61 protein-coding genes and 7 tRNA genes (1 of these 68 running past the window's edge) are annotated in these 56,354 nt (G+C 45.7%); 16 read left to right on the forward strand and 52 right to left on the reverse strand.

All coding sequences use genetic code 11. The features are described from left to right. Positions 1 to 66 precede the first annotated feature (66 nt). The 22 genes from K8U60_RS07965 to acpS all read right to left on the reverse strand — a co-directional run bounded on the left by K8U60_RS07965 (position 67) and on the right by acpS (position 12,668). Positions 67 to 143, reverse strand: a tRNA-Arg gene (locus tag K8U60_RS07965). Positions 144 to 155: 12 nt separating this feature from the next. Further along, a tRNA-Leu gene (locus tag K8U60_RS07970) sits at positions 156 to 241 on the reverse strand. Between the two features lie 109 nt (positions 242 to 350). After that, positions 351 to 425, reverse strand: a tRNA-Gln gene (locus K8U60_RS07975). Between the two features lie 7 nt (positions 426 to 432). Next, positions 433 to 508, reverse strand: a tRNA-Asp gene (locus K8U60_RS07980). Between the two features lie 3 nt (positions 509 to 511). Beyond that, positions 512 to 588 (reverse strand) — tRNA-Met (locus K8U60_RS07985). A 192-nt stretch (positions 589 to 780) separates the two neighbouring features. Next, positions 781 to 855, reverse strand: a tRNA-Glu gene (locus K8U60_RS07990). Between the two features lie 5 nt (positions 856 to 860). Continuing rightward, positions 861 to 935 (reverse strand) — tRNA-Asn (locus tag K8U60_RS07995). A gap of 173 nt (positions 936 to 1,108) precedes the next feature. Then, positions 1,109 to 1,561 carry a SprT family protein gene (locus K8U60_RS08000; RefSeq protein ID WP_223636840.1) on the reverse strand — a complete coding sequence of 151 codons (453 nt, stop codon included), beginning with the start codon at positions 1,559 to 1,561 and terminating at the stop codon, positions 1,109 to 1,111. Between the two features lie 22 nt (positions 1,562 to 1,583). Continuing rightward, positions 1,584 to 3,749, reverse strand: a complete 2,166-nt coding sequence (locus tag K8U60_RS08005) for a Tex family protein (protein WP_317851918.1) — start codon at positions 3,747 to 3,749, stop codon at positions 1,584 to 1,586. Positions 3,750 to 3,955: 206 nt separating this feature from the next. Further along, positions 3,956 to 5,203 (reverse strand): MFS transporter, encoded by a 1,248-nt coding sequence (locus K8U60_RS08010; protein ID WP_223636842.1) that lies wholly within the window; start codon positions 5,201 to 5,203, stop codon positions 3,956 to 3,958. Between the two features lie 223 nt (positions 5,204 to 5,426). Further along, positions 5,427 to 6,026, reverse strand: coding sequence for a PP2C family serine/threonine-protein phosphatase (locus tag K8U60_RS08015; RefSeq protein WP_191715583.1), 600 nt, complete (start codon positions 6,024 to 6,026; stop codon positions 5,427 to 5,429). Then, positions 6,026 to 6,808, reverse strand: a complete 783-nt coding sequence (gene sigB / locus K8U60_RS08020; RefSeq protein ID WP_146558232.1) for an RNA polymerase sigma factor SigB — start codon at positions 6,806 to 6,808, stop codon at positions 6,026 to 6,028. The genes K8U60_RS08015 and sigB overlap by 1 nt, the downstream gene beginning before the upstream one ends. Further along, entirely contained in the window at positions 6,786 to 7,256 is a 471-nt protein-coding gene (gene rsbW, locus K8U60_RS08025; protein ID WP_006830181.1) for an anti-sigma B factor RsbW, read from the reverse strand. Before rsbW ends, sigB begins: the two co-directional genes overlap by 23 nt. 1 nt (position 7,257) lies before the next feature. After that, a complete protein-coding gene (locus tag K8U60_RS08030; RefSeq protein ID WP_223636844.1) occupies positions 7,258 to 7,587 on the reverse strand; it encodes an anti-sigma factor antagonist in 330 nt (109 codons plus the stop codon). 94 nt (positions 7,588 to 7,681) lie between these two features. Next, positions 7,682 to 8,683 carry a PP2C family protein-serine/threonine phosphatase gene (locus K8U60_RS08035; protein ID WP_223636846.1) on the reverse strand — a complete coding sequence of 334 codons (1,002 nt, stop codon included), beginning with the start codon at positions 8,681 to 8,683 and terminating at the stop codon, positions 7,682 to 7,684. 12 nt (positions 8,684 to 8,695) lie between these two features. After that, entirely contained in the window at positions 8,696 to 9,097 is a 402-nt protein-coding gene (locus K8U60_RS08040) for an anti-sigma regulatory factor (RefSeq protein ID WP_146558235.1), read from the reverse strand. A 2-nt stretch (positions 9,098 to 9,099) separates the two neighbouring features. Further along, positions 9,100 to 9,462: an STAS domain-containing protein gene (locus tag K8U60_RS08045; protein ID WP_008432419.1), complete on the reverse strand. Its 363-nt coding sequence runs from the start codon at positions 9,460 to 9,462 to the stop codon at positions 9,100 to 9,102. After that, positions 9,462 to 10,289: an RsbT co-antagonist protein RsbRA gene (locus tag K8U60_RS08050; RefSeq protein WP_223636848.1), complete on the reverse strand. Its 828-nt coding sequence runs from the start codon at positions 10,287 to 10,289 to the stop codon at positions 9,462 to 9,464. The genes K8U60_RS08045 and K8U60_RS08050 overlap by 1 nt, the downstream gene beginning before the upstream one ends. Before the next feature lie 169 nt (positions 10,290 to 10,458). Further along, positions 10,459 to 10,809, reverse strand: a complete 351-nt coding sequence (locus tag K8U60_RS08055; protein WP_008432415.1) for a type II toxin-antitoxin system PemK/MazF family toxin — start codon at positions 10,807 to 10,809, stop codon at positions 10,459 to 10,461. A gap of 4 nt (positions 10,810 to 10,813) precedes the next feature. Next, complete coding sequence (locus K8U60_RS08060) at positions 10,814 to 11,098, reverse strand: transcriptional regulator (protein WP_142827252.1); 285 nt, start codon at positions 11,096 to 11,098, stop codon at positions 10,814 to 10,816. Positions 11,099 to 11,141: 43 nt separating this feature from the next. Further along, positions 11,142 to 12,299 (reverse strand): alanine racemase, encoded by a 1,158-nt coding sequence (gene alr / locus K8U60_RS08065; protein WP_223636851.1) that lies wholly within the window; start codon positions 12,297 to 12,299, stop codon positions 11,142 to 11,144. 15 nt (positions 12,300 to 12,314) lie between these two features. After that, positions 12,315 to 12,668: a holo-ACP synthase gene (gene acpS, locus K8U60_RS08070; protein WP_223636853.1), complete on the reverse strand. Its 354-nt coding sequence runs from the start codon at positions 12,666 to 12,668 to the stop codon at positions 12,315 to 12,317. 68 nt (positions 12,669 to 12,736) lie between these two features. Between acpS and K8U60_RS08075 the strand changes: the two genes are divergently transcribed. After that, positions 12,737 to 13,345: a rhomboid family intramembrane serine protease gene (locus K8U60_RS08075; protein WP_223636856.1), complete on the forward strand. Its 609-nt coding sequence runs from the start codon at positions 12,737 to 12,739 to the stop codon at positions 13,343 to 13,345. A gap of 55 nt (positions 13,346 to 13,400) precedes the next feature. On the opposite strand, the gene K8U60_RS08080 is transcribed toward K8U60_RS08075, so the two are convergent. The 9 genes from K8U60_RS08080 to K8U60_RS08120 all read right to left on the reverse strand — a co-directional run bounded on the left by K8U60_RS08080 (position 13,401) and on the right by K8U60_RS08120 (position 22,191). Continuing rightward, complete coding sequence (locus K8U60_RS08080; RefSeq protein ID WP_223637666.1) at positions 13,401 to 14,912, reverse strand: PH domain-containing protein; 1,512 nt, start codon at positions 14,910 to 14,912, stop codon at positions 13,401 to 13,403. Then, entirely contained in the window at positions 14,905 to 15,384 is a 480-nt protein-coding gene (locus K8U60_RS08085) for a PH domain-containing protein (protein ID WP_223636859.1), read from the reverse strand. The genes K8U60_RS08080 and K8U60_RS08085 overlap by 8 nt, the downstream gene beginning before the upstream one ends. Before the next feature lie 146 nt (positions 15,385 to 15,530). After that, positions 15,531 to 17,054, reverse strand: a complete 1,524-nt coding sequence (locus K8U60_RS08090; RefSeq protein WP_223636862.1) for a DEAD/DEAH box helicase — start codon at positions 17,052 to 17,054, stop codon at positions 15,531 to 15,533. 334 nt (positions 17,055 to 17,388) lie between these two features. Next, a complete protein-coding gene (locus K8U60_RS08095) occupies positions 17,389 to 18,087 on the reverse strand; it encodes an alpha/beta hydrolase (protein WP_223636865.1) in 699 nt (232 codons plus the stop codon). 64 nt (positions 18,088 to 18,151) lie between these two features. Then, on the reverse strand, positions 18,152 to 19,510 hold the full coding sequence (locus tag K8U60_RS08100; protein ID WP_223636868.1) for a UDP-N-acetylmuramoyl-tripeptide--D-alanyl-D-alanine ligase: 1,359 nt from the start codon (positions 19,508 to 19,510) through the stop codon (positions 18,152 to 18,154). 13 nt (positions 19,511 to 19,523) lie between these two features. Further along, on the reverse strand, positions 19,524 to 20,594 hold the full coding sequence (locus tag K8U60_RS08105; RefSeq protein WP_223636871.1) for a D-alanine--D-alanine ligase: 1,071 nt from the start codon (positions 20,592 to 20,594) through the stop codon (positions 19,524 to 19,526). 73 nt (positions 20,595 to 20,667) lie between these two features. After that, a complete protein-coding gene (locus K8U60_RS08110; protein ID WP_223636873.1) occupies positions 20,668 to 20,985 on the reverse strand; it encodes a DMT family transporter in 318 nt (105 codons plus the stop codon). Further along, entirely contained in the window at positions 20,985 to 21,332 is a 348-nt protein-coding gene (locus tag K8U60_RS08115) for a DMT family transporter (protein ID WP_223636876.1), read from the reverse strand. The genes K8U60_RS08110 and K8U60_RS08115 overlap by 1 nt, the downstream gene beginning before the upstream one ends. A gap of 88 nt (positions 21,333 to 21,420) precedes the next feature. Beyond that, complete coding sequence (locus K8U60_RS08120) at positions 21,421 to 22,191, reverse strand: hypothetical protein (RefSeq protein ID WP_223636879.1); 771 nt, start codon at positions 22,189 to 22,191, stop codon at positions 21,421 to 21,423. Positions 22,192 to 22,350: 159 nt separating this feature from the next. Between K8U60_RS08120 and K8U60_RS08125 the strand changes: the two genes are divergently transcribed. Continuing rightward, positions 22,351 to 23,532 carry an FtsW/RodA/SpoVE family cell cycle protein gene (locus K8U60_RS08125; RefSeq protein WP_223636881.1) on the forward strand — a complete coding sequence of 394 codons (1,182 nt, stop codon included), beginning with the start codon at positions 22,351 to 22,353 and terminating at the stop codon, positions 23,530 to 23,532. Between the two features lie 27 nt (positions 23,533 to 23,559). Here K8U60_RS08125 and K8U60_RS08130 read toward each other — a convergent pair whose 3' ends face one another. Further along, positions 23,560 to 23,700, reverse strand: a complete 141-nt coding sequence (locus tag K8U60_RS08130) for an Lmo0850 family protein (protein ID WP_186759981.1) — start codon at positions 23,698 to 23,700, stop codon at positions 23,560 to 23,562. Positions 23,701 to 23,931: 231 nt separating this feature from the next. Here K8U60_RS08130 and K8U60_RS08135 point away from each other — a divergent pair, with 231 nt between their 5' ends. From K8U60_RS08135 to K8U60_RS08150, 4 genes are all read left to right on the forward strand, one after another. Continuing rightward, positions 23,932 to 24,255, forward strand: a complete 324-nt coding sequence (locus tag K8U60_RS08135) for a metal-sensitive transcriptional regulator (RefSeq protein WP_223636883.1) — start codon at positions 23,932 to 23,934, stop codon at positions 24,253 to 24,255. 15 nt (positions 24,256 to 24,270) lie between these two features. Beyond that, positions 24,271 to 24,492 (forward strand): copper chaperone CopZ, encoded by a 222-nt coding sequence (copZ, locus tag K8U60_RS08140; RefSeq protein ID WP_223636885.1) that lies wholly within the window; start codon positions 24,271 to 24,273, stop codon positions 24,490 to 24,492. A 77-nt stretch (positions 24,493 to 24,569) separates the two neighbouring features. Beyond that, on the forward strand, positions 24,570 to 26,957 hold the full coding sequence (locus K8U60_RS08145) for a heavy metal translocating P-type ATPase (RefSeq protein WP_223636887.1): 2,388 nt from the start codon (positions 24,570 to 24,572) through the stop codon (positions 26,955 to 26,957). A 114-nt stretch (positions 26,958 to 27,071) separates the two neighbouring features. After that, positions 27,072 to 28,253: an MFS transporter gene (locus K8U60_RS08150; RefSeq protein WP_223636889.1), complete on the forward strand. Its 1,182-nt coding sequence runs from the start codon at positions 27,072 to 27,074 to the stop codon at positions 28,251 to 28,253. Between the two features lie 80 nt (positions 28,254 to 28,333). Here the strand turns inward: K8U60_RS08150 and K8U60_RS08155 are convergent, their stop codons facing one another. Then, positions 28,334 to 28,657, reverse strand: a complete 324-nt coding sequence (locus K8U60_RS08155) for a DUF5658 family protein (protein ID WP_223636892.1) — start codon at positions 28,655 to 28,657, stop codon at positions 28,334 to 28,336. A 549-nt stretch (positions 28,658 to 29,206) separates the two neighbouring features. On the opposite strand from K8U60_RS08155, the gene K8U60_RS08160 reads away from it, so the two are divergent. Next, positions 29,207 to 29,506 carry a hypothetical protein gene (locus tag K8U60_RS08160; RefSeq protein WP_223636895.1) on the forward strand — a complete coding sequence of 100 codons (300 nt, stop codon included), beginning with the start codon at positions 29,207 to 29,209 and terminating at the stop codon, positions 29,504 to 29,506. 19 nt (positions 29,507 to 29,525) lie between these two features. Here the strand turns inward: K8U60_RS08160 and K8U60_RS08165 are convergent, their stop codons facing one another. Both K8U60_RS08165 and K8U60_RS08170 read right to left on the reverse strand, forming a co-directional pair. Then, positions 29,526 to 30,383 (reverse strand): SDR family oxidoreductase, encoded by an 858-nt coding sequence (locus K8U60_RS08165; protein WP_223636898.1) that lies wholly within the window; start codon positions 30,381 to 30,383, stop codon positions 29,526 to 29,528. A 96-nt stretch (positions 30,384 to 30,479) separates the two neighbouring features. Continuing rightward, on the reverse strand, positions 30,480 to 31,772 hold the full coding sequence (locus K8U60_RS08170) for an MFS transporter (RefSeq protein WP_223636900.1): 1,293 nt from the start codon (positions 31,770 to 31,772) through the stop codon (positions 30,480 to 30,482). A gap of 115 nt (positions 31,773 to 31,887) precedes the next feature. Between K8U60_RS08170 and K8U60_RS08175 the strand changes: the two genes are divergently transcribed. Beyond that, positions 31,888 to 33,111: a helix-turn-helix domain-containing protein gene (locus K8U60_RS08175; protein WP_223636903.1), complete on the forward strand. Its 1,224-nt coding sequence runs from the start codon at positions 31,888 to 31,890 to the stop codon at positions 33,109 to 33,111. 13 nt (positions 33,112 to 33,124) lie between these two features. Here the strand turns inward: K8U60_RS08175 and K8U60_RS08180 are convergent, their stop codons facing one another. After that, positions 33,125 to 34,678 carry a GNAT family N-acetyltransferase gene (locus tag K8U60_RS08180; RefSeq protein ID WP_223636906.1) on the reverse strand — a complete coding sequence of 518 codons (1,554 nt, stop codon included), beginning with the start codon at positions 34,676 to 34,678 and terminating at the stop codon, positions 33,125 to 33,127. A 15-nt stretch (positions 34,679 to 34,693) separates the two neighbouring features. Beyond that, on the reverse strand, positions 34,694 to 35,809 hold the full coding sequence (locus K8U60_RS08185; protein WP_223636909.1) for an NAD(P)/FAD-dependent oxidoreductase: 1,116 nt from the start codon (positions 35,807 to 35,809) through the stop codon (positions 34,694 to 34,696). A gap of 167 nt (positions 35,810 to 35,976) precedes the next feature. Between K8U60_RS08185 and K8U60_RS08190 the strand changes: the two genes are divergently transcribed. From K8U60_RS08190 to cls, 5 genes are all read left to right on the forward strand, one after another. Next, complete coding sequence (locus K8U60_RS08190) at positions 35,977 to 36,822, forward strand: MBL fold metallo-hydrolase (RefSeq protein WP_223636912.1); 846 nt, start codon at positions 35,977 to 35,979, stop codon at positions 36,820 to 36,822. A 180-nt stretch (positions 36,823 to 37,002) separates the two neighbouring features. Continuing rightward, positions 37,003 to 38,268 carry a glycosyltransferase gene (locus K8U60_RS08195; protein ID WP_223636915.1) on the forward strand — a complete coding sequence of 422 codons (1,266 nt, stop codon included), beginning with the start codon at positions 37,003 to 37,005 and terminating at the stop codon, positions 38,266 to 38,268. Next, positions 38,228 to 38,929, forward strand: a complete 702-nt coding sequence (locus K8U60_RS08200; RefSeq protein ID WP_263298616.1) for an HAD family hydrolase — start codon at positions 38,228 to 38,230, stop codon at positions 38,927 to 38,929. Before K8U60_RS08195 ends, K8U60_RS08200 begins: the two co-directional genes overlap by 41 nt. A 187-nt stretch (positions 38,930 to 39,116) precedes the next feature. After that, positions 39,117 to 39,947, forward strand: coding sequence for a squalene/phytoene synthase family protein (locus K8U60_RS08205; RefSeq protein WP_223636921.1), 831 nt, complete (start codon positions 39,117 to 39,119; stop codon positions 39,945 to 39,947). 309 nt (positions 39,948 to 40,256) lie between these two features. After that, the gene (gene cls / locus K8U60_RS08210) at positions 40,257 to 41,711 is read left to right on the forward strand and encodes a cardiolipin synthase (protein WP_223636924.1); all 1,455 of its coding nucleotides are present in this window, start codon (positions 40,257 to 40,259) and stop codon (positions 41,709 to 41,711) included. A 76-nt stretch (positions 41,712 to 41,787) separates the two neighbouring features. Here the strand turns inward: cls and K8U60_RS08215 are convergent, their stop codons facing one another. The 5 genes from K8U60_RS08215 to K8U60_RS08235 form a co-directional block, all read right to left on the reverse strand. Beyond that, on the reverse strand, positions 41,788 to 42,618 hold the full coding sequence (locus K8U60_RS08215) for a M15 family metallopeptidase (protein ID WP_223636927.1): 831 nt from the start codon (positions 42,616 to 42,618) through the stop codon (positions 41,788 to 41,790). A 417-nt stretch (positions 42,619 to 43,035) separates the two neighbouring features. Then, positions 43,036 to 43,281 (reverse strand): hypothetical protein, encoded by a 246-nt coding sequence (locus tag K8U60_RS08220; protein WP_223636930.1) that lies wholly within the window; start codon positions 43,279 to 43,281, stop codon positions 43,036 to 43,038. A gap of 52 nt (positions 43,282 to 43,333) precedes the next feature. Beyond that, positions 43,334 to 44,113 (reverse strand): membrane protein insertase YidC, encoded by a 780-nt coding sequence (yidC, locus tag K8U60_RS08225; protein ID WP_223636933.1) that lies wholly within the window; start codon positions 44,111 to 44,113, stop codon positions 43,334 to 43,336. A gap of 173 nt (positions 44,114 to 44,286) precedes the next feature. Beyond that, complete coding sequence (locus K8U60_RS08230; RefSeq protein ID WP_223636935.1) at positions 44,287 to 45,072, reverse strand: helix-turn-helix domain-containing protein; 786 nt, start codon at positions 45,070 to 45,072, stop codon at positions 44,287 to 44,289. A 425-nt stretch (positions 45,073 to 45,497) separates the two neighbouring features. Beyond that, positions 45,498 to 46,394: a diacylglycerol/lipid kinase family protein gene (locus tag K8U60_RS08235; RefSeq protein ID WP_223636937.1), complete on the reverse strand. Its 897-nt coding sequence runs from the start codon at positions 46,392 to 46,394 to the stop codon at positions 45,498 to 45,500. Between the two features lie 96 nt (positions 46,395 to 46,490). Between K8U60_RS08235 and K8U60_RS08240 the strand changes: the two genes are divergently transcribed. Next, positions 46,491 to 47,618, forward strand: coding sequence for an MFS transporter (locus K8U60_RS08240; protein ID WP_223636938.1), 1,128 nt, complete (start codon positions 46,491 to 46,493; stop codon positions 47,616 to 47,618). A 39-nt stretch (positions 47,619 to 47,657) separates the two neighbouring features. Here K8U60_RS08240 and K8U60_RS08245 read toward each other — a convergent pair whose 3' ends face one another. Both K8U60_RS08245 and K8U60_RS08250 read right to left on the reverse strand, forming a co-directional pair. Then, on the reverse strand, positions 47,658 to 48,056 hold the full coding sequence (locus K8U60_RS08245; RefSeq protein ID WP_223636940.1) for a hypothetical protein: 399 nt from the start codon (positions 48,054 to 48,056) through the stop codon (positions 47,658 to 47,660). A gap of 92 nt (positions 48,057 to 48,148) precedes the next feature. Then, positions 48,149 to 48,595: a GNAT family N-acetyltransferase gene (locus tag K8U60_RS08250; protein WP_223636942.1), complete on the reverse strand. Its 447-nt coding sequence runs from the start codon at positions 48,593 to 48,595 to the stop codon at positions 48,149 to 48,151. A 95-nt stretch (positions 48,596 to 48,690) separates the two neighbouring features. On the opposite strand from K8U60_RS08250, the gene K8U60_RS08255 reads away from it, so the two are divergent. Beyond that, entirely contained in the window at positions 48,691 to 49,182 is a 492-nt protein-coding gene (locus tag K8U60_RS08255) for a GNAT family N-acetyltransferase (RefSeq protein ID WP_223636944.1), read from the forward strand. An 87-nt stretch (positions 49,183 to 49,269) separates the two neighbouring features. Here K8U60_RS08255 and K8U60_RS08260 read toward each other — a convergent pair whose 3' ends face one another. The 6 genes from K8U60_RS08260 to mntR all read right to left on the reverse strand — a co-directional run bounded on the left by K8U60_RS08260 (position 49,270) and on the right by mntR (position 53,882). Next, on the reverse strand, positions 49,270 to 49,866 hold the full coding sequence (locus tag K8U60_RS08260) for a DUF4064 domain-containing protein (RefSeq protein ID WP_223636946.1): 597 nt from the start codon (positions 49,864 to 49,866) through the stop codon (positions 49,270 to 49,272). Positions 49,867 to 50,236: 370 nt separating this feature from the next. Continuing rightward, positions 50,237 to 50,518: a GNAT family N-acetyltransferase gene (locus K8U60_RS08265; protein WP_223636949.1), complete on the reverse strand. Its 282-nt coding sequence runs from the start codon at positions 50,516 to 50,518 to the stop codon at positions 50,237 to 50,239. Positions 50,519 to 50,536: 18 nt separating this feature from the next. Next, the gene (locus K8U60_RS08270) at positions 50,537 to 51,505 is read right to left on the reverse strand and encodes a ring-cleaving dioxygenase (RefSeq protein ID WP_223636952.1); all 969 of its coding nucleotides are present in this window, start codon (positions 51,503 to 51,505) and stop codon (positions 50,537 to 50,539) included. Between the two features lie 130 nt (positions 51,506 to 51,635). Then, the gene (locus K8U60_RS08275) at positions 51,636 to 52,523 is read right to left on the reverse strand and encodes a DUF1002 domain-containing protein (RefSeq protein WP_223636955.1); all 888 of its coding nucleotides are present in this window, start codon (positions 52,521 to 52,523) and stop codon (positions 51,636 to 51,638) included. 54 nt (positions 52,524 to 52,577) lie between these two features. Next, positions 52,578 to 53,438, reverse strand: a complete 861-nt coding sequence (locus K8U60_RS08280; RefSeq protein WP_223636957.1) for a CvfB family protein — start codon at positions 53,436 to 53,438, stop codon at positions 52,578 to 52,580. Between the two features lie 21 nt (positions 53,439 to 53,459). Then, a complete protein-coding gene (gene mntR, locus K8U60_RS08285) occupies positions 53,460 to 53,882 on the reverse strand; it encodes a transcriptional regulator MntR (RefSeq protein ID WP_223636959.1) in 423 nt (140 codons plus the stop codon). Between the two features lie 175 nt (positions 53,883 to 54,057). Between mntR and K8U60_RS08290 the strand changes: the two genes are divergently transcribed. Continuing rightward, entirely contained in the window at positions 54,058 to 54,213 is a 156-nt protein-coding gene (locus K8U60_RS08290) for a lmo0937 family membrane protein (RefSeq protein WP_146558271.1), read from the forward strand. Between the two features lie 146 nt (positions 54,214 to 54,359). Here K8U60_RS08290 and K8U60_RS08295 read toward each other — a convergent pair whose 3' ends face one another. Then, the gene (locus tag K8U60_RS08295; protein ID WP_223637669.1) at positions 54,360 to 55,478 is read right to left on the reverse strand and encodes a GNAT family N-acetyltransferase; all 1,119 of its coding nucleotides are present in this window, start codon (positions 55,476 to 55,478) and stop codon (positions 54,360 to 54,362) included. A gap of 21 nt (positions 55,479 to 55,499) precedes the next feature. Then, positions 55,500 to 56,354, reverse strand: partial view of a heavy metal translocating P-type ATPase gene (locus K8U60_RS08300; RefSeq protein ID WP_223636961.1) — the final stretch only. The gene runs 1,215 nt beyond the window's last position; 855 of the gene's 2,070 nt are visible here — the last part of the coding sequence; the start codon falls outside the window, past its right edge — the gene reads right to left on this strand; it ends in the stop codon at positions 55,500 to 55,502.

Here is a 56,354-nt window from a genome sequence, read left to right on the forward strand (position 1 = left end):
AGCTTGGAAGGCTGAGGTTTTACCACTAAACTACACCCGCATATATTATATAGAAGAAGAAAATAATGGTGCGCCCGAGAGGACTCGAACCTCTAACCGCTTGATTCGTAGTCAAGTACTCTATCCAATTGAGCTACGGGCGCATTAGAGCTTTATGGTGCGGCCGAGAAGAGTCGAACTTCCACGGGATTTCTCCCACTAGGCCCTCAACCTAGCGCGTCTGCCATTCCGCCACGACCGCATTGAATTAATTTTTAGGGACAAATTCTATTATACTGCATCTCCATTTCAATGTCAATGAGAGATTAGAATTTCTAATTCATTCGTCGTTACGATTAAATAATAAATAATGGCTGGGGTACCTGGATTCGAACCAGGGCATGACGGGATCAAAACCCGTTGCCTTACCGCTTGGCTATACCCCAATAAAAATGGCGGTCCCGACCGGGATCGAACCGGCGATCTCCTGCGTGACAGGCAGGCATGTTAACCGCTACACCACGGGACCATTTGGTTGCGGGGGCAGGATTTGAACCTGCGACCTTTGGGTTATGAGCCCAACGAGCTACCGAACTGCTCCACCCCGCGACAATAATATAGATGTTGTTTTTCATTAGAGCTACTTTACAGCCTAGATTTGTTTCGGCTACGCCGACAGCAAGTCTGGCCTGCAACATCTCCAAAAGCAATCATTCGTTCTTCATACTTGTTGGCTCATGTGTTAGTGTACCACAGAAGTTATCCAACTATAACTTTTCAGATTAATTGCTGTTTATAAAATGGTGACCCCTACGGGATTCGAACCCGTGTTACCGCCGTGAAAGGGCGGTGTCTTAACCGCTTGACCAAGGGGCCATGATTGGCTCCGAAGGTAGGACTCGAACCTACGACCATCGCATTAACAGTGCGGTGCTCTACCACTGAGCTACTTCGGAATAATGTTTAAGTACTTGTCGACTTTTTCTATTATAAAGAGCTCTGAGAGAATCGTCAATACCTTTTTCATTTATATTTGTTATTTGTTTTTCTTTATGGAATCTACAGTGAAGAATAATAATTCAAAAAAAGTAACTGCCCTATGTTGGACAGTTACTTTCCTTGAAGAATGTTATTGCGCTATTAGCTTTCCTGAGCAGCGACCACATCGGTAACGCTCTGTATTCATCCGGATCTTTCTTCTGTAATTCGTTTCGCATGCTACACATTGATAGACATAAGACTTGGACGATCGCCGTTTCGTCTTGTTTTCAAGCGTAGAGCAAAAACGCGGCGAGCCTGTTTCCTTCAGCAATTCTCTAAAATCCCGATCACGGTGCTTATAGCCTCTTCCTTCTATATGAAGATGGTAATGGCATAGCTCATGTTTGATGATGCCTTCAAGCTCAGCATATCCAAACTTCTCGTAGGAGCTTGGATTGATTTCGATATTATGGGATCTTAACAGGTATCTGCCTCCTGTGGTCCGCAATCTCGCATTGAAAATACCCTCATGCCGGAATGGCTTGTGAAAGCTCGTCAATGAGATTTCCTTGATGAGTCCTGTCAGTTCTTCGTTCGTCATGTTAACTCCCCTATTTTTAAAGTTAAAGGGTCTGCTCTTTCGGCTGGAGCATCGTCAAAGCAATACGTCCTTTGTCTTTCTCCACTTTTTCCACCCAAGCAGTGACTATGTCTCCAACTGCCACCACTTCCAGCGGATGCTTTACAAAGCCTTTTTTCAATTTCGAGATGTGCACCAAACCATCCTGCTTCACACCGATATCAACGAATGCGCCAAAATCCACTACATTGCGCACTGTTCCCTGCACTTCCATCCCTGGAAGCAGGTCTTCCATTTTCAGAATATCGTTTTTCAATAAAGGCTGCGGGAATTCGTCACGCGGATCGCGGAATGGTTTCTTCAACGCATCCAAGATATCTTTTAAGGTAATTTCTCCGACGTCCCATTTCTCACTCAGCTCTTTCAGCTCGAGCGCTTCAAGTTTTTCAGAGATACCGGCTTTTCCGACAGATTTCTTATCTTCTCCGACAAGCTTCAACAGCTTCTCGGCAATATCATAGCTCTCCGGATGAATGCCTGTTGCATCCAATGGATTTTTGCCTTCCGGAATCCGGAGGAACCCAATTGCCTGTTCATAGGTTTTCGCTCCTAAGCGCGGGATTTTCTTCAGCTGGACGCGCGACGTAAAGCGGCCATTTTCATCCCTGACCTTGATGACGTTTTCCGCAACGGTTTTACTCAAGCCTGCTACGTATTGCAATAAGGAAGAAGAGGCTGAATTGACGTTGACGCCGACCTGGTTGACGGCTGTTTCGACAACAAAAGTCAGTTGATCCGCTAATTTCTTCTGGGAAACATCGTGTTGATACTGTCCGACACCGACCGCTTTGGGATCGATTTTCACCAGTTCAGACAATGGATCCTGCAGACGGCGCGCAATTGAAGCCGCACTCCGCTCTTCAACTTTCAAGTCTGGAAATTCTGCTCGTGCAATATCGGAGGCCGAATAGACACTCGCGCCTGCTTCATTAACGATGACATAGGAAATATCCGCCGAAGTTTCCGACAGGAAGTCTGCAACAAACTGCTCGGTCTCACGAGAAGCTGTCCCATTGCCGATCGCCATGATTTCAATCGGATACTTGGATGTCAAACGCTCCATGATTTTCTTCGAGCCGGCTTGGTCTGATTTTGGCGGATGCGGATAAATCACTGCCACTTCCAGCAACTTGCCCGTTTCATCGATGACTGCGAGTTTGCAGCCTGTCCGATATGCTGGGTCTACACCCAATACCATTTTGTTTTTCATCGGTGGCTGCAATAAAAGATTCCGCAAGTTCTCTGAGAAGATGTGAATCGCCTGGGTCTCCCCTTTTTCGCTCAGTTCAGTCCGGATTTCCCGCTCCACTGACGGTTGAATCAGCCGTTTGTAGCTGTCTTCAATTGCTTCAGCTACCACTTCGCTTGTAGAACGCGCCTGTTTCATCCATTTGTTTTTCATCAACGTTATGATTCGGTCGTCCGGCGGATGGATGGAAACTTTCAGCACATCTTCTTTTTCTCCGCGATTGATTGCCAAAATTCGATGCGGCACGATTTTCTGGATGGCTTCTTCGTATTCATAATACATTTGGAAGACCTGTTTTTCGTCTTCGTGATTTTTCTTGGCGACGGTGGCGATTGTGCCGTCTTTTCGAGTCATATAGCGGATTTTTTCGCGGATATCCGGATCATCCGCAAATAATTCCGCCAAGATATCCTGCGCTCCTTGGATGGCTTCTTCAGCTGACGCGACACCTGCCTCTTCATTTACGAATGACTGTGCTTTACCTGCCAGTTTTTCATCGCCAGGCTCCATCAGCCAATCCGCTAACGGCTGGAGGCCTTTTTCTTTTGCGATGGTCGCTTTGGTTCTCCGTTTTTGCTTGTATGGCCGGTATAAATCTTCAACGCGCTGCAGGACTGTGGCATTGTGAATCGCCTTTTCCAGTTCATCTGTCAGCTTTTCCTGTTCCGTTATGGAACGGATAACATCTATTTTCCGCTGCTCTAAGTTCTGAATGTATGTATACCGGTCATCGATCGCTTTAATCTGCACTTCATCCAAAGATCCGGTTGCCTCTTTACGGTAACGGGCAATAAACGGCACGGTGTTGCCATCTTCAATCAATGCGATGACTTGCGCGACCTGATTGTTTCGCACACCCGTTTCTTTAGCGATTAATGTATGAATCTGCTGCATTTCCATCTAGACACTTCCCTTCAGTTCCTTTCTATTTTAACACATACAGAAAAGCGGAAGCAGCCGTGTTGATTCGACGGGCATTTACAGGAGAACATAAAAAAGAAGCCTCTCTTGAAAGAGGGCTTCTTTTTTGTCGGCTATTCTATTCATTTATTGAAATGGCCAGCTCTCACTGTAAACGAGCCGACCTTTTCCCAGTCCTTCTCTTCTCAAGTCTCAGTCGGAACTTCAACCAATCCCGGTTCTTTGCGCGCCGCCTTGCCTTTCAGCGTTTCAATCAATCCGAACGAAATAAGGAATGCGATCAGATAAGAAATCGGAATGACGACCATAACAGCAGTCAATCCAAAAGAGTCTGCCAGTACACCGGACAAGCCGATCGAGAAGGCCCCTACCAATTCACCGATCCCCATGATGAGCGCATTGGCCGTAGCCATGACGGCAACCGGTACACTTTCAACCGGTATGATGCTTTGGTAAAGCGTGTTCATGGCGAGAATGATTCCACCAAACAACACCAGAACCACCAGGCTTACGGCAGATTGTGGGAAGATGAACAAGACGAGCGGGGTCACCATCGCCATTGCCAGATAGCCAGACATTGCCGGTTTTCTGCCGATTTTATCGGAAGAATAAGGAATGAATACTTGCCAGATGATGGTCAACAATCCAAAGAGCGAGAAGACCAAGCCCATTTGGGTATTAGATAGCAAACTCACTTGCGTCAAATAGAGTGGCAAGAATGCATTGAATGTCCACATGGCACCCATACAGAAAATACTGATGAGAATACAGATCAGGATATTGCGGTTTTTCACACTGTTATAGATAGTGCTTACATTGAAAGCAGTAACCGCTTCAGTTTTCACGACAGCTTCAGGCGGCTTCACAAAACGAAGCATCAGCAAAGCTACTACAAAACTCGGAATACTGACAAACAGGAATGCGTAACGCCAACCAACCAATTCACCCAACTGCGTCACAACCAACGGACCAATCGCGACGCCGATGACTGCAGCTCCTGCATACACCAAACCCATATTGCGCCCCAATGTCGTCGGACGCGAAACAGAAGCCAATAGTGAAAGCGAAATCGGAAGAATAACCCCTTCACTCGCACCCAGCAAGGTACGGACAATCAACATAAACGTGTAGGTTTCTGCAAACATCGTCAAAAGCGCCAATACAGACGTGACGATCATCGCCCAGAACAAGATCGTTTTTTTATGCCCTAAGCGATCTGAGAGAATCGCAAACGTTGGAGCTGCCAGCGCAAATCCTATGGTTTGCCACATATTGATTTGACCGATTTTTGTGTTCGTCAAAGCGATGTCTTCGATGATAAAAGGCATCAGCATAGAAATTGCCTGTCTATCCAAATAAAGAAAACCCCATGCGACGAAAAAGAGCATGACCAATACAGTTTCATAACTTAACCCTTTTTTAATTTTTGCCATTCTGTCAACCCCCTCGATTTGTCCATTCTTTTTACTCCCACCAGCAGCTCTTTCAGCGCGCTCCCTTCGCCATCCCCTTTCAGCTCTGTTTTTGCACTAATTGAATTGTATGAGAAAGCGCTTTCAAATTATAGAATAAATACCTTCTGATTTTTTCAGAATTTTAAATAAACTTATTCGGTTTTCATCTTCATTTTAGGCAAAAAAAAAAAAAGAGGCCATCTCATTTGAGAAGGCTTCCTGTTATGAATGTGGCATCGTCACCTGTTTGGATAGATGCCAATATGTCGCGGTATAGTTGTTCCGGTACCGCAGCTTTTCGCATCATGGCTTTCGGATTTCTTAAATCCACTCCATCGGAATGGATCAGAAACAAATCGTCCTCCACGTATGTGTAAAGCTGAGTACGCAGTTTTTGCGGACGCCCTGATAAATAACCCATGACCGGCAACGGGTAGATGATTTCATCCGTAGCTTTACGGTACAGATAAAACCGGATGTTGCCGACACAGCTGTATTCAAGCGTCTTTTTATTGAAATCGACTTTAAAGATAGCCACGGCAGCTCCCCGCTTCTGGAGCATTAATCCGTTAAAACGATACATTAATTGATCGATTGTTTCATGATGGTATTCACGTAAAATTTGAGGAATGACTTGAGACGATTCACGCGCCACAGGCCCACTCCCTAATCCATCGGCTACGGAGCAAATGAAATAATCGTCCGTCAATACAGTATGGTAGCTGTCACCGGATTCATGATTTCCTTTTTTTGCTTCGTTGAAAATAAAAGCATCTACAAAACTATGCTGAATTTTCTCCACTACGAAACCCCACCAGCCGCTAAAATAGCTTCCTGCAATTTCTTAATGGCTTTTCTTTGCAAACGGGAAACGTGCATTTGAGAAATTCCGAGTTTATCTCCGGCTTCTTTTTGGCTCAGCTGCTCTATGTAAGTGAATTGGATGATCTGCTTTTCCCGTTCTGAAAGCACATTCATCGCTTCAGCTACAAGCATGCGCTGATCCGCTTTCTCGTAACCATCATCTTCCTGGCCTACTACGTCAAACAATGTGACGGTACTGCCATCTGAATCCGCCTCCAAAGAGTGGTCCATTGAAAGTGCCTGATAGCTTTTGCCCATTTCCATCGCTTCCAGCACATCGTCTTCTTCGACATCCAAATATTCAGCGATTTCCCATACTTGCGGCGAACGTTGAAGCTCTGTCGTCAGCACTTCCACCGTCGCTTTAATACGGGGTCCCAATTCCTTAATGCGCCGCGGTACATGGATTGCCCATGTCTTATCGCGTAAAAAGCGTTTGATTTCACCGATGATCGTAGGCACGGCAAAAGCTTCAAAGCTACGGCCATATGAAGGGTCATAACGTCTGATTGCGCCTAAAAGCCCAAGCATGCCCACTTGCGCAATGTCCTCGTGGTAAGATTTACCATTAGAGTATTTTCGCGCAATGGACTCGACAAGACGCTTGTAATTCAACACTAGATTTGTTTGGGCTTCTTCATCTTCTGTCTTTTGATAAGCTTCAATCCACTCAAGCACCTGCTCTTTAGTAGGCTGATTAGGATGAGACTGTTTCGACATCCTTTTCCACCTGCTCTCCTTCAACATGCTTTGTCATGAAGATTGTCACTCCTTCTTGATGATGAACTTTGACTTCATCCATCAATGTTTCAATCAAATACAAGCCGAGACCTCCTTCACGAAGAAAAGCACCTTCTTCTTGGTCATGATAAGGGCCCACTTTTGCTTTAGTTTCTTCGAAGTTAAAGCTTTGTCCATGATCCGCTACCATAATCTCGATCTTGTCTTCATACAAGGCACAGCCAATGACAACTTCGCCTTCTTCGCCTTCTGCATAAGCATGCTGGACTGCATTGGTCACCGCTTCACTCGAAGCAATTTTCAAATCCTCTATATCATCGAACGAAAATCCGATACGGCTGGCCAATCCTGAAATGGTGAGTCTTGCGACACCAACGTATTGGGATTTGGCAGGAACTCTCATTTCTACATAATCGAAAGGACGCATATCAGTTACCACCCTTCCCGACTGATTCGATATCCATAATATCTCCTAAACCTGTAATATCGAAAAGCCGTTTTAATCGCGCAGAGAGCCCTTTTAACTTTACGTGTCCGCCATTTGAATTGACCGATTTATAAAAAGCCACAAAAACTCCCAATCCTGTACTATCCATATAATTAACGTCGGAAAGATCCAACTCTGCTTTCAATCCTTGGTGATTCTGATAAGTTTCTAGTTTTTCCCGTAGGACCGGTGCAGTATGCGCATCAATTTCTCCGCGTACAAAGCCCTCAAGAATATTGTCCGATTCAGTTAAATCCACTTGAATATTCATTGTATTTCGACACCCCGTTTTTTAAAATTCAATCCCGCTTAAAAAAGCTGTTCTAAGCATTAATACCACATTTGACCCATAGTTAAACCTGCTACTACACTTTTTTGTATATCACCAAAGTAAAGTCATCTTGGAACTGCGCATTTTGCATGCGTTCAAGCTCATCATAGACATATTGCACAATGGTTTGTGCAGGCTCGTCTTTCTTCTGCTCAATCAATTCAAAAATAACCTCACGCTCGATAAAACCTTCTTCGTTCCGGCCTTCCGTCACGCCATCAGTCATCATGATCACCAGGTCGCCTTTTTCGAGATCGACAGTATGCTCTTCATAGACAGCGGCTGGAGATACACCCAGCAGCAACCCTTTTGCAAACAGTTCGCTGAACGCTTGGTCCTTGGCACGATACAAGATAGCCGGTTCATGCCCAGCTGATCCGTAAGTCAAGCGCGCTTGCTTGGCATCGTAATTGCCGTAGAACATGGACACGAACATCGAATCATCGACACTTTTTTCTACAATCCGATTGATGACGCTCAAGACGTCTTTCGGAAGTGCGTGGGTGCTGCTCAAGCTATCCATACCGAATTTAATCATAGACATGCAAAGAGCAGCCGGAAGGCCTTTGCCGATTACATCCGCAACCGCCACCCCGGCATAGCCATCATGATCACTGACAAAATAAATATAATCCCCGTTCATTTTTCGCGCAGGGATAGAGAGAAGGCCGATATCCAAACCTTCCAGTAGGGGTAATTTGGTTTTCAACAACGTTTCCTGAACGTTGGCAGCAAGATCCATTTCCACTTTCAGCTCTTCCTGCTGTTTCAAGAGACTTTGCCGCTCCTGAAGCGCCAAGCCATAATTGATCATCATTTCAATCAGAAAATCAAAAGAATGCCACACAACATCCGGCAACTCACCATACAGTTCTTGAATCGCCGCTTTGTGCATGCTAATGACTTCTTCAGGCGCGATATTCTCTAAAATCAGCTGCCGGCTGAAATTTTGGCCGACATACAGATTTTGTTCAGTCTGTTTTTTCATGTATTCATTTAGAATCTCTTTATACTGATTCTCAATTTCTTGAGCCATTGGGTGTTCCCCCTAACGAAGCCACTTGGTAGCTCTTATATCTGTACCTTCGCCTAATATCGTTTCGATTTTAAAGTCGTCCATTAATCGTTTGACACCTGGCAGTCCCGCCCCTAGTCCACCGGAAGTCGTAAAACCGTCTTCCATGACTTTGCGGATATCTGGAATTCCCGGACCGCTGTCTGCAGCTATGATCAGGATTCCTTTCACGCCGTTTTCCGTTAATTGTTGAATTTCGATTCTGCCTTTTCCGGCATATAAGTAAATATTGCGGGCAAGCTCGCTGATGGCCGTCGTAATACGGGCCTGGTCAACTGTGCCAAAGCCAAGCTCTTTCGCTACATTGCGTCCGAGTTGTCTTGCAGCTACAATATCCCATTCTGTCAAAATTTCCACCGAGGACTGGTCGCTCATTTTTAAGCCTCCAATTCCAATTGAAGTTTATCTAAACCATTTTCTAAATCCAGTGCTGTCATAACGTCTTCAAGTCGAATTCCTAACTCGATCAAAGTGATAGCAACTGCTGGCTGGATACCGGTAATGACTACTCGGGCCCCCATCAGGCTTGACATACTGATGACGTCTCCCAGAACTTTCGCGATAAATGAGTCGATGAAATCAATGGAAGTCAAATCAATCACGACACCTCGCGCACTTGTTTCATGCAGTTTGGTCAGTAAATCCTCTTGAAATTGAAGAGCTGTCTGGTCGTCAAGCTCCCATTGGATGGAAACAATCAATGTATCTCTTAACTTTAAAATTGGAATTCTAAAATTCATCAGTCTTCAACCTCCACAATTTTTCGGTTTGTCCAAGCCAATGCCTGTTCCACGCCTCGCTGCAAAGTGCTTGTTGTCGTAAAGTCGTTCAGGTTGATGCCGAGCGTGACAATCGTCTGGGCAATCTCAGGTCGAATTCCGACAAGCATGCATTTCGCTCCAACCAGACGCACAGCATCTGCTGCCTGGATAATGTGATGGGCGACCATTGTGTCCACTACCGGTACACCGGTGATATCGAGCAACACAACTTCTGCCCGATGTTTGACGACACCTTCCAACAGGTTCTCCATAATCAATTTCGCCCGCTCTGTATCAATTGTTCCGACAAGCGGCATGACCGAGACTTTCTCAAAAACCGGAATAAGCGATGCTGAAAGTTCCTGCAATGCGATCTTTTGGAGGCTGACCGTGCGTTCCCATGTCTTGGAGTATGCCTCGATGGTGCTGTCGCGGATCGGCGAGATCCACTTGTTGAACTCTTCTACAAATGCGGCAATATTACTTTCGTTAATAATGCCTTCTTTGGTCATGCCTTCATAGACGATTTCAGCGAAATGATTGATTGCTTTCGTAACGAATGTAATGGACCAACCAAGGCGAACTACCTTTTCCGCAAAATCGATTAATCGGCTTTCATATGCTTGATGGCTTTCCAGCAAATTGGATATCATCAATTCAGCGAATTCATGGCTTGTCTGATTCATCAACTCTGTGGGCATCACCTGAAAAGAACGTTCATCTTTCTCGTTCTTCATTTTTTCTTGCCATTGTGAAATAATTTCAGTTAAATTGCCCTGTATATATTGAGCCATCTGTTTATTCATATGGATTAAAAACCCTCCCTGCGACACTATGTATCTTAAATTTTATCTGCTACTCTTTATTGTATCGGAAATTCGTTTTTTTCACATCTTTTTTGTCGGCTAGTCTGTTTTCTGAAAAAAAGACACCTCGAGAAAAATTCTCAAGGTGCCTTTCAAGGAGTATGTATGCTTAAAATTTTACTAGGCCAACACTGATTTCCAGTGCCTCGTCTACTTTTTCCATCAACGTGTCATCAAGTTGGGTGATTTTATCGGTCAGCCGAGACTTATCAATAGTCCGCAATTGTTCAAGCAGAATGACTGAATCACGTTCAAAGCCATACTTCTTGGCATTGATCTCTACGTGAGTCGGCAATTTGGCTTTTTGAATCTGCGCAGTAATTGCAGCAATGATTACAGTAGGACTGAAACGATTGCCTATATCGTTTTGAATCACCAGGACAGGACGGGTCCCGCCTTGCTCAGACCCGACGACCGGTGATAATTCTGCAAAAAAAACATCCCCGCGTTTTACAATCAAGTTGTCACCCTCCGCTTACGAGTCGCACTGTCGTGTGCTCCGCTTCGTACTCAGCGTGAGAACATTCACAAGCAATCGATAGATTGATCTGTGACATCTCCACGTAGCCCTTGATCATCGCTTCCCGAATATGATATGAGTCGTACAGGTTCTTAGTCACCCGGTGCGTGGAAACGTAAATATAATCTCCACTTTCTTGAACACGTTCATCTGAATGAGTTGTCAACTCCGAAATAAATTGTTTTGGTAACTTTACAACCACTTCTTTTGTCTTTGACTTCTCGTACACAGCCGACACCTCCGAAAATCCCGTTCTTCTGCCTTTATCTTTCTCATCTTAACATTGTATCGGGCTCCTGAAAAGGTAAATCGGAAACTTTGGTGCTGTCCGAGTATACCCGAGGCACCCGTTTTGTTAAAATACACGGGATTTCATAAGGGATCGTATCCAGCCTGCGCGCCCATTCGTCGATGTAAATACGCTGTCCGCCCTGTGCGCCGATCAGTTGCACTTTTTCTCCGATTGGTAATTTTTCAGAAAGCCGAATCATGCATTGATCCATGCAAATCCGGCCTACAATCGGCACGCGCTGTCCTCTCACTAAAACTTCCTGCCCCTGCAGTCCCCGGAGCATGCCGTCCGCATAACCGATGGGCAAGGTTGCAATCCATTCATCCTGTTCGGCATGGTAAGTCGCCCCGTAGCTCAGCCCTTCACCAGCTTTCACTTTTTTCACATGGATGATTTCCGTTTCCAAGCTAAGCGCCGGATGGAGTTCAAATGGCATTTCCTTGCCTACATAAGGGGATGGCGCGATGCCGTACAATGAAATTCCTACGCGCACCGCGTCACAGGACAATTCCGGATGCATGATGGCCGCTGCGCTATTGGAGACATGGACCATGACGGAAGGATCATCCAATTTATCGATTACGCTATTCATAGCGCCCACTTGTCGGCTGAACAACGAAGAATCCTCTTCATCCGCTGTGGCAAAATGAGTGAAAATGCCTTTAAAATCAAAATCATGATCAGCAATAAAACCGAAGGCTTCATCCACCTCGTCCAATTGGATGCCGATGCGCCTCATGCCGGTATCCACCTTCAAATGGATCTTCAATGCATTCAGATCAGGCGCCAACTGGGTTGCCGCCATAGACAGCCAATCAAGAGAAACAGCCGTAACGATAATATTATGCTGCTGCGCGACCGGGATGAAATTCGGCGGAGTCGCCCCAAGGACCAGCAATTCCGTGTCGATGCCCTCTTCCCTCAGAAAAAGAGCTTCATCCGGGGTTGCCACGGCCAGCAAGAGGACACCATTTTCAATCGCCGTCTTCGCCACTTCCAAAACACCATGCCCGTAAGCATCCGCTTTTATTACTGCGATCACTTCAGCATCCTTGCTTCTTTCCTGAAAAGCGGTTAAATTCTTTTTGATTGCACCTAAATCAATGACTGCTTTTGTCGGACGATAATATTCTGTCATCGTAACACCACCCAATTAATTTGTTTGTAAAAGAACTTGCGCTGCTGCAAATTCCTTTGAATGCGTAATGGAGACCAGACCCGTTTCCTTGTTCTGAAAGTAAACGGAAGGCTTGCCTTTGCTGTCTTTCCGGATTTCAATGTCCTGAAAAGAACAGGCTCCGCCAATTCCCGTTCCCTTCGCTTTGGAGAACGCTTCTTTGGCTGCAAAGCGGCCAGCCAGAAATTCAACTTTTCTTGCAGCAGTTAACTGAATGTATTCAGCGTGCTCGGATTGTGTTAATACACGCTCACGAAATTTCGCTGATTTCGCATCCAATCGCTGGATCCGTGACAATTCAACGATATCCAACCCGATTCCTGTAATCATAAATGTTTCTCCTTTCAATCGCAAACGGGTAACAGGTATAATTAAAGATATGAAATAGAGGTGACTAAATGTTTATTCGAACAGAAAGCTTTAAGCAATACCTGCGCCTGTATCCGGTTGTTTCCACTTTGATGGCCCTTAATCTGTTGGTCTATGTACTGACATGGCTTCCTTTGCTTGGTGAATGGCTTTACTTTTATGGTGTCGGTTCCAACTTCTACATTGCAGAAGGCCAATGGTGGCGTTTCTTTACACCGATGTTCCTGCATGGCGGATTGATGCATTTGCTGTTTAATATGTTTTCACTGTTCCTGTTCGGACCTGAATTGGAACGTTTAACCGGTAAAGTCCGCTTCATCACGATCTACCTGCTGGCAGGATTCTTTGCTTCAGCGGCCACCTACTTTTTGCAGCCGCTCGATTATGCCCACGTAGGAGCAAGCGGTGCGATTTTCGGAGTGTTTGGCGCATTCGGCGCATTGGTGTATTACGGCGGACGCGCTCTGCCTCAGCTAAAACAAATTATACTCCCAATTATCGTGATTAGTATAGTCATGACTTTCTTGACTCCCAACGTAAATGTCACAGCCCATATCGCTGGAATGATAACCGGATTCCTAATCGGACTCAGTTATTTCCATCCAAAGCGGATCGTCAGTTGGCGGGCAAAAAAATAAAGACAGCCGGAATAAAAATTCCGGCTGCTTTTTTTTTGCGAAAAATTGGGTGTGTTCAATCCTTTATTTCTCTGGTGCTGGAAGGTTCGTACCATGACAAGATTCGGCTGGCATCGCTTTTTTCCATATGGGGTGTTGATGCAGTGGCCCCCATCATGCCCGATTTGATCGTTGAGTTGATCGATGCAATCCCTTTACGGCGCTGGAAGAAACTTTGCGTCACTTGAACAACCTGCACCCGCTTCTTCAGCATAAAGAATTGGTGTTTGCTGAGCCCTCTGAATTGCATCGTCAATTGACGTTCTCCCAGCGCATACCCCACTGTCCGGTGCTGCCAGATTCCGATGGCGACAATGATCGGCACAAAAATCAATGCAAGCAGGCCGTACGGATAGAAGAAATAGCCTACCGCAGCAAATACTGGCGACAGCCAAAGCAAATCCAGACGATAGAAAAAGTGGACGCTGCGCTTCGGTGCCTTGACCAATTCCGGCGTCCATTCCAGCTCAGGAAACAACTCAGCCAGGATGGGAATCATCCGATCTGCTTTGACCAAAGGAAACAGGCGGATCTTCTCATCTTTGTCCCCGATTGACCCTCCTGCACTTTCAACCAATACTGTCGCGTATCCGAAAAGCTCACGCAAAGGGTTCTGGCTGATCTTGATGCCTTGAACGCGTTTCAGGGGGACGGAAACTTTTTTCTTTTCCAATAATCCCCTGGTGATATAGATATGGTCCTCATCACGCTGGATGGTAAATTGGTAATTCGCCACGATGGTCATAATGACCGAAATGATCCAAGCGATCAATAACACAAAAAAGATGGTCAACGCGACAATCAATGCACCAAAACGCAGAAACAGCATGACTTCCTCGTAAATCGCATCATACGGAATCAGTTCGGAAAACTGGGAAAGGAAAATCGCAACCGCTGAAATCACGACCCCAATCCCTCCAGAAGTTGTTGCAAGAATCAATAGTTCCTTCATGGACATGCGGTAAAGTACCTGTGCCTCTTTTTTAGGCGGTGCTTCCACTTGTTCCACCGGTCCCATTACTGCAACGCTTTCTTCGGGAAGCTGGTGTTTTGCTTTCTCCATTTCATTTTCGATGCGGTCTGCATCTTCGCGCGAAATAGCCGTCAATTCGGCTTCGGCCTGGCCGACCTTACCTGAGCCGCCAGTCTCCACTTTCACTTTCACCAAACCGAGCGGCCGGTGAAAAATGCCTTCAGTATAATTCAGGCTCTGGATCCGGTCAAAAGGTATATACCTTTTTTTCTTTACAAAAAGGCCGTATTCAATGCGCAATTCCCCGTCCTCAAACCAGTAGACAAAACGTTTCCACTTGATGATTCCACCAATCAGCAGGAAGACCAGTACAACACTGCCCACGATTACCGGAATCAAGCCTTGCCAACCCTGGTTGAACATCGAACTGACTCCGCCGTCCCTGAATATATTGACACCAAAAATAATGATGAACGGAACAATCAATTCTTTTAAGCCTTTGATGAAATTCAGAAATGCCGAAATGGGATGCAGCTTATAACGTTCTTCATACATCATCTTCCGCCACCCTTGCCAATACGGAAATTCTGGCTCTCAGCTCATCCGCTTCCGCTGTTACAAGCGCAGGAATCGTATGAGTGGTTGCCGCTGTTGAAATCGATATTTCCGCTAAATCATATTTCCGCAAAATCGGGCCTTGTTCCGTATCGACGTGCTGAACACGCACCATCGGCACCAATGTCCGGGTAACGATGAATAAGCCATGCTGCAATTCGATTTCCTGCTCCCTCACCTCATAACGCCAGCGTTGCCAGCGGATTTTTGGAAACAAGTAAATAAACAGGAAGCCAAATAGCAGAATCACTGCTGCATAAACAGCGTACAGCCATTGCGGCCAGTCAAAAAAGTACGTTAAAACGCCAGCTCCAATTGCGATCAATGCGATCACCGCAGTTTCCATACTGCCGTAAACACGCCAGACGGTTAATCCTTTTCGTGAAATTTGATTTTTCGGTTGGTTGTCCATTCTATTCTCTCCAATCGCGTGCCTATCCATTATACGATTTACTTATCTAAACGTTTCAGTCAATTGTAACTGAAATCCGGACAGCAAAAAAGGGCGCATGCCCAAACAGTTTCCTGTTTGGCATACGCCCTTTGGATGGATCGGTATTAAGATTCGCTGCGGCGAGTCGTACGTCCTGGACGTCCGCCACCGCTTCCACTTCCGCCTTCACGGCGTCGGCTTGCGCCTGAGCTCGCTCCACGGCTTGAAGATGGACGAGATGATGATGAAGAGCGATTGCCTTTATAGCCGCCGCCTCCGCCACTGCGTCCGCTTCCGCCTTTACCTTTATATCCGCCGCCTCCGCGTGATGGCAAAGGACGTTCTTCGGAAATAGAGACTGGAACATCTTCCGGTTCTTTGGTCATTGTTTTAAGAGCCGCTGCAATCAAGTCAACCGCTTCGTGTTTTTCCAACATTTGAGTCGCAAATTCACGATAGTCGCCAAGATTGTTTTTCTCAGTCATTTCAACTAATTGCTCCATAGCAACGCGTTTTTGGCCAAGTACAGCTTCGTCAGCTGTTGGGGGAACCAAAGCTTCCATTTTTTTCTTAGTTGTACGTTCAACAATTCCAAGGTAGCCCATTTCACGTGGAGTTACAAACGTGACAGCTACTCCTTTTTTGCCTGCACGGCCAGTACGGCCGATGCGGTGAACATAGCTTTCAGGATCTTGAGGAATATCAAAGTTGTATACGTGTGATACGCCTGAGATATCAAGTCCACGAGCTGCTACATCTGTTGCAACTAGAATATCGATTTTGCCTGCTTTGAACTGCTTCAAGACGGACATACGTTTTGCTTGGCTCAAGTCGCCATGAATTCCTTCAGCCAAATAGCCGCGGATATTCAAAGCTTTAGCTAATTCGTCAACCCGACGTTTTGTGCGTCCGAAAATGATCGCAAGTTCAGGCTGTTGAACATTCAAAAGACGTGAAAGAACATCGAATTTTTCGCGTTCTACTGCTTTCACATAGAATTGCTCAATGTTTTCAACAGTCATTTCTTTTGATTTGATTTTAACGATTTCAGGAGTCTTCATGAATTTCTCTGCAATACGGCGGATAGCATCCGGCATAGTTGCTGAGAACAACAAGGTCTGGCGAGTATCAGGAACACTTGCCATGATTGTTTGAATGTCTTCGATAAAGCCCATGTTCAACATTTCGTCTGCTTCATCAAGGATCAATGTGTTTACATTATCCAATTTAAGAGTACGGCGGTTGATATGGTCTAATAGACGTCCTGGAGTACCAACGATAATTTGTGGGCGGTTTTTAAGTGCACGGATTTGTCGGCTGATTTCCTGGCCGCCGTATACTGAAAGGATACGCACGTTTTTATCTTGGCCCAATCTGTAAAGTTCTTCAGAAACCTGGATTGCCAATTCGCGGGTTGGTGCGATGATCAATCCTTGAACATTACCGTCTTTAGTGTCGATTTTTTCAATCAAAGGAATACCGAACGCAGTTGTTTTACCAGTACCAGTTTGTGCTTGTCCGATAATGTCCTTGCCTTCCATTCCAAGACGGATAGTCCCCTCTTGAATCGGTGTTGCTTCTTCAAACCCCATGCGTTTTACGGACTTTAAAGTTGTTTCGCTAATATTTAACTCTGAAAATTTTACCAAATTTTTTCAATCTCCTTTTGTCTTCATCTGATTTACAAATGGTGTACATTTTAGATGAATTCGTGACAAGGTCGAGCCTTTATGAGGAAGTTTCACGTCGAAAATCATACTCTGTAGTTTTAAGTCAGAGGGGATGTGTGAACAGGAAAAGCTCGGGCTTTGCCGAGCGGTCTGATCGGCGGGTGTTTGATGCCCTATCTATAGAACAAACCGTTTTGCTCAAAAAAATACTCTTCACAGGGAAGAGTAATTCAAAAATGTATCCATTGCTTTCAAAAGAATACCATGTTTTTTTCCTATTTGCAATCAATACGCAAAGGTTCTAATAATCAGTTTACTCTGCGCCTTTATTCATAAACTCAAAAACTTTCTTAAACCAATCGTCACAGTCGTCGCTGTAACAGATCAAATGCTTGCCGGTTTCTGAATGGATCATGTATTTTTCTGTTGAACCGATGTGGTCATGAATATAGTCAGCGGCAGAAGCGGGAACTACGCTGTCCTTGCCTCCCTGCACAATACAAACCGGAACTTTGATCTTGTCGTAATAGGGTTCAACCATTCTGACAACCCGCAGAAATTCCACGGCTGAACTGACAGGTGTGTTCATCAGTTTGTATTCATAAAGATGAAAAGATGAATTTTCCGCTATTTTCCCAGATAACACATCTCTCATCGCTTCCTGCACTTCCTCAAAAATCTGTGCAGGACTGATGTATTTGGCTGCTGCACTCAATAGAACCAGCCGATCGACCTTGTAGCGCATTGCTAGATACAGCGCGATCAATCCGCCCATCGAAAAGCCGACAATGATGATGCGGTCCGCTGATTTTTTCAGCTTTTTCAATGCCAGCTCCGCTTCCATCATCCAACTTTCAGCTGAAATACTTTTTAAGGCCAATTTTTCACCATGTCCTGGAAGCGTCGGTATTTCTACGATCCAGTCGGTCTCGCCGGTTAAAAAATCAGCAAACGGCTCAACTTCAAACGGGCCTCCTGTAAAGCCATGAATACAAAGAACCCCGGTCTTCAAATCGCTTCCCTCTTTTCATCGCTTAACAGCATAAAACTTTTGAGCCCCTACACTGCCGTCTTCTTTATTGGCCGGTGAAAGGTTCAATCACTTTCTCCAGCGCCATACCACGGGAACCTTTCACTAATATGACTGAGTCTTTGTTGGTATACCTTTTCAACAAATCAATAATCGGTCCGTAGTCGTCTTCACTCCACAGCAACTTGCCGTTATAGGCCGGCTGCAATTTATCATACAGCCATTTCATGCGCGGTCCATAGAGGCAGACCCCGGCAAGGCTATCTGAAATGTAATTGCTCAGTGCTTCGTGATAGCTTTGTTCGTCGTCTCCAAGTTCAAGCATATCGCCAAGGACGACCCACTTCTTGTCTTTCATCGTTGTTTCACGGATGAAATTCAATGCTGCATTCATCGATGAAGGAGCTGCATTATAGGCATCATTGATGAAAATGGCTCCGTTATCCGCTTGGATCATCTGCATGCGCATATCGGTCAAAGCTGCGTCTTTCAAGGATTTGCGGATTTGCTCCTCTGACAGGCCTGCTTCAAGAGCGATCAAAATGGCGGCCAGGGTGTTCTTCACCTGATGCTCACCCAATACAGGAATGGTGAAGGCGGCATCTATGATTCCGCTCACCATAAAGCTGCTGCCATTTTCAGTCGCTTTAATATCCGTTACCGTCAATTCGTTGTTGTCATCGAATCCAAAAGAGACTGCCTGCGGGAAAGATTCCATAAACGGCTGCAACAGCGGCTCGTCTCCGTCATAGAAAAGTTTACCGTGCTGTTGCAGGCCTGCAGTGATTTCAAACTTTGCTTCCGCTATCGCTTCACGTGATCCAAGATCCTGCAGATGCGCTTCACCGATATTGGTGATGATGGCGTAATCGGGACGTGCCAATTCAGACAGAAACTCGATCTGCCCTTTGCCGCTCATGCCCATTTCCAGAACAGCGACTTTGGTGTCTTCGTCCAAAGACAGGATGGTCAATGGCAAGCCCAATTCGTTATTGTAATTCCCCTGGGTTTTTTGCACTTTGAAATAAGGCTTTAACACACTCGCTACGAGATCTTTTGTCGAAGTCTTGCCATTGGATCCAGTGATCCCGATGACAATCGCAGACAATTCATCGCGGTAGGCTCTAGCCATCTCCTGCAAAGCAACTTCACAATCATCCACGAAAAGCAGAGGCAGATCTTCCGGTGCCCCCGGCTCGTCGCGCTGCCATAAAGAAGCTGCTGCGCCTAGTTCGATAGCTGAACGGACATACTTATGCCCATTCACTTGTTCGCCACGGAAAGGAATGAACAAATCGCCCGGCTTGAGCGTTCTCGTGTTGATCGAGACCCCCGTAACGTCAAAGCCTTTTAAATTAGTTTTGATATCCAGCCATTTGGCTACTTGCTCAATCTTTTTTTTCATTTGGCTTCTCCACTCAATCTATTTTAACTTGCAGTAATTGCTTTTCTTCATGCCGCTCAATTGCTAAAGCGATTAGGCGTTCAATCAGTTCCGGATAAGGTAAACCCGTATGTTCCCAAAGCAAGGGGAACATGCTGTAAGGCGTAAAGCCAGGCAAGGTGTTCACTTCGTTGATCAAGATTTCATTGGCTTCTGTCACGAAAAAGTCTGCACGAACAAGCCCGGAGCAATCCAGAATTTTGAATGCTTTTTTAGCGTCCGTCTCCAATTTTGCGTAGACTGCATCATCCAATTCAGCTGGAATGATCATAGCGGTGTTGCCGTCTTTGTATTTCGCCTGATAATCATAGAAGGCTTTCAATGGTTTAATTTCTCCTGCTACTGAACAGGACGGCTCGTCATTTCCAAGCACACCGACTTCGATTTCACGCGCAACTACCCCTTGCTCAATCACGATTTTACGGTCGAACTTCAGAGCCTCTTTGATTGCGGCGATCAGTTCTTCCCGATTATCCGCTTTGCTGATGCCGACACTCGACCCTAAATTAGCCGGTTTTACAAAAACTGGCCAAGCGAGTTCCGCTTCGATTTTATCCAGCCAAAAATCCCGGTTTTTATCCCAGTCTCTTCTTATAAAATACACATAAGGCGTTTGTTCTAAACCTGCCTGCTCAAACAATTGCTTCATCACGACTTTGTCCATGCCTGCGGAAGACGCCAATACTCCGTTACCGACGTAGGGAATATTCATGACTTCAAGAAGGCCTTGAACGGTTCCGTCTTCTCCGTTCGGTCCGTGCAGCAAAGGAATGATGACATCCAGCGCCTCCCTGCTTTGTGCCGGAAGGAATCCGGAAATATCATTCGGCTTCGAAGATTCTCCATTCAATTGAAGCTGCTCGATCGTTTTTGCCGTCTCTTCAAGACGGGCTCCTTTTCGCCATTCTCCATCTTGCGTAATGTAGATGGGATAGACTTCGTATGCATCAAAATCAATTGCTTTTGTAACTGCCAGGGCTGTAGACAGAGAAACTTCATGCTCTGCCGATTTGCCACCATATAATAAACCGATTCGTTTTTTCATCCAAAAAACCTCATTTCATTGTCCATATTGCTTAGTTTATCACGAACCCACAGGGACGAATAATTTTTTCATGTCAGCCGCCGAAAATTTTTAGACCGGCTACTCCTGCAATAATACAGGATAGAAAAAATAATTTCGCCGGCTGGCGGTTTTCGTCAAAGAACAGCATCCCGACCAAAACGCTTCCAGCTGCACCGATGCCTGTCCAGACTGCATATCCTGTTCCGAGTGCAATAGTCGTCAGAGCCAGTGACAATAAATAGAAACTGAGCGCGCCTGTCAAAATGGTCAACCCTGTATATACTTTCACTTTAAAGCCATCCGATAACTTCATCGTTGTGACAAAAACGACTTCAAATAGTCCAGCAGCAATCAAAATCAGCCATTCCATCACGGCTCCACTCCTTTACCGGATGCTTCTTTCCCATCCATCACTTTTAAACCGATAATGCCGAAGAGCAATAAGCTTAAGAAGAACAGTTTTTCCGCGCTGGCATTTTCATTGAATATCCAGATGCCGAGAACAGCTGTGCCCGCAGCACCGATGCCGGTAAAGACTGCATAAGCTGTTCCGATTGGGATTGTTTTCATCGCTATAGCAAACAAGAGAAAACTGATGACGATAAAAATCAGCGTCACAAGAGAAGGGGCTAAATTCGTAAAGCCATCAGCAAGCTTCAAGCCGATTGCCCACACAATTTCCGTGACTCCTGCAATCAAAAGGTAGATCCAAGCCATTTGGTTCCCTACTTTCATTTTAAACCTGCTCCACTTTCAGCCATCGACCGAAAGGCAGCCCGAAAAAAATAATACCTGTTTCCAGGTATCATTTCCATACTTTTTGTTTTCTGTCATAGATGATCTTACGTGAAATCCCCTGTTTTGTGTATTCTTCAATATCGGACCAGAACTCATCCAGAAAAGAGATCTCCTCCACTGGCCGAACATGCAATTCGATTGTGTTTTTCGTTTTTTCGGGGTCAGCCAGAGAAATGAGTACGCCTTCACGGTAATTCTTTTTCAAGGATTGCAGAATTTCAGAAGGCAATTCCGGAATCAGGTCTTTAGATTTCCGGCGCCAGAAATTCTGCCCATTTTCTTCCCGGCGAATCAAATACGTAAAATAATTTCCGACAAGCTCATTCAGGCGTTCTAATTTGCGGAAGTAAATTTTTGTGGTTTCTTCTTCTTCGCTGGACAAATAGACGAATTCATTTTGAAGAGTCGAATAGAACGGGGATTTAACCGGTTCTTTTTTATGGCCGATGTACAGCAATTCGGCTTGTTCCTGTGGTGTCAGGGAATTTAATTGCTTTTCACTTTTGAAATCAACCCAGCAAAATTCGCTTTTTTTGTTTGCACGTGCTTTACGCAGCTGCCCAAACTCTTCCTGCGTAGCGAATTCCATATGGGTGTGCATGTTAAAGGATGCATCTTCATATGGGTGCTTCAACAGCAGCAAATTTTTAGGCAGTTTCATGGCATCCAAAAAATGGGCGAAGGTAAGTCCGCTGAATAAAGCAAATTGATCGGATTCGTTTAGGTAAATATATAAATGCTGTATGTAGGCGTCCGTGTTCAACGGTTTTTTCACCATATCCCCCACTCCATTCCATTTCTTATTATACGACCAAAGGGGCGAAATATGAAACATACCTGCTTCAATTGCGTCATTACTTTTGTCATGCGCATATTACAGATATATACGTTATAATATATTCCGACTCATAATAATAAAAAGTACAGGTGAAATTACATGCAAACAAACAAAAGCTTCACCGATCGGCTTGACTGGTCGCTGGCTTTCATCTTATTCCTATTCTTCATCGTCAGTCTCGTGGCGATTTCCTCTGCCCAGACTTCGGGTCAATATTTAACCAACTTTGTCCCGAGGCAAGCTTTATTTTACATCATCTCTGTCGGAATGATCGGGGTACTGATGTATTTCGATCCAGAACAATATAAGAAGATGGCTTATTATTTATACGGTTTCGGCATCTTCCTGCTGATCGTGTTGATGATTTCGCCGGATGGCGTCGGCCAAATCGCCCAACCAGTGAACGGTGCCAAAGCCTGGTTCCATACACCCTTCGTCAATATCCAGCCAGCTGAGTTCATGAAAACCTTCTATATACTAGCGTTGGCGAAAATGATTTCTTCCCATCACGAGGAATACCTGATGAAAACCATCAAATCCGATTTTTACTTACTCGGTAAAATCGGCCTTTGCCTTGCTATTCCTCTCGGTTTTATCCTGCTGCAGCCGGATTTAGGGACTGCACTCGTATTTATCGCCATCACTTTGGCCATCGTCGTGGTTTCAGGAATCTCCTGGAAAATCATTGTTCCGAGTTTTGGCGGTGTTGCAGTCATCGGAACTTTGCTGTTGTGGATGACCATCAATGCCCAGAACTTCCTGTCCAGTGCGTTTGGTTTAAAACCTTATATGTTCGAACGAATTTACACATGGCTTGACCCTTACTCCTATGCTGAATCGGGCGGGTATAATTTGATTGCTGCGATGAACGCCATCGGATCTGGGGAAGTCTTCGGAAAAGGCTATCAAGGTCGCCAGGTCTATGTTCCGGAAAACCATACCGATTTCATCTTCACTGTCATCTCGGAAGACTTCGGGTTTATCGGAGCCAGTGCCGTCATCATCCTATTCTTCATGCTGATTTATCACTTGACTAAAATCACACTGCAATTCAAAGATACATTCAGTACGTATGTATGTGCAGGGATCATCGCCATGATCACGTTCCATGTATTCCAAAATATCGGCATGACCATCCAGCTATTGCCGATCACTGGGATTCCGCTTCCTTTCATCAGTTACGGAGGCAGTTCGCTGATCGGAAATATGCTGGCACTCGGAATCGTCTTCAGCATGAAATTCCACCATAAGAATTATATGTTCGATAAAAACAAAAAATAAAAACTCCGACGTCCTGCGTCGGAGTTTTTATTGTTGCGATTGGGTTTGGATCGGTTGTGGCAAGGCAATCGCCTTTATTAATTCTACGCGGGATTTTGTGATTTTTGCTTGGATTCCAAGTTTCGATAAATTTGAAACAATGTTGCGAACATCTACGTTCTTCGCCATCCATATCACCTCTTTGTATTTTTCATTACATATAGGGACGTATAGAAACTTGCCATGTTTCAAGGGCAAGGTATAAATCGTTGACTTTTTTGTGTCTATGCTTATAATACCATCATTTCAGGATTTTAAACTTATCATTTTGATGACAATTGCGAAGGTGGTGTAAATCAATTGATTTGCATACCCCCGTTAGGTATACTATAGTTAGAAATAAGATGGGAGGATCTTCAGATGAGCGAATTGATCGAAGAAACCTTAGTAGTGGATAACTCTTGTCGAAAAAGTCACCATCCTCCTTCTGTTAAACGGGATTTGACCAATCGGTTGAGTCGTGTGGAAGGCCAAATCCGTGGCATTAAAGGTATGGTGGATAAGGATGTTTACTGTGATGACATTATCACGCAGCTTGCTGCCACTCAATCTGCATTAAACAGTGTCACCAAAGTTTTGTTGGAAGGCCATTTAAAGGGCTGTGTCAGAGATCGCCTGGAAAACGGCGAAGAAGAAGTGTTGGATGAATTGCTAATTACTATCCAAAAAATGATGCGTAAATAAAAGGAGGAAATTTTCATGAAAGAACAAATCAACCTACAGGTCAGCGGCATGTCATGCCAGCATTGTGTCAGCTCCGTAAAAGATAGCGTCATGGCGCTTCCAGGAATCGAAAAAGTGGATGTTTCTCTTGAAAACGGCTCAGTTGATGTTGCTTACGATGCTTCAGCTGTAGAAGTAAGCCAAATCGCAGAAGCTATCGAGGATCAAGGATACGACGTTGCAACTTTAAGTGAATAACTGCGGAAACGCAGTTATTTTTTTCAAAATTAGATACCCCCGATAGGTATACTGTTTTCAGAAAAGGCGGGATTGCGATGAGCACTAAACAAACTGAAGTAGCGATTACGGGTATGACCTGTGCGGCCTGCGCCAACCGCGTGGAGAAAGGCCTTCAAAAATTACCGGGCGTCTCAGAGGCTAGCGTTAATTTCGCTACCGAGAAAGCTGCAGTCGTCTATGATGATGAGCAAGCCACCATGGCAGACGTGCAGAACAAAGTGGAACAACTCGGTTATGGCGTGCAGCAGGAAGAAATCGATTTTTCCATTCAAGGAATGACTTGTGCCAATTGCTCAGCACGCATTGAAAAAGTTTTGAATAAGATGGAAGGCGTTCAACTTGCTAACGTCAATTTGGCGATGGAAACCGGACATGTTTTGTACAACCCCGGAACTGTCACCCCTGAAGATTTTGTTAAACGGATCCAATCTCTTGGTTATGACGCAGTTCTTAACCAGGAAAGCGAGGAAGCAACTGACCACAAAGAACAGGAAATCAAAAACAAAACTCGCCTGTTCTGGATTTCTGCTGCCCTCTCCCTGCCATTGTTATGGACCATGTTCAGCCATTTTTCCTTTACGTCCTGGATGTATGTACCCGATATCCTGATGAATCCATTCGTCCAATGGGCATTGGCAACTCCAGTTCAATTCTGGATTGGTGCATCCTTCTATAAAGGAGCCTATTTTGCTTTAAAAAATAAATCAGCCAATATGGATGTGCTGGTCGCCCTGGGAACATCCGCTGCTTATTTCTACAGCGTCTACCTGGTTCTGGCCAACTTAAATATGGGGCACAGCATGGGCTTGTATTTTGAAACAAGTGCCGTTTTGATCACCTTGATCATCTTAGGGAAAGTTTTCGAAGCAAGAGCAAAAGGCCGTTCATCCGATGCCATCAAAAAGCTGATGAAACTTCAGCCGCAACATGCACTGGTCGAACGCGATGACGAATTCGTCAGCCTCCCGATTTCCGAAGTTAAAACAGGAGATATCCTGATGATCAAACCCGGAGCCTCCATTCCAGTAGACGCAGCTGTCATTTCCGGCAATTCGGCCGTTGATGAATCTATGCTGACCGGCGAAAGCCTCCCGGTCGATAAAGAAGCAGGCGATGCCGTATTTGCAGCAACCGTCAATTCCAACGGTTCTCTCCGCGTGCGTGCCGATAAAATCGGCAAGGACACGGTGCTGTCGAATATCATCCGAGTCGTTGAACAGGCACAAGGCTCTAAAGCGCCGATCCAGCGGCTGGCCGACCAAATTTCCAGCATCTTTGTGCCGATTGTCGTAGGAATCGCCATCGTTACCTTCCTAGTCTGGTATTTCCTTGTCGCACCCGGCAATTTCGCCGCAGCACTTGAAAGTACCATTGCAGTGCTGGTTATCGCCTGCCCTTGCGCACTCGGCTTGGCTACACCGACTTCCATCATGGCAGGATCCGGACGTGCCGCCGAGCAAGGGGTGCTCTTTAAAACAGCTGAATCTCTGGAAAATACCAAGCACATCGATACAGTCGTACTGGATAAAACAGGCACCATCACCAATGGCCGTCCTGTCGTAACAGACTTTATTCCAGCGGACGATGTTGACCTTGCTGAGTTGAAGAATTTGGTTGCCAGCGCCGAAAGCCAATCCGAACATCCAGTAGCACAAGCGATTTCTGAGTTTGGCGACGCTAAGCTTAGCGTCAGCGCTTTTGAAGCAGTTCCAGGCCACGGGATCCGGGCTACAGTGGAAAATCGCCAGGTGGTCATGGGAAATCGCCGCTTGATGGACGGTTTGGAAGTTGACGAAACACAGGCAGAAGCTTTTGAACAAGACGGCAAAACCGTCATGTTCATTGCAGTGGATGGCCGCTACAGCGGAATGGTAGCAGTCGCTGATACCGTTAAGGAAACCGCAAAACAAGCAATCCAGGAAATGAAAGACATGGGATTGCACGTCGTTATGCTGACAGGAGACCAAGAGCGGACAGCCTTGGCCATCGCTAAAGAAGTTGGAATCGACGAAGTGTTTGCTGGCGTGCTGCCTGCTGAAAAAGCGGATGTTGTCTTGAAACTCCAAGGACAGGGCCGCCGCGTTGCGATGGCTGGTGACGGGTTGAACGATGCTCCGGCACTAGCCAGCGCGGATGTCGGGATGGCAATGGGCACCGGAACAGCCATTGCGATGGAAGCCGCTGACATCACCTTGATGCAAGGCGATTTGATGAGAGTTGTCGATGCGATCAGGATGAGTCGATTGACTGTCCGGAACATTAAACAAAACCTGTTCTGGGCCCTCGCCTATAATACGATCGGCATTCCGATTGCCGCAGCCGGCTTTCTGGCTCCATGGCTTGCCGGTGCAGCAATGGCCTTCAGTTCCGTATCGGTGGTCATGAATGCCCTGCGCCTTCAGCGTGTGAAGTTGAATAAATAAGGATAAGTCTGACAAGAGGTCCAGAAATGGGCCTCTTTTTTATGCCATTGTCCTAAAGTTGAAACAGGAGTAAAATGAGGACATATTCTTTTGAGAAAGCAGGAATTCCTTATTATGAAAAAAACTATTCTACTGCTGATGTCCGTCCAGTTTTTCGTTTACCTGGGGTTCGGCATTATCATACCGATTTTACCCGAAGTCATTGTTCAACAAGGCTATTCGGAAATCCATGTCGGTGGATTGATCACCATCTATGCCTTATCTTCTTTTTTCACCGCACCGCTGTGGGGGAGGCTTTCCGACAGAACCGGCCGCAAAAAGCTTATTCTTTTGGGATTAGCGGGATTCAGTCTAAGTTTCTTCCTGTTTTCACTGTTCCTTGATAACCTGGTGCTGTTGTATCTTTCACGCATTGTCGGAGGCTTGTTCTCTGGTGCGCTTTACACTGCGGTGACCGGCTACGTGGCTGATATCACCACCAATGAAGAACGCAATAAATACATGGGGCTTCTCGGCATGTCGATCGGCCTTGGCTTTATTTTCGGGCCAGCAATCGGCGGCTTGCTCGGGGCGGTTTCCCTGTCCTTGCCATTTACGGCTTCCGCCGTCCTCGTCCTTCTATTGATGGGCTATGCGAGCCTGGTCCTAAAAGAGCCTGTCCGCAAAGGCGAAGCAGTGAAACGCGCACTCCTGCCGAAAGGTTCCAGTACATTTTGGCAATTCCGCATCCGTTATCTGTTCCTGTTCTCCTTTATGGTGACATTTCTGCTGGCAGGATTGGAGTCGACTTTCCAGCTGTTCCAAATCGATCAGATTGAAATTACGCCGCTTCAGCTCGGCTATTTATTCATGGCGAGTGGATTTGTGGATGCCGTAATTCAAGGCGGTGTCGTACGCCGCATAAAAGACGGTACCGAAACCACATGGATCATCGGCGCACAAATTGTCACGGCTCTTGGTCTGGTGCTTCTGCCCTTTACCGGCAGCTTGATCTTTGCGGGTGTCGCTCTCAGCATCTTTACCGCCGGCAACGCGCTGGCGCGTACAGCGTTGGTGTCGCTGACGTCAAAAGAATCAGGCGGTAAATACGGTACTGCCGCAGGGATGACCTACTCAATGGACAACCTCGGCCGCATCATCGGGCCTTTGACCTTCACTTGGCTTTTGACGATGCAAGCCGGCAGCATCTATTATTTGTCAGCGGCTTTGGCGATCGCCAGCATCCTGCTGATTGTTTTGTATAAAGCTTCCAATAAGACTTTACGGACAACAGAAAAAGCCAGCGTTTCTGTTTGAACGCTGGTCTGTAGCTCTTAAGATGAATCAGCAAAGCATCGCTCTCAGCGATGCTTTTTTTTACAAAAAATGCCTCTGGCTTATCCGATGAAGAACAGGATCAACCAGAGGAGATGCAGAAGTAAAATGAAGGAATAGAGCGTGTTGACGAAAATCAGGCTGTAACGCCAGCTGTGGGATTGTATGCGGACGAAAGGCGTGTAGAGAAAACTGAAAAGGCAAAGTGATAACAACAGCTTCGTCATCAGGAGGGCAAAAGGAGAAAGGGATGCCAGTATTGGATTCGCTTCGGTTATGGCACCGAGTGAAAGCCCTACATAAGTCAATAATCCATCAAGAAAATTCAACACAACTAAGCTCCAGACATGCTTTTCCAACGGTTTATGCTGCTTACCTATCCTCATATCCTCACCTCATTTATCCCATCAGTCATATGTCCTTAGTAATGGGGTACCCACTTAACAGAATTTTTAGACAATAAAAGCAGGTATTTTGTCGTGCATTTTTTAAATACAGTGGTCGATTGAAGGGGAAATCCACAATAAAACAGACAGGCACCTTTTTAAAGTGCCTGTCTGTTTTGTTTACTCTATTCAATTTCTCTTATTTGTTTTAGGTTTACAGGGATTTGAACGGCTGCTTCCGCTTTTCTTGTTGTCCAGACTCCAGCGCCCAGCTCTTTGGGTCATAAGCCGGCCCTGCGGTACGGCAAAGAGCGCCGCTACGCCGGTCCGTCTTAGGCCCGGCAGAGCTACACGGGCGCGTCCGCTTTTCCTCATTGTCCAGACTCCAGCGCCCAGCTCTTTGGGTCATAAGCCGGCCCTGCTGTACGGCAAAGAGCGCCGCTTCGCCGGTCCGTCTTATGCCCGGCAGAGCTACACGGGCGCTTCCGCTTTTCCGCATTGTCCAGACTCCAGCAACCCGCCCCTCGAGTCGCTTCAGCCGTTCCAGCAATGGCAAAGAACGCCATTACCGGCACGGCTTCCCGCGCTTGTCGGAGCTTAACGGCTGCTTCCGCTTTTCTTGTTGTCCTGACTCCAGCGCCCAGCTCTTTGGGTCAGAAGCCGGCCCTGCTGTACGGCAAAGAGCGCCGCTTCGCCGGTCCGTCTTATGCCCGGCAGAGCTACACGGGCGCTTCCGCTTTTCCTCATTGTCCAGACTCCAGCAACCAGCCCCTCGAGTCGCTTCAGCCTTTCCAGCAATGGCAAAGAACGCCATTACCGGCAAGGCTTCCAGCGCTTGTCGGAGCTTAACGGCTGCTTCCGCTTTTCTCTAATAAGGCGAACCCCCATTTATGTGAAGGACCTGCCCTGTTACGTAGGAGGAATCATCGGAGGCTAAGTAGACATAGCCCGGCGCTAATTCGTCCGGCTGTCCTGGACGGCCCATCGGCGAACTGGTACCGAAGCCTTCTACCGTTTCAGCATCAAAAGATGCAGGAATCAACGGTGTCCAGATGGGGCCTGGCGCTACACCGTTTACTCGAATTCCTTCTTTTACAAGAGAAGCGGATAAGGCACGTGTGAAGGCCAGAATCGCTCCTTTTGTAGATGAATAATCGATCAGTGTCGGCTCTCCTCGGAAAGCCGTAATGGAAGTCGTGTTGATGATGGATGCTCCCGGCTTCAAGTGATCCAGTGCTGCTTTAGTCAAATGGAACATGCTGAAAATATTGGTGCGGAATGTCCGCTCCAGCTGTTCTGCTGTGATGTCCTTCAGAGACTGCTGGACATGCTGTTCTGCCGCGTTATTGACCAGCACATCCAGTTTGCCGAATTCATCGATCACTTTTCGGATTACTTCCTGGCAAAAAGACTCATCTCCGATATCTCCGGCAATCAGCAGACAGCGTCGCCCTTCCTGCTCGACGAATTTTTTGGTCTCTTCCGCATCTTCATGTTCATCAAGATAGGCAATGGCTACATCCGCTCCTTCTTTTGCAAACGCAAGAGCTATGGCGCGTCCAATCCCACTGTCTCCACCGGTGATCAACGCTGTTTTATCAGGCAGCCGGTGCGCCTTGCCGGCTAAATTCCCTTTAAAATCGGGTTTTGGATCCATTTCTGTCTCAAATCCCGGTTGCCGTTCCTGTTCCTGCGCTGGTACATTTTCTGGTTTGTTTTTCTCCATTGTCCTATCCCTCCAATTATTTTTTCAGATTGTTTTACGATTTTCCCTTATTCTTACAAACTAAACCTGGTCATAAAAAAAGCCAACGCCTCCAACTTACAGAGGTTCTGGCTGATTCGAAAGATTTTTTTGCAGTTCAGGATGCGCTTCTTTCAGGATAGACGGACGCATCAGATAGCTGGTCAACGCGATTAAACAAAGGCTGCTGGCACCTACAATATACTCTGCCGGTACCACATCATACAGCAAGCCGAACAGCAGATAACCGAGCGGCATCATGGCCATCGCCATCGATTCCAAAATCCCGAAGACGCGGCCCCGATACTCTTCCTCCACATCTTTCTGCATCATGACCCCAATCGGCGTGTTGACGAACACGTTGGTGATGCCGAAAGTCAGCATGAGCAGCAGGAAATAAACTACCGTTGCTCCATACGATAAGCCAATAATTAAAGGGACGCCCATCCCTGCAAGCAACACAGACATCGCCAATATCCCCCTTTTAGCAAACTGCAAAGGAAATTTCACTTCTTTGCTGATGGAGAAGTAAATGGAAGCAGCCAGCATCCCCACTGCAATCATCGCTTCAATCATCCCAAAATGGGTTGCTTCCACCTGCAATTGCTGAACTGCGATAAATGGCAGACCGATCATCAAAGATGAGAAAAAGAAATTGATGCCGATGGCAGTTGTCACAATCACCATGATCACGCGGTTCGATTTCAAATACGCAAAGCCTTCTTTCATTTCCGTCAGCATGGTCTTTTTCAATTCGTCCATCGCATTTTCACTCCGAACTGTGAAGAGCTTGAAATTCATCGTCGACTCCAGCAGGACCGCAACCGCATAGGCCGCCACTTGGATCAACAGAAAGACATTCATCGACACGAATCCAAAGAGGATTCCCCCGACCACAGGCCCGCCGATTGTGGCAATCGAAATCGCTGATTGGTTAAAGCCCATCGCCCGTTGAATGCGATCGGGGTCAATAAGGTTGGCAATTGCTGAAGAAAACGTAACGCTGGTGAACATGGAACTGATGGAAAGCAATGCGGTCGTTGTGTAGATGGCCGGCAACGACAAGCCGTTCATCAGACTGAAAATCAGCAAGCCTGCAACCGAAAGCATACTGGCTATTTGAGAGAAAATCACAATGGCTTTTTTCGAATACTTATCTGCGGCATATCCTGCAAACGGTGCCATCAACGACCTCGGCAGGATGCTGCAGATCAAGTTGATCGCAAAACTGGCCGCTGAACCCGTCAATGCCAATACATATAAACTGATGCCAAATGCGTAAACCGAGCTTCCGAATGTCGAAATCAATTTGCTGGCCGTAAACGTATACAGATGATAAGTGGCTTGTTTAATGCGCGTTGCCTCGTTCATGTTTTTCACTCCTCCAGTGAAAGTTTAATTTAATTAAACAAAATATAACATGGAGAAACTGGCAATGCAAGAGAAAGTTTAATATAATTAAACTAATGAAAGGACAGGTGAGAAAATGGCTACTTTAGGCGAACGCATCCGAAATTTACGCAAACAAAAAGGGTTGACCCTGCAAGCTTTGGCAGGTGATCAACTGACAAAAGGCATGCTGAGCTTGATTGAAAACAATAAGGCGAACCCTTCAATGGAGAGCCTTTCTTATATAGCAGATCGCTTGGAAGTGGACCGCAACGAACTGCTGGAAGACGTCCCAGCCAATGAATTGAGAAACTTGCTGGAAGAAGTTGAGCAGCTTTACACGCGGGAACTTATCAGTGATGAGCTGATTGCCAAGTACAAGGAAATTGCCGGAAAAATAAAGCCTTATTTGGAGAAGCTGCCTTTTCGCTATGAATCCGCACGGCTTCTCGATATCTACAGCCGCTGCAGCTACCATAGCAAGCAAAACGACTGGCAGGACCCACTCGCAAAAGCCGAGGAAATCTATGATAGCCTGCACATGATCAACCAAAGTGCAGACCTTCATATTTTCAGGGCAATGATGGCTTTCACGGAGCATCGTTACAAGGAAGCCCTTTCCATGATCCAAACATCCCGCAGCCTTTTTGAAGAGCGCGCTGGTGTGTTGGATCCATTGAAGAAATTGGATTTCGATTATTATGAGTCCATCCTTTACTCGGCTGTCGGAGATGGTGAAAACTCCAAGCGGTTGATGGAGGAAGCCATCACGTTCTCCAAAGAGCAGCAATTGTTTTACCGCATCGACGCGCTCTATCGCCTTGCCGGTTTCCAGGCGGTTTTAAACAGGGATATCGAAAATAAGGATCACTATATCGCTAAGCTTCGCCTGTTCGCTGATTTTACAGACGATGAAGAAATCGGGGCTTTCGCGGATGCCATTGAAATCCATTACTTGAACTCTTTTGCACATGACTACGAAAAAGCCAACGCCCTAATCGACCAGAACCTGGAAAAGCATCAGGAAGATAAAATCTTTTTATTCGCCTTGGAAAAAGGCAAGGCCTTGTACGGACTCGGTCAGCTGAAGGAAGCGTTAGGCTGGCTGAAAAAACATACGCTGTGGGAATTTCTGCACCACCCTTATGATTTGTCGCTGCATTATGAAAAAGATGCCTATCTGGCTTTGATTTACCTGGAACTTGGTAAAAAAGAACTGGCAGTAAAACATGCCACTCTCGCCAAAGACCTGATTGAACCAATGCCGGATCTGCCGCACAAACTCTTCATCTTGAAGGTCTATGAACAAGTGACTGCATAGCAAAAGCCCGCCATCACATATGGCGGGCTTTTTCAGTCGTATGGTAGCGTTGATAAATTTCATGGAATTCGAGGAATTGCTGCCAGTCCTTTTCGAATTCCGGCTGGATGCAAGAGATTTGAAACAAATCCCGGGCTTTTAAATAGCCGCTCGCCGAATGGAGCTCAAATCCGGAAAGGTGGGCGTCCTGTGCCAAGAAACCGGTCTCTTCTTCCGCTTCAAAAGTCCGGGACGTCGGATAGCCGGCTGCGAGAGCTGGCCAGTCCTTCGTATCTTCCAAAAGTTTTCTGAAACGTTCATCCAAAAGTTTATAGCGCTCGGGATAAGCGCTCAATGCACGCTTCATGCTCTCCAACACACTTGAAGGAAACGTAAAAGGCACACCTTCAGCATAAAGACCCAAATCCAAATAGCTTGGCAGCTTGCTATCCGGCGTAATCTCGTGATGCGCAAAAACAATGGCGATTCCGCTCATCGTTCCGACCGCTTTTCCGCTCGCCGCTGTCGCCAACCAGACATCCCTCAAGGAAAATGGCAATGCACCAAAACTGCTGATGCAGTCGAGGCATAACCGGATTCCCTGTTGTGCGCAAAGATCCGCTAAGGCGCGAAAATCGTTGATTTGCCCGGTCGAAGTTTCGCCATGGACCATCAGCACCCATCCATAGTCTCCAGTTTCCAGCTGTTCTGTTGTCTTTTTAAAATTGAAAGCCTGGCCCCATGGTGCGTTATCCACCGTGTAATCCAAGCCAAGACGTTCTGCCTGGTTGACCAGCCTTCTGCCGAATTCGCCATTCACCAAAATCAGGCCTTTGGAATCCAGCCGCTTGATTTGCGCAAGCATCGCTTCATTGGCCAAGGTTCCACTTCCAGCCAGTAAGTAAGGCGTGGATTCCGCCATTTCAACGAGCAGGCGGTCGACGCCTTGTCGAACTTCATGGAAAGCCGCGGACCGATGGGAAATGGGTGACTCCTGGAACGGCGCTGCGAGCTGCTCAGTCAACGCAACAGGACCTGGCACGAACAGCCGGCGTTTTCCCTGAAGCCTTGCCGCCACAGAGTTGCTGTACTGCCGGCGGGTGGTGACCATCGGAATGAATACAGCTTCACCTGTACCCATCGGCTCGGCAAACGGACGGAAGCCTAACTGGCCATATAATTTCAATTGGCGGGTAGTGCCGGAAATGATTGCAGATTCAAAGCCCTGTTCCAGACAAAAATCGGATAATGCCCGGGCCAAAAGAAAAAATACACGTCCATTGCGATGCGCTTTACGGACAGCCAACAGGCGGATTTCACAGACTTCCCCAATATCCTGCAAAAAACCCTCCACTTTCCCAATCTTCAGATCCAGGGAGAAAGGCCGTTCAGACCGTAGCGCAATCATCCCCACTACTTCCATTCCCGATAGGACAATCAAATACATGTTCTGCTCATGAAATCGATCGGTACGCATGCCACTGCCATCGGCCTCGTGCTGTGGAATCTCTTCGACAAAAGTTTCATAGTTCAGCCGCGCAATTTCATCGAACTCCGTTTTTGTTCGGGCAATCTTGCACCAATACACAATTGTCCGCCCCCTTCACTTCCTGAATGCATCTTCTACTAGGTAAAGACTTAAATCGATCTCAACAGGTTCCCCGAGCGCCAGCTTTGCCAGCTGGCCACCCAGATAAGGGCCCGCCGTCAGACCTGATGCCCCGAGGCCGTTCGCCGCAAAGAAGTTGGGTTGCCCGGGAACTTGGCCGATAAACGGCAGCGCGCTGGTCGTAGCTGGCCGAAAGCCGGTCGCCGCACCGGCGATTTCCGCCTTCCCGAGACCCGGAGCCGCTTCCAGTGTTTTGTCCAGAATGTGGTGCATGCCCTCTGCTGTCAGCTTGTCGTCAAAACCGGCGCCATTTTCATGCGTCGCCCCCGCAACGATCCGGCCCTCATCAAACGGGACAATATATTGTCCATAAGGCACCATAGCAACCGGCCACTTGCCGGTCTGCTGTCCTTCCGCCTGCAAATGAAGAATTTGGGCTTTTTGCGGAACAATATCGAGATCCAATCCTAAAGGTTTGAATAAGTCCGCTGCCCAGGCGCCTCCTGTCGAAATGACCCGATCCGCCAGCAAATCCTCGGCGTCTATTGTCACTCCGATAACTTGCGATTCCTCAATCAACAGTTCAGCATTGCCCACCAGTTTTTTTGCCCCCAATTTGACGGCAGCAGAAATCAACGCATCGCGGATTGCCCGGCCATCGACACGGGCAGCCCCACTGACCCATAATGACCCATACTCTTCTGTTGCAAATGGGAAAAGCTCTCTTGTTTCATCTGGAGACAACCGCTTGATATCCCCCATTTCCGGAGCATCCAATCGCCGTTCATAAGCCTTCTGCTCCATCTTATCCAGCTTGCTGTCTTCATGGATGCTGACAATGCCGACTTGCTTATAACCTGTATCCGTCTCCCCTAAAGCTTCCAGCTCCCGAATCAAGTCCGGGTAGTACTTGGCACCATTTTTCGCCAGGCCATACCAGGCTTTGTTTCTTCGCTGTGAGATCCATGGACAGACGATTCCTGCTGCCGCTCCTGTTGCCTGTCCTTTATCGCCCCGATCAACCAACACCACCGATGCTCCTGCCTTTGCCGCATGATATGCAGCAGAGGCCCCTAATATTCCTGATCCGATAATTATCAATGATTTCATTTAAACACCCAGTTTCAAAAAGTCTCGTGTCTTCATTCTAATCGAGTCAGCGAAGAGACTCAAACCCATTTCGTGAATTTAGCAGCCACCGGATTTGAATTTCGGTTTTGGGGGTAAAGCATAGAATAGAAAGTCAGCGGAAGTCTACAGGAGGAGGAATCAGTTTTATGGAAAGAAGTTCAGCAACCGAAAGTATCTTGCCTATGACATCCATTCGAAGTGGATCAGGGATTGAGTTGACCCCCGATGTTTACTGTTATACCGTACAGATCGCAAATGTCTTCTTTATCGGAAATCCGGAAGTCAGCAATGAATGGGTATTGGTCGATGCCGGTATGCCGCATTCCACGAACAAAATTCTTAAGGCCGCGGAAAACCGCTTCGGACCAGACCACCAGTTGAAAGCGATCATTCTGACACACGGCCATTTCGACCATGTTGGCAGCCTAATCGACATCTTGGAGCAATACAAAGTTCCGGTCTATGCTCATCCGCTCGAATTCCCATACTTGACAGGCGCAACCGATTATCCACAACCCGATACTTCTGTTCAAGGCGGCATGGTAGCCAAAATGTCCGGGATTTTCCCTGTCAAAGCCATCGACATCTCTGCGCATCTTCACGAGCTGCCCTCAGATGGCAGTGTACCGGGAATGCCGGGATGGCAATGGCTTCATACGCCTGGACATTCAGAAGGCCATGTCTCGCTGTTCAGGGAGCAGGGCCGCGTCCTGATTGCCGGAGACGCTTTTGTTACAGTGAAACAGGATTCACTCTATAAAGTGCTGCGCCAGAAAAAAGCCATTCATGGGCCGCCGGTCTATTTGACAACAAACTGGCGAGCCGCCTGGGAATCGGTTTGCAAGCTGGCGGATCTTGAGCCTTCCATTGCTGCAACAGGACATGGCAAACCCGTAAAAGGAGCAGCACTGGCCAAGGGACTGGTTTCCCTGGCCGAGAACTTCCAGGAAGAAGCTGTCCCAGCGCACGGAAAATACGTTCATACCAAATAAAAGTGTTGTCCAGCAAGAAACAGCGGGTTTTACAGTCCGGTGTTTCTTGCTGGTTTTTATGTAATTTCAAATGAAGGAAAATTCAAAATACGATGTTTAGATTTATTTTAGACGGGTATACTAATTAAGCGGTCTCTGTTTACTAAGAGCCTAAGTACGATAAAAAGGAGTTGAGCTTTGATGAATAAAAAAGCATTGTTTATTTCGGATCATGGTGATCCTTTAGCGAAACTCGGTGGCAAACAAGCGGGTGGACAAAATAATTATGTAAAACAATTAGCGCTTGCATTAGAAGATAAAGGTTGGCAAGTTGATGTCGCTACGCATTGGTGCGATTCTTCAGCTCCTCAAATAGAGACATTCGGAAACACATGCCGTGTCATCAGACTTGAAGCCGGCCATAGAGGATTCGTTTCGAAAGATGAAATGTATTCCATGCTTCCAGCTTTTTATGAAGAACTGAAAACTACATTGACCCTTGATTCCTATGATATTGTTCATACGCATTATTGGCTGTCAGGCTTAATCGGCAAAAAACTGAAGAAAGACTTTGGCCTGCCATATGTGCATACCGCACACTCACTTGGATGGGCAAAAGAAAAAGCAACAGGAGTTCATGATCAGCGCCGCATCAATGCGGAAAAAGCAATTTTGAAAAACGCCGATCAGGTATTGGCTACCACCAATAACGAAAAACAATTGATCAAAACTTTTGTTGATTCTCCTTCTCCCATCAAAGTTATCCCCATCGGAGTAGACCAGGCATTCAAAGTGCGTGGCAACCGGACACATTTACGCAGAAAATTCGGCTACAATAACCCTCTCTTTGTCTTTGCCGGGAGACTGGAAGTAACCAAAGGCATTTTCACTTTATTGAGAGCTTTTCAATTGCTGGCAGAAAGAACCGACTCTTCCAATACTCCACACCTGATCATCGCAGGCGGAGATGCAGAATCCATCGATATGGAAACCAAATTGCCTAAAGACACAAAATTACGGGAAGCCCTGCGAGGCATTGAAGATCGGGTCGAGTTCCTGGGACCACAATCTCAAGACGAATTGGCTTTGTTATTCAATTCTGCAACCGCAACGATTGTACCAAGTTTCTACGAATCTTTCGGAATGGTCGCTGCAGAAGCACAGGCTTGCGGCAGTCCTGTCATCGCGTCAGACGTCGGCGGATTGAAGAACGTTGTGCAGGACGGCATTACCGGCCTATTGGTTGAAACAAAAAATGAAATCGATTTGGCAATCGCGATGGAAGTCCTATCAGCGAATACGCTGTTGACGGAACGCCTAAGCCGTCAAGCGGTAAAGATTGCACGTAAAGATTTCGACTGGGATTCCATTTCCAAACGGATAAATTCATTGTATGAGGTGATCATCGGTGCACGGAGCAACGCATTTGTTAGCAACAGATTTGGACGGGACATTGGTCGGCGATAAAAGCAGCTTAGAGGCGCTGCTGGATTTTTACGGCAGCCAGACCTATGAGGTTTCTCTGGTTTACATTACCGGGCGCCATTATCAATCCGCTTTGTCTCTTATAGAAGAAGAAAATTTACCAGTTCCCGACGTGCTGATTACAGACGTGGGAACTGGCATATACATAGGCGATCGTTTGGAGCCAGACCTGGAGTGGAGCAGACGGCTGGAAAAATCCTGGACGCCTGAAAAAATAGAGTCTATCGCGAGCGAGGTTCCGGGTCTTACCTCACAGGATTTGCCCATCACCAATCGTTGTTCGTATTTCGCTTCCGACTCTACTATTGTGGAGACTTTTCGATCAAAGTTGACCAAAGCCGGAATTCCATACAAATTGATCTACAGTGGCGGTCGGGATGTCGATATTCTTCCAGCCGAAAGCGGCAAAGGGCAGGCTCTCCAGTACATCCTGGATAAATACAAGTTGTCAGAAGCCAAGTTGTTGGTAGCCGGCGATTCCGGGAACGACGTCGAAATGTTGACGCTGGGCTTTCCTTCTGTCATTGTCGGCAATGCCCAGCCTGAGTTGCTTGAACAGCCCGAACATCCGTCCATCTACCGGGCCAAGCAGAAGTTTGCAGGCGGCATCCATGAAGCATGGAGCCATTTCCATACGGATTAACCCCCTCCCCCTTTGAGCATGAAAAACCTGTTCAAAGGGGTTATTTTCTCTTCAAATGATGAGTTTACGGGTAATCGTTTGTTTTTTTGCCTATATGGTTTATATTTAGTAGGAAGCCGTTTTATAATCAAAAGATTTTGCGTACATAAAATCAGTTAACGTCAATCCATAACAGGAGGAAATTGAGATGAGCAAAGTTTCGAATCTACAAAAAGAGTCCTTGGTTATGCTAAAAGAAACTAGCCGGACCTTTTTCATCCCAATCAGCTTTTTGGAACCTACTTTAAAGAAGACTGTCGGCTCCGCTTATCTTTGTATGCGGGCAATTGATGAAATTGAAGACCACCCAGAGCTTGAGGACCAGATAAAGATCAACTTGCTGAGCAGCATTCAACAGATGTTGGCAACAGAGTTTGATGAGGCACGTTATTTGGAACTTGTGACTCCTTACGAACACCTCCTTCCACCTGTCACTATGCGCTTAGCTGACTGGATCAGCGTGTGCCCCGAAGAGATAAAAGGAAAAGTGATGGAATCCACCGCCATTATGGCTGGCGGCATGTCCAAATGGGTTGAAAAAGACTGGGTCATCAAAACAAAAGAAGATCTGGATGAATACACGTATTACGTAGCCGGTCTGGTCGGCACGATGCTCTCAGACATCTGGCACTGGTTTGACGGAACGGAAACTGACCCTGATCATGCCATCGCTTTCGGCCGCGGGCTGCAGGCAGTCAATATGCTGCGGAATTACGACGAAGATTTTGAGCGGGGCGTGACATTCGTACCGGAAGGCTGGACGCGTGAAGATATGTTCAACTACGCTAAAGACAATTTGGCGAAAGCCGACCTGTACGTCAAACCAATCAAGAACAAGCGAATATTGATGTTCTGTAAAGTTCCTTTGGCGTTAGCCCACAGCACATTAAAAGCATTGAAATCCGGAAAAGAAAAGATGAGCCGCCAGGAAGTGGAAGGCATCGTCGAACAATTAAAACAAGAAGAACACTTACGTTAAGATTTCCGGCCTTGATTTTACAAAGAGGCCGGATTTTTTAAATTCAAGCTCTTATTTAAGTTAGGAAAGACATTGCCCCCCCCTTTTTTTTTGATATTGCTGTCCATTGGAGAACATCCACTGCCTTGCATTCTATCCTTTAGCCAAACAATGGTAAAATAGAAATGCGTCTATGCATTGGATCTTTTGCAGGAAGAGGCTGTACGTTGATGCAACAATTCAATGCGAATACTCATCGGAGAGACTGGAAGAAATTGATTTTCTTGGTTCGCTTTGGTGATCGAAGATTTATAAGTTAGGAGAATTCCAATGACTGTAACCATTTTCAGTGTTTTAACAGCCGCGATCTTCATATTCAATATCGCGCTTGCAGCGGCGCTGGTTTTTCTAGAAAGACGAGATGCCTCTTCTACGTGGGCATGGCTGTTGGTCTTGTTTTTCATCCCTATTTTCGGGTTCTTCATTTATCTTCTTTTAGGAAGACAATTGCGAAAAAAAACACTTTTCAAATGGGAAGGCAGCAGACGGATCGGGATTGAAAGCCGGATTGCACACCAAATGAATGAATTGAACGACGAGACCTTTGAGTTCAAAGATTCCAACGCCAAAAACTATACGGATCTGGTTTATCTGCATCTGCGCAATAACGGTGCTTTACTGACCCAGGATAACAGCGTCCAAATTTTTAATGATGGACGAAAAAAGTTCGATTCCCTTATCCAGGACATTGAAAATGCCACCCACCACATTCACATTCAGTACTATATTTTCCGATTGGATGAACTGGGCACCCGAATTGTCGATGCATTGACCCTCAAGGCAAAAGAAGGCATTAAGGTTCGGTTACTGTATGACGACATGGGCTCCAGAAGCTTAAGTAAACGGCATTTTAAAGGCCTTATAGAAGCCGGAGGAGAAGTCGAAACTTTCTTCCCCTCAATTTTACCAATCATTAACCCACGGCTGAATTACCGAAATCACCGGAAAATCGTCGTAATCGATGGGCAAATCGGTTATATCGGCGGCTTTAATGTTGGGGATGAGTATATTGGGCTGAGCCGGAAATTCGGTTATTGGCGGGATACGCATCTGCGCATCCAAGGCAGTGCCTTGTATCCTTTACAGACACGCTTCATCCGGGATTGGAACCAGGCTTCTACACGCCATGATATTGAATACCATGAATCGTTCTTCCCGCTAAAGCAGGAAAAAGGAAACACATCGATGCAGATTGTCTCCAGCGGACCGGATGAGGAATGGGAGCAAATCAAAGATGGTTATTTGAAGCTGATTAACTTAGCAAGAGAGTATATTTACATACAGACCCCTTACTTCATACCAGACGCCAGTTTTTACGATGCTATACGCATCGCAACTTTGTCGGGCATCGATGTGCGCATCATGATCCCCAACAAGCCCGATCATCCATTCGTCTACTGGGCAACCTACTCATACGCCGGCCAAATGTTGAGAGCTGGAGCCCGCGTCTTCATCTACGACAACGGCTTTTTGCACACCAAGATGATTGTCATCGACAATAAGGCATCCACGGTCGGTACGGCCAATATTGATGTCAGAAGCTTTAAATTGAATTTTGAAGTGAACGCCTTTATTTATGATGAAAAAGTATCCACAGATCTTGCAGAACTCTTTTACCGGGATATGAAGCTTTCAACCGAATTGACTTATATGATGTATTTAGATCGCACCCGTATGATCAAAACCAAAGAATCCATCGCCCGTTTGCTGGCACCTATTCTGTGACAAATAATAAGAACTCTCCAAGGTATTTATGTCCATAGAAAAACGTCTCCGAATAAAACCGGAGACGTTTTTTATTTTACTGAACCCCTAAATACTCTTCCAGGGTAATGCCTTTTTGATGAATATCTGCAGCAACATCTTTTCCTACGTAGCGGAAATGCCAGGACTCATGCATATAGCCCGTGATGTGTTCACTGCCTTCTGGATAACGAAGGATAAATCCGTACGCATGCGCATTGGCTGCCAACCATTTGCCACCCTTTGTATCACCAAATGAGGCAGAAGCCCAGTGCTGTTCTTTTCCGGCTTCGCCGATATCAAACGCAAGACCTGTCTGGTGCTCTGAGTATCCAGGGCGTGCACTGTATCGATCCGCCGCTTCCTGGCCATCCTTTGCTGTATAGCCTTCGTATAGTTGTTTTTGCCGTGCAAAATCGCGATAGGTACTGAACGCTGATAAGTTGAGGCCATTTTCAGCCGCCGCCGCTTTCATGGTTTCAAAAGCTGCACGCGCTTCCGGCACTTCTCCCGGCGCGTATGTTGCAGGCAACGGGTGCTGCTTATTTGCCAGCAGGACGCCATTGATCACGGTCGGTGCTTCAGGCAAAGCACTGTCTGCCGGATAAATCGTCGCATCCGTTTTTTCTTCTGCAGCCGGTTCCTCTTCTACACTTGTCTCCGTTTCTTCAGGTTCAACCGGCATCGCCGCTTCCTCCTTCGGTGCTTCTGTAGCAGTTTCTTCGATTGCCACAGCTTCCGCCAATGCTCTCATGCTTTGTTCAACATTCCAGTCATGTATATAAAACCACATTGCTGCTAAAGCAGCCATAATTGCTGACAAACTGATCACCATCCATTTACGATATAACTTTTTATTAGCTTGTTTTCCTTTATCTATAAACTTCATGCCAAGGCCTTCCTTCTATCAACGTCTTTATTATTCTACCATTCTTATCGGTGAATTTCTCCCTTTAACAGGCAGCGCTTTTTTCTGTGCATTCGTCCTATTTCAAGAGTTGAAGACAACTCTTGAAACACAAACAGTCTATTTTGTCTTAAGTCATTCAGATTTCGGAATAATGGAACTATTAACCATAAATAAACTTCTTTTATATTAACTCATTACCCCCATAAGGCATACGCTTTTTACGAAAAAATAAGTATAAACGCATAAGGAGATGGAAACATTGAATCGAATATCGGAACGTGATATCCAAGCCTTAATGAATCAATTGGATACACTACTGGAAGAACGAATGAAAGAAAAGCACGAATATATAAAAACAGCGCAATCTCAATAAATGAGATCGCGCTGTTTTTTCGTCTACACTAAAATAGTCGCTAACACGACAAAAAACAATAAACCAAAAATAATGGACATGCCCAGCATCCACTTGGCTTCCCGGTGCATCCCTTGCGCCTTCATGTGGCGGTACCGGAAACTGTTTGTCAGAACGAACAATAAGGTCATGAACAAGACCGCTACTTCCAGGTAGCCGAATATCAAGCAGGTCAACGCAGTGATACTCAAAAGTGCAATTCCGATTCCTTGCAGAAGTTTCATATTCATGCAGCTATCCCCCAATAAAGAAAGCCGGCAATAACTGCCGGCTCCTTCTGTATTATTTCTTCTCTTCTACTGCTTCAAGTGCTTTTTCTGGATGGTTCGAATAGAATTTACGGCCAATGAAAGTTTGGATAATCAACAAGATCCCTCCGACTGCCCAGTAAACCGGTAAAGCTGCCATCGATGTGAATGAAATGAACATGATCATGATTGGAGAAATGTAAACGAATAGTTTCATCTGTTTTTGCTGCTGTTCAGGCATTGTCCATAAAGAAACTTTTGCCTGGAAGAAGTAAACTGCTCCAGCAATCAAGGTCATGATCACATCGGGCGACCCGAGATTAAACCAAAGGAACTCGTGGGAACGGACATCCGGTGAGTAAAGAATCGCAAAATAAAGGCCCATGATGATCGGCATTTGGATAACGACAGGCAAACAACCCATGTTCAACGGGTTCACTTCGTGCTTCTTGTAAAGCCCCATCATTTCCTGCTGCAGTTTCATCTGTTCTTCTTTATCTTTTGTTTCTTTCAAACGCTTTTGGATATCTTCCATTTCAGGGCGCATCTTATCCATTTTCACTTTCATACCTTGCTGGCGTTTATATGTGCGCAGCATGAAAGGCATCAATACTAAACGGATGATAATTGTAATGACAACAATGGCCATGCCGTAGCTGCCGCCGAACAATCCACCTAAATAATCCAACGAGAAATCAAATGGTTTAACAAAGATGGAATAGAAGAACCCTTCCTTGTTTTCAACAGCCGAACAACCACTCAATAGAACAACGGCTGTCGCCATCATCATTAATAATGTAATTTTCTTTTTCAAATTAGTCACCTTCACCTTTTTCAACTACTAAGAAGTATAACGATAAGCGCTGGAAAATTCAATCCATGGAGGGAACACTATTGGATTTTTTAAGTTTTGTGACAAAATTACGGCACCCCATTTGCTCAATCAAGATGGAAAGTAAGCAAGAAAAAAAGGAGAATTGCTTCTCCTTACTTGGCATTCGGCAACGTATAGCGGAAATACGGAATGTGTTGGCTGTCACGGAATTGCTTCGGTGTAACGGCAGTATACTTTTTAAAGATCCGTGTAAAATAACTTTGGTTACAGAAATGGAATTGCTTCGAAATATCTGAAATCCCTTTATCCGAGTGGCGAAGATAATATTGGGATTCTTCCACACGACGTACATTCAAATATTCAACAAGCGTAATGCCGGCATGTTCTCTGAAGATGCGGGATAAATGGCTTGTCGAAATGTTGAAATGCTTGGCAATTTCTTCAACTGACAAATCGCGCTCCACTTCGTCGTTGATGTAGATGACAACTTTGTTGACAGTTTGATGTCCAAAAGAAGGCTGTTTGCGTTCTGAAATAATCGACACAAAGAATTCGATCAATTCATCTGCCACAAACATGAATTCAGAATCATTCATATGCTTGTCCACTAATTCCACACACGCTGAATTGAAAGCAAATGCTTTTTTGGGCGGTACACGCATTTCGTAAAGTTTGCGTGCCATAACGGAAGATAGGATGATGTAGTAATTGCGGATAGAACGGATGATGTCTTTTTCCGAACGGAGTGAGAGCATATCGATCAATTCTCTCAAGGTCTCTTTTGCACGTTCTTTTTCAAGGTGATGAATTTCATACATCAATTGTGTTTCAATTTCAAAAAATCTATCCAACCCTTCAATTTGGTTTAAATTTTCTGTTTCGTTCATAAATATTTTCGAAATGGTTTCTTGAATGGATGGCGCTGTAATAATATTCATGGGTTCCCCGTCTTTCTTTATCCAAGTTTTTGCAGCATTCCCTCAACTATATACTGAAATACCACAAAATAATAGAGTTACGCTTCTGTTTTTGTAATTTTTTTGTGTAATTTGCTCTAGTACTTAATTCCTTTTCTTATGCCATCAGTAACATTTTAATACAAAATTTATACTATACATAACGAAATAGCTTGAAAAAGGTTTCATTTTTACTTCATAAAACTCAATTTTAACAGGAATCCAAAACAAACCCTAGAAATAAGACAGTTTGCTTTAAATTCCTGTTTGGCGATCAATTAAGGTGAGCTAAGAGAAATCAACTTTTATGCATCGCTTCAAAAAGTGGAAAAATCCCCCACTCTATTAAACCTTGTACAAAATGGCGATCTTTCAAGCTCAACTTTTATAATACAATATTTTCTCTGTTATTCATCTTTGTCCGGCGGAATAAGCGCACGGATATGGCGAGGCAGAATTTCGATGACAAAAGGCGTCATACAACCTTCATCCCCATCAATATTACAAGATAATGGTTCCGTTGTTTTTATGGAAACTTTTGTCGTATGAACCGCTTCCACTGCCGGGTCTTCTTCCAGCTTGCCTCTTAAAACTGAAGTTGCAATACGGACAAAAGCAGGCAACGCTGCATTCTTCACAATATACAGATGCAGCAAACCATCATCCGTCAGGGCTTCTGGCGCTAATTTTTCAAAACCGCCTACTGAATTTGTTAAAGCGACCAATACCAGTTTTGCTTCTCCAGACCACACGCCGTGATCATGTTCAATTTCAAAATAAGTTTCTGTATCCGCCGTAATGGCTTTGACCCCTTCAATGAAATAAGCCAATGCCCCTAATTTCGTTTTCTGCTCCGGATCCACGTCGTATGTGGATTCCGCAATATCTCCGATTGCCAGTATATTCATGAAGAAATGTTTGCCGACTTTGGCAATATCCACCCGTTTTTCATAGCCGGTTCTAAGTGCTTCAATAGCTTCGGGCGGATCCAGGGAAATTCCTAACGCCCGCGCGAAATCATTGACTGTGCCAAGCGGAATCAAAGAAAATAAAGGCTCATGCGGCTGTTCCGCAATTCCGGACACCGCTTCGTTGATTGTTCCGTCGCCACCCATCGCTACAACAAAGTCGTATTTCTTTTCACATGCTTCAGTGGCAAAATGTGTCGCATCCTTTGCCTTTTGTGTTTCTCTTGTATCAACCTCATAACCCATTGAAGCGAGCGTTTCTTCCACCTGCCCACGATACTCGGAAGCGCGTTCTTTTCCGGCAGACGGATTCAGTATAAACATTGCTTTTTTCATCATCAGACCTCCGATGGTATAATACATCTATAATTATCTTTACTCTTGTATCAGGATGAACAAAAGGGTACGTTGTTTAAGAAAGTAGGAGCCATCTTGCGAATTTTCATTTATGTTATTATCTTTTTTGCTTTTTTCGACTTATTTGCCCAACTTCCCATCATGAGCACTTATGCGGTGTCATTGGGTGCCAGTCCTTTTATCGCCGGACTCGCAGTCGGCATGTATTCACTGTCGAATACCTTCGGGAATGTCATTTCCGGTATTTTTTCAGATCGAAAAGGACCTTTTGCAATTCTCGTGACCGGCTTATTGTCGACCAGTTTAACCTTGTTTACATATGCTTCAATCGACGGCCCTTATAGCTTGCTTGCTGTCCGGTTTATCCACGGGCTCGCAGCTGGCCTGACAGTTCCCGCCGCTTTCACGTACTTGGCCAATCGAACTGAATCCGCTAAACGCGGCAAAGGAGCTGCTTTATCAGGCGCTTTTGTCGGGCTTGCAGCAATTCTTGGACCAGCGTATGGTGCAATCTATACAAGCCGAAACGATGTGCCGCAGACCATGTTCCTTACCGGAACGCTGATTCTGCTGATAGGAATAGCCGCATTTTTCATCTTGCGGCAGACCACCATCAAGAAAGACAAAGCTGTCAAAGACGCCGTTTCCTTCAAGGATATCTTAAAGAACAATGGGTTGATCCGTTCTTTTTCAGGCGCTTTTTTCCTGATGTTTTCACAAGGGGTCCTAGCTTATATGCTGCCGCTGAAAGTTGAAGGACTTGGGCTGGATTCCCCGCTCAGCGGTTTGCTGCTGAGCACCTTTGGAATTTCAGCCATCTTGGTGTTCCTGCTTCCCGTCAATCGAATTTTTGACGCTGCCAAACCCATCTACACCTTGATCGCCGGTTTTACGATAATGGGGGCTTCCCTGTTCTTTTTAAGTGCCGTGACAATTGAGCCGTTGCTGTATGCCAGCATGTGCACGTATGGGTTGGGCTTTGCTCTGCTGTTTCCTTCAATCAATTCCATATTGATCGATTCAACAAGTGTTTCAACCCGCGGACGCGCCTATGGGTATTTCTATGCTTTCTTTTCCATCGGTGTTGTAGCCGGATCGAGTATTACAGGAGCTTTTGCTTTAAGCCCCAATCAAGGATTTTTCGTCAGTGGCTCTCTATTGTTGATTATCGCTTCACTAAATATATGGTCTTATAAAAAATAGTTGGCAGTAAAAAGGATGGTCCCGGACCATCCTTTTTATTTATAAATTATCGGTGCTTATTTTATTTTCGGGAGCAGCTGAACCTGTGTTTTCAGCTTTCTCTTTGCTGACATCGTTTGACGACAGCTTCACATCGTCCTTGTCTTTTTTATTGTCCTTTTCCTTCTGCTGCTGCTCGTTATAATATTGAACACTTGCTGAGGCTCCACCTTCTGCAACCATTTTGTTTTCACGTTTTTCCGTATTGCTCAGCGTATCTGTAGTTTTCGAAGTCGGATTTCCATCTTTGTCCAGGTTTTGTGATTCCATGTAAGAATTCACCTTCACTTTCGTATCATTGAACGCCTTCGTAGCTTTTTCACGATTTTCAGGATTCTTGAAATATGCGTATGCTCCAGCAGCTAATCCTGCTAATAAGAGACCTCTTCCTCTTGCCATTTGCAGCACTCCTTCATCAATTTATATATTACTATTTATTTACCCTATTCTCTCCAAAGCTAATCCTCGATTGTATGTCAAAAGTATTACATTTAACTAGTGGTAAGTTTCATGTCTACGTGCGGGATTCCATCTTCATCGTAGCTGTCTGAGACAGCTTGGAACCCAAATGATTGATAGAACTCCTGTAAGTATACTTGGCCCTGCAATTGGATGGCTTCCGCCCGCCATTCCCCTACAATGTAATCGATGCTCCGTTCCAATAGCTGCTTCGCTAAGCCACGTCCTCTGGCATCTTCTCGTACGATGACTCTCCCAATCGAAGGCAGCTCGTATTTTACGCCAGCGGGAACCAGTCGTGCATAGGCCAATACTTCCCCATTTTCAACATAAAGCAAATGAATGGATTGCTGGTCTAAATTATCCAACTCGGGATAAGGACAATTTTGTTCAACGACAAATACATCTACCCGTAACTTCAGAACTCCGTATAATTCCCTTGCTGTAAAATCGTCGAATCGATAGGTATTCCAGTTCATATCTGACACACTCCTTTAGTTTCTATTATTCCACATTAGTGGCTATTGGACTCTTTTTTTGATATGATTGCAGAAAGAATTTCAGAGGTGATTGCATGATTCGTACCGGTACATCCGCAGATATTACATCTGTTCAGGAGATTGCCAAAGTTAGCTGGAATGATACGTACGCTGGAATCATTCCCTCTACAGTCCAAGAAAGTTTTTTAGATAAATCATATTCTACTCCTATGATGGAGATGCGTTTAAAGAGGACGATTATATTGCTTGCGGAACATGAAGGACAGCCTGTCGGGTTCGCCAATTTCACGAAAGTGGATGAAGACGGAGATGCTGAGCTGATCGCCATTTACATGAAACCTGAATTTCAACGGTCAGGCTATGGCAAACAATTATTGAACAGCGGTCTAAGCTACCTGCTCAACGGCAACCAGTTATTTGTCTATGTCGAAAGCGAAAACACCAAAGGCCGCAACTTCTATGAAGCGAACGGCTTTGAGCTACTCGAAGAATTTGAAGAATTATTTGAAGGCCACCCTTTGCAGACCGCCAAATATGTCTACCACCTGAAAACAGCTGCCTTATAGGCGGCTGTTTTTTACAGACTCAACTAAAAGAGACGTCCAGGGCATTTCCAGCCTGGACGTCTCTCTTTTTGATTTACAATGTCTGCTTTACAGCGGACGGTAAGGGGTATCATCGTCATTGCTGCGATTACTGCGGGTTGTTGTATCATCGCGGCGCACCTCATCTTCACGGCGCACAGACTCTTCTTTGCGGCGAAGCTGATCCTCTTGATACTTGAAATCCTCATCGCGCAAATTCTGATCGTTTTGCACACGTGGTTTGCGGACAAAACACATGATTGCAGCGATGTAGAAAAGAATCGAGGTTAATGACAGCAAGCCTGCAAACAGACCGGCGACGATGAATAAGACACCGGCAATGGACGCTTTGTCAGTTTTGCGGAGATTAACTAAGGCGACAATTGCCAGAATTGTGCTTAATGCCAATAGCGCAATCAGCACCCATCCTACTACGCTGAAGCTTGAAGACATCATATCCATGACCATCTGGGCTTCTTCAGGATTTGAAAAGGCTGGATCTGCCATAATTTCATCTTCTATATACTGCTGGAATTCTGGAGTACCTTGGACATTTGCGTAACTTGCCATCGCAAACCCGATTAAGGCAATCGCTAAAACATTAAAGATGATTCCGATAATGCCGAGCACTTTTTCTCCTGCTCTATTCACTGTTTCTTGGTTCATTCAATCCACCTCTTCCTATAGTCTCTTATGAGTATACGTACAAATAAGGATTTGGTTACTTAATTACTCTGTTCCCCTAATAAAATTAATAAAACCTGTTTAAAATATGGGAAGTCGGGTATTTTAATAATAACAAAGATTTGAAAGGAGTTCTATAAAATGGAAAAAAACCTAATTTTTAGCCAAGCAGATTTCATGTACGGTGTTGGTGGAGCTTCGATTTTAACAGCTATCGTTTTCTTTATGACCAGCATCTAAAGTGGAGGTAACAAATGGTAAACTACATACTTGATAACTAGCAAAAGCAATCCACTGTAATTGAGAGCGGATTGCTTTTTATATGTTCACTTATTCAATTGGTACGAATTTTCTATATTTTGACGTCATCATATTCTTTGTAGCGGTCAAAAGCCGTTACGGCATAGGAGCACACAGGTTCCATTTTATAGCTATGTTCACGGGCGTAATCTGCTGCCTGATCCAAAAGCTTCTTGGCCATTCCCTGATTGCGCATCGACTCATCGACAAAGGTGTGTTCGATGACCATGACATTCGCCAGTTCTGTCCATGTGATTTCCGCTTTTGTCTCCCCTTGTTCTTCAAGGCGGTAGGCAAATTCATCACTGCCTAATTCAATTAATTTAAAGTCCATTCTTCCTTCTCCTCCTCTTCACTGATTGATGCTCAACGGACGAAGAGATGCTTCGATCTGAGCGCGTTTTGGCTCTAAAAATGGCGGCAGCGCAAGCTCCTCTCCCAAGCTTTCCATCGGTTCGTCCGTTGCAAAGCCCGGTTCGTCTGTTGATAATTCAAAAAGAATCCCATTAGGCTCCCGGAAATAAATTGCCTTAAAGTAATAACGGTCGACTTCACCAGAAGTCACGAATCCGTTCGAACGCAAATACTCATTCCACTTGCTGTACTCTTCGAACGTTTTTACCCGGAACGCAACATGATGGACACTGCCTCTTCCCGGACGTTCCGGCGGAAGGTCCGAACGCTCCTCTAAGTGTATTTCGCCAGCGGGACCGCCTTTTCCTGTCGAAAAGACCAAAATATCTTTTTGCCCTTCTACAGTAGACGGATATGCCCCTATTTCTTCAAATCCCATAATGTCCGTCAGAACGGCAGCCGTTTTCTCGCTTTTGCGGACTGTCAATCGGACATGCCCCAAACCGACAATCGCGAACTCTTCCGGAACTCCAGTTTTGGTCCAAGGTATTCCATAGTCAATGCCCTTGCCGTCATCAACGACCAGCATCAACCTGGAGCCTTCAAAATCCTGAAACGTCAAAGTCGGGCGGTTGAAACGCTCTTCAATTTTTCCGTGGGGAACTTCGAATTCATCAAAACGTCCAGTCCAATAATCCAAAGCTGCTTCACTTTTCACTCGGAATGCGGTATTGCTGATGCTCGAAACCCCTGGATGCGTCCGTCCAGCCATCGGAATATCGAAATACGTCATGTCAGTACCCGGAGTGCCGACAGCATCTGCATAAAACAGGTGGTAGGAAGATGGATTGTCCTGATTGACACTTTTTTTCACTAAGCGCATCCCCAGTATCCGTGTAAAAAAATCGTGGTTGGCATCGGCATTGGCGGTCAAAGCTGAAACGTGGTGAATTCCTTCTAATTTCATATAAGTTCCTCCTATTTATCTTGAATTCGAGATATTTATTTCATAGTAGCATTGTCTTTTATTCCACGCAAGCCATTGAGCTTCATAAAAAAAAGACAAGCCCTAAGTTTCGGGCTTGCCTTTTTTCGGGTTAATTCATCCAACCGCGTACTGTATCAGCCAGGTTTCTAAAGAAAGTTTTGACGCTTTCCCAAAAACCTTCATCATTGACGATGTTGCCGATTTTGTCTTCAATCGTCTTGCTCAAATCTTCCAACTGAGTTGACCACTGGGAAAAATCGATGTCAAGCTGACGGATACGGTCCATCAGATCAACCAACAATTGACGATCTTCCGGGCTTAATTCGATTTGAAGCTTGCTCAGTTGATCTTCGACAATCTGTTCCACTTCTTCACGTGATGCCGGGTTTTGCTCAGCAATCTGTTTTTTGATTTCGGTTAACAGCTCGCTGACTTTGGCATCTTCCACGCCGCCGTCCGCAAGTTCAGTCGCTACAGTCAATTCGTCATTTGCAACGTCTGTCCGTTCCGGATCCAGCTCTTCACCGTTCACTTCATAAGCTTTGTAGATTCCGACAAGTGCTGAGTGGCCGGTTACCTTTTTGGGCGCCGCAACTTCCACAGTAGCATTTTCAATTCCTGCAGTCAGCATGGCATTGGCGTACATTTCAGATGTCACTTGTGTAATATTATCGGGCGTCACGATTTCTATGACCAGTCCGTTGCCTTCATCTTTGCGTGTGATTTTAGCAGACGAATACATATTGGCACGGGAATCGCCATCTTTAATGTAACTGACCAAATCCTGGCCAGTCACTTCGATTTCTTCTACATCAGCTTCTCCTGCAACATCCAGGCTTTCAGCAACAGATGCTTTTTCATCAGCCGACAGATTGCCTCCGTAAACAACGATTGGCAGGCCGAATTTTTCATTGATGCCGACATTTGCCGAACTGTATGATGGCAGGACGACAGACAGCGTAAACAGTAATGCTATGACAGTGAGTAATTTTTTCATTTTTTTATTGCCCCTTTCTTCAAATTAATACGAAATCAATTTGAAAAGGTTCCTTTATTTCGTCGACTTGGTCCATCCTTCTTCCTGGATGATCTGACGATTCTTATACAATTTGCCGAGCGCGCGCTTGAATGCCGCTTTGCTCATGCCGAAGATTTCCTGGATTTCGTCCGGTGAAGATTTATCGGTGAACGGCATCTTGCCGCCCGACTCTTCGAGATAACGCATGATTTCATCCGCGTCATCAGACAAACGTTCCTGTTTTCTTGGGAGCAACGAGCCGTTAAGTGTACCATCGTCTTTGACATCAATGATGCGGACGGTTTTTTCTTCCCCAAGGCGTGGTTCTTCATGGCGTTCTGTTTCGTGAACAAAGATCCGGTACATTTCAGGTACGGACAGCATGAAAGTCCCAACCGGCAACAAACGGTAAGCGCGTGCCTGCACATTTTGGTTAAAGGCGGTTTCGGGCGCCGGCTGCATCAGTTCCAACACTTTTTCTTCAGTTGCCAGACGCCCGTACAAATCGCCGTGGCGATCTGTACGAAGCGTCATAAAGATATGGTCGCCCTGCTTTGGCCATAATTCCGTAATCTGCGGAAGATCGGCTGGCAGTAGATAAACTTCGCGTGTGGTGCCGATATCAACTACTGCGCCTTCACGTGGTGATACTTTTAATACTTTCGCCCAGCCATACTCACTCGGCAGGATATGAGGAATCATCGGTGTGGCTGAAACCCCTCCCTGACGGTTACGGTAAAGGAAAACTTCAATCTCTTCCCCGATTTCCTGGCCTTCTTCTATTTCTGATGCGTTCATCATTACTTCATCGCCTGAACCATCCGATAAGATCCATTGCGATGTTGAACGGTCTTTCACTTGCAGTACCGCTTTTAACCCTGGGTGTAAAGCCATAATTAGCTCCTCCTATTTCTCTTAACTTTCTTTTCCTTCTTTATTCAGCTGTTCCAGCTTTTCCGTAAACTCCGGGCTTTCTTCCAGCAGTTGGACCAAATCGGCAATTCGATCGATTGAATTCCAGCTCAGATGATGCTCGATTCCTTCAACATCCCCATAGATCCGCTCTTCATCTACACCGATCAACCGAAGAAATTGTTCAAGCAAGCCGTGCCGTTCCAATAGGCGTTTGCCAAGCTTCTGGCCTCTTGGCGTCAACACAAGGCCTCTGTATCGTTCGTATATCAAGTACCCGTCTTTATCCAGCTTCTGCACCATCTTGGTGACAGAAGACGGCAGCACAGATAAGGCCTCCGCAATATCCGAGACACGCGCATAACCTTTTTGCTCAATTAATGAATAGATGATTTCAATATGGTCTTCCATACTTGGAGTAGGCAAAATTCTTTCCTCCCTCACGTAGCTATGTTCAGTTTACTATACCGCCATCATTGAAACAACTGGACTTGTCGCCCCTTATAACAGTCCGTTTTTTCAGAAAGGTTTAAGCTTATTGGTGTCAGGGTAGTTATTACTATAAGCAAAATAGTTATTATTGAAAGGACAGGTGAAAAACATGGGACGTATTCTTTGGATTATCTTAGCAGTTATTATCGTAGTATGGCTAATCGGATTCTTAATGGACGTAGCAGGCGGACTAATACACATTCTTTTAATCATTGCTGCAATCGTTTTAGTTATCAACTTAGTAACTGGACGTAAAGGCGTATAGCCATAGCATTCGATGAAGAAATACAGGGTTGTTCCAAAAGCCATGATAAATGGCTTTTGGAACAACCTTTTCTTTTTGCATTTTTGCTTATCCACCCAATATAAAAAGCAGGAGAGGAAAAATCAACGATTTCCCTCTCCTGCTTTTTATTGTTTAATTTTAGCGTAGATGCATGTATCCCGAAGCTTATTGCCTACCCGGGAAACCGTATCATTGCGCAAAATTCCTTCCAGCTCGAATTTCAGGCGGTTGGCGACTGCGCGGCTGCGGACATTGTCCGGATCGCAGCGGATTTCAACCCGATTGGCGCCTAACTCTTCAAAAGCAAAGCGCGTAATGCGTTCCACTGCTTCCGTAACATACCCTTTGCCCTCATAGCGGCTGTCGACCCAATAGCCGATTTCAAACTTGCGTACTTCCCAGTCAATCCGGTGAAGTCCAGTAGAGCCGACGAATTGGCCAGTTTCCTTCAGGAAGAAATGCAGACGCAAATCCTTACGCAATTTAAAATTAGCCTCGGCTTCAATCAATGTTGCCTCTGTTTCTGCAAGGTCAGGCTTTTGCTGTGCAAATGGCAGCCATGGCCGGAATGCTTCCAACGAATGCATAACAGCTTCGTAACTTGCTTGCGCATCTTCTCTTCTCGGCGCCCGGATCAGCAGACGCTCCGATTCGAACTCTTCCGGAAAATCGAGCAGCACGGGGTTAAACGGGAGCTCTTTTGTTTCTGCGACGGTATCGTCCCATAAAACCGGTGTCGTGATTCCTGCCTGCCAGTCTTCACGTGTCATGCCGTAAGTCACTGCATCATAATAACGGTTTTCCCGTGGAGAAAACCAGGCCTGGCGCAAATGGGCTTCTTTAACAAAGCCAGTCCGCTCGAAAGCCTTGCGCATCGCGAAGTTATCGTGGCGCGTATTGCCTTCCAGCCGAATTTTCTTCTCTGGCAGCGAAAAGACGAAATCAGCAACCAGTTTCAATGCTTTCGGACCATAGCCCTTGCTGCGGTAAGGATCTGCAATCCGCAGATCGAAAAGCGGGATATCATCCTGCAAATCAAAGATTTTGACTAAGCCAACTTGCTGATTTTCATCATTTTCTATCCAGAAAGTTGTCACTTGGTCTGATTTATAGCCGCCTTCTTCAATTGTTTTCTCAATCAAAGCCCGCACCGGATGTTCATGGCCATGAAACGGCCACGAATTTGTTGTCATAAAATGAATCAGCTGTTCCTGCTCTTCCATTGTCCACTCTGTTAACTTCAACATAAAACCTCCAAACTTGCCTTACTTCTGAACTTTTACAAGTCGCAATGCATTCATGATTACCAATAGCGTAGCACCCATATCCGCGAAAATCGCAATCCATAAGGTCAACCAACCTGGAATGATCAATAGCAATGCGATAATCTTGAGCCCTAGCGCAAAGACGATATTTTCTTTTATTATACGCAATGTCTTTCGGCTGAGTCGAATCGTATAAGGAAGTTTCTCCAAATCATCTGCCATCAAGGCGATATCCGCCGTTTCCAGCGCTGCGTCTGTCCCCGCTCCGCCCATTGCGATGCCGATACTTGATGCAGCCAGTGCCGGCGCATCATTAATGCCATCGCCGACCATCGCCACCCGGCCATATTGTTTTTGCAGATCTTTGATTGCTGCTAATTTGTCTTCCGGCATCAGCCCTGCACGGACATCGGTTACACCGATTTCTGCTGCAATGGCTGTTGCTGTTGCTGGATGATCCCCAGTCAACATGATGGTCTGGCTGATTCCCATCGCTTTCAACTTCTGAATGATGGAAGGGCTTTCTGTTCGGATGGCATCCGCTACTGCGATGATTCCCATCAGCATCGCTTCTGAAAATACAGCGGTGACGGATTTCCCACTCTCTTGCAGTTTACGCGCTTTATCCGGAATACGTAAGCCCTTTTCTTCAGCCCAGTTTAAGCTGCCGACGTAAATGGTTTCTTCATTGACTGTCGCATAAGCGCCTTTCCCGGTAACAGAATTGAAGTTTTCAGAGGCATAGACACCTGCTGCTTCTTTCGAGATGGCTCTGGCCAATGGATGCTGCGACATGGTCTCGACAGATGCTGCCAGTTTCAGCAGTTCTTCCTCTGTTACCGCTCCTTCTGCAAG

The sequence above is a fragment of the Planococcus circulans genome (assembly GCF_020023385.1).
Lineage (GTDB): Bacteria > Bacillota > Bacilli > Bacillales_A > Planococcaceae > Planococcus.

Bases quoted from the DNA above. Each gene is read 5' to 3' on its own strand.
- K8U60_RS08215 (WP_223636927.1), bottom strand. From the start codon at position 42,618: ATGAAGTTTATAGATAAAGGAAAACAAGCTAATAAAAAGTTATATCGT.
- K8U60_RS08085 (WP_223636859.1), bottom strand. From the start codon at position 15,384: ATGGACAACCAACCGAAAAATCAAATTTCACGAAAAGGATTAACCGTC.
- K8U60_RS08075 (WP_223636856.1), top strand. From the start codon at position 12,737: ATGTTTATTCGAACAGAAAGCTTTAAGCAATACCTGCGCCTGTATCCG.
- K8U60_RS08110 (WP_223636873.1), bottom strand. From the start codon at position 20,985: ATGGAATGGCTGATTTTGATTGCTGCTGGACTATTTGAAGTCGTTTTT.
- alr (WP_223636851.1), bottom strand. From the start codon at position 12,299: ATGACAGAATATTATCGTCCGACAAAAGCAGTCATTGATTTAGGTGCA.
- K8U60_RS08045 (WP_008432419.1), bottom strand. From the start codon at position 9,462: ATGAATTTTAGAATTCCAATTTTAAAGTTAAGAGATACATTGATTGTT.
- K8U60_RS08290 (WP_146558271.1), top strand. From the start codon at position 54,058: ATGGGACGTATTCTTTGGATTATCTTAGCAGTTATTATCGTAGTATGG.
- K8U60_RS08265 (WP_223636949.1), bottom strand. From the start codon at position 50,518: ATGGACTTTAAATTAATTGAATTAGGCAGTGATGAATTTGCCTACCGC.
- K8U60_RS08050 (WP_223636848.1), bottom strand. From the start codon at position 10,289: ATGAATAAACAGATGGCTCAATATATACAGGGCAATTTAACTGAAATT.
- K8U60_RS08120 (WP_223636879.1), bottom strand. From the start codon at position 22,191: ATGGTGAAAAAACCGTTGAACACGGACGCCTACATACAGCATTTATAT.
- sigB (WP_146558232.1), bottom strand. From the start codon at position 6,808: ATGTCGAAACAGTCTCATCCTAATCAGCCTACTAAAGAGCAGGTGCTT.
- K8U60_RS08230 (WP_223636935.1), bottom strand. From the start codon at position 45,072: ATGAATATTATTACAGCGCCATCCATTCAAGAAACCATTTCGAAAATA.
- K8U60_RS08005 (WP_317851918.1), bottom strand. From the start codon at position 3,749: ATGGAAATGCAGCAGATTCATACATTAATCGCTAAAGAAACGGGTGTG.
- K8U60_RS08000 (WP_223636840.1), bottom strand. From the start codon at position 1,561: ATGACGAACGAAGAACTGACAGGACTCATCAAGGAAATCTCATTGACG.
- K8U60_RS08080 (WP_223637666.1), bottom strand. From the start codon at position 14,912: ATGTATGAAGAACGTTATAAGCTGCATCCCATTTCGGCATTTCTGAAT.
- K8U60_RS08280 (WP_223636957.1), bottom strand. From the start codon at position 53,438: ATGGCTTTACACCCAGGGTTAAAAGCGGTACTGCAAGTGAAAGACCGT.
- K8U60_RS08235 (WP_223636937.1), bottom strand. From the start codon at position 46,394: ATGAAAAAAGCAATGTTTATACTGAATCCGTCTGCCGGAAAAGAACGC.
- K8U60_RS08115 (WP_223636876.1), bottom strand. From the start codon at position 21,332: ATGGCTTGGATCTACCTTTTGATTGCAGGAGTCACGGAAATTGTGTGG.
- K8U60_RS08155 (WP_223636892.1), bottom strand. From the start codon at position 28,657: ATGAGGATAGGTAAGCAGCATAAACCGTTGGAAAAGCATGTCTGGAGC.
- K8U60_RS08255 (WP_223636944.1), top strand. From the start codon at position 48,691: ATGATTCGTACCGGTACATCCGCAGATATTACATCTGTTCAGGAGATT.
- K8U60_RS08275 (WP_223636955.1), bottom strand. From the start codon at position 52,523: ATGAAAAAATTACTCACTGTCATAGCATTACTGTTTACGCTGTCTGTC.
- K8U60_RS08105 (WP_223636871.1), bottom strand. From the start codon at position 20,594: ATGAAAAAACGAATCGGTTTATTATATGGTGGCAAATCGGCAGAGCAT.
- K8U60_RS08260 (WP_223636946.1), bottom strand. From the start codon at position 49,866: ATGAACCAAGAAACAGTGAATAGAGCAGGAGAAAAAGTGCTCGGCATT.
- K8U60_RS08150 (WP_223636889.1), top strand. From the start codon at position 27,072: ATGAAAAAAACTATTCTACTGCTGATGTCCGTCCAGTTTTTCGTTTAC.
- K8U60_RS08145 (WP_223636887.1), top strand. From the start codon at position 24,570: ATGAGCACTAAACAAACTGAAGTAGCGATTACGGGTATGACCTGTGCG.
- K8U60_RS08205 (WP_223636921.1), top strand. From the start codon at position 39,117: ATGAGCAAAGTTTCGAATCTACAAAAAGAGTCCTTGGTTATGCTAAAA.
- K8U60_RS08135 (WP_223636883.1), top strand. From the start codon at position 23,932: ATGAGCGAATTGATCGAAGAAACCTTAGTAGTGGATAACTCTTGTCGA.
- cls (WP_223636924.1), top strand. From the start codon at position 40,257: ATGACTGTAACCATTTTCAGTGTTTTAACAGCCGCGATCTTCATATTC.
- rsbW (WP_006830181.1), bottom strand. From the start codon at position 7,256: ATGCGTCCTTTCGATTATGTAGAAATGAGAGTTCCTGCCAAATCCCAA.
- K8U60_RS08040 (WP_146558235.1), bottom strand. From the start codon at position 9,097: ATGAGCGACCAGTCCTCGGTGGAAATTTTGACAGAATGGGATATTGTA.
- K8U60_RS08270 (WP_223636952.1), bottom strand. From the start codon at position 51,505: ATGAAATTAGAAGGAATTCACCACGTTTCAGCTTTGACCGCCAATGCC.
- K8U60_RS08170 (WP_223636900.1), bottom strand. From the start codon at position 31,772: ATGAACGAGGCAACGCGCATTAAACAAGCCACTTATCATCTGTATACG.
- K8U60_RS08220 (WP_223636930.1), bottom strand. From the start codon at position 43,281: ATGAATATGAAACTTCTGCAAGGAATCGGAATTGCACTTTTGAGTATC.
- K8U60_RS08195 (WP_223636915.1), top strand. From the start codon at position 37,003: ATGAATAAAAAAGCATTGTTTATTTCGGATCATGGTGATCCTTTAGCG.
- K8U60_RS08010 (WP_223636842.1), bottom strand. From the start codon at position 5,203: ATGGCAAAAATTAAAAAAGGGTTAAGTTATGAAACTGTATTGGTCATG.
- K8U60_RS08130 (WP_186759981.1), bottom strand. From the start codon at position 23,700: ATGGCGAAGAACGTAGATGTTCGCAACATTGTTTCAAATTTATCGAAA.
- K8U60_RS08175 (WP_223636903.1), top strand. From the start codon at position 31,888: ATGGCTACTTTAGGCGAACGCATCCGAAATTTACGCAAACAAAAAGGG.
- K8U60_RS08185 (WP_223636909.1), bottom strand. From the start codon at position 35,809: ATGAAATCATTGATAATTATCGGATCAGGAATATTAGGGGCCTCTGCT.
- acpS (WP_223636853.1), bottom strand. From the start codon at position 12,668: ATGATTACAGGAATCGGGTTGGATATCGTTGAATTGTCACGGATCCAG.
- K8U60_RS08125 (WP_223636881.1), top strand. From the start codon at position 22,351: ATGCAAACAAACAAAAGCTTCACCGATCGGCTTGACTGGTCGCTGGCT.
- K8U60_RS08160 (WP_223636895.1), top strand. From the start codon at position 29,207: ATGGCAAAGAACGCCATTACCGGCACGGCTTCCCGCGCTTGTCGGAGC.
- K8U60_RS08250 (WP_223636942.1), bottom strand. From the start codon at position 48,595: ATGAACTGGAATACCTATCGATTCGACGATTTTACAGCAAGGGAATTA.
- K8U60_RS08190 (WP_223636912.1), top strand. From the start codon at position 35,977: ATGGAAAGAAGTTCAGCAACCGAAAGTATCTTGCCTATGACATCCATT.
- K8U60_RS08035 (WP_223636846.1), bottom strand. From the start codon at position 8,683: ATGGCTCAAGAAATTGAGAATCAGTATAAAGAGATTCTAAATGAATAC.
- copZ (WP_223636885.1), top strand. From the start codon at position 24,271: ATGAAAGAACAAATCAACCTACAGGTCAGCGGCATGTCATGCCAGCAT.
- K8U60_RS08100 (WP_223636868.1), bottom strand. From the start codon at position 19,510: ATGAAAAAAAAGATTGAGCAAGTAGCCAAATGGCTGGATATCAAAACT.
- K8U60_RS08030 (WP_223636844.1), bottom strand. From the start codon at position 7,587: ATGAATATTCAAGTGGATTTAACTGAATCGGACAATATTCTTGAGGGC.
- K8U60_RS08165 (WP_223636898.1), bottom strand. From the start codon at position 30,383: ATGGAGAAAAACAAACCAGAAAATGTACCAGCGCAGGAACAGGAACGG.
- K8U60_RS08245 (WP_223636940.1), bottom strand. From the start codon at position 48,056: ATGGCAAGAGGAAGAGGTCTCTTATTAGCAGGATTAGCTGCTGGAGCA.